The 57,671-nt window shown below is 68.3% G+C and carries 51 protein-coding genes (1 of these 51 running past the window's edge); 40 read left to right on the top strand and 11 right to left on the bottom strand.

Translation table 11 applies throughout. From position 1 onward, the window contains the following. The 7 genes from VNF71_12355 to VNF71_12325 form a co-directional block, all read left to right on the top strand. A protein-coding gene (locus tag VNF71_12355) for an arylsulfatase (GenBank protein HVA75345.1) crosses the window boundary here: on the top strand, positions 1-1,611 show its 3' portion. 660 nt of this gene lie to the left of the window's left edge; the window shows 1,611 of its 2,271 coding nt (coding positions 661-2,271); its start codon lies off the left edge, out of view; the stop codon is at positions 1,609-1,611. A gap of 318 nt (positions 1,612-1,929) precedes the next feature. Continuing rightward, positions 1,930-2,475: a hypothetical protein gene (locus VNF71_12350; GenBank protein ID HVA75344.1), complete on the top strand. Its 546-nt coding sequence runs from the start codon at positions 1,930-1,932 to the stop codon at positions 2,473-2,475. A gap of 380 nt (positions 2,476-2,855) precedes the next feature. Then, positions 2,856-4,799 (top strand): ABC transporter permease, encoded by a 1,944-nt coding sequence (locus VNF71_12345; GenBank protein HVA75343.1) that lies wholly within the window; start codon positions 2,856-2,858, stop codon positions 4,797-4,799. Further along, a complete protein-coding gene (locus VNF71_12340) occupies positions 4,786-5,511 on the top strand; it encodes an ABC transporter ATP-binding protein (GenBank protein ID HVA75342.1) in 726 nt (241 codons plus the stop codon). The genes VNF71_12345 and VNF71_12340 overlap by 14 nt, the downstream gene beginning before the upstream one ends. Continuing rightward, positions 5,508-6,338, top strand: coding sequence for an ABC transporter ATP-binding protein (locus VNF71_12335; GenBank protein HVA75341.1), 831 nt, complete (start codon positions 5,508-5,510; stop codon positions 6,336-6,338). Before VNF71_12340 ends, VNF71_12335 begins: the two co-directional genes overlap by 4 nt. A 31-nt stretch (positions 6,339-6,369) precedes the next feature. Then, positions 6,370-7,704, top strand: a complete 1,335-nt coding sequence (locus VNF71_12330) for an ABC transporter substrate-binding protein (GenBank protein ID HVA75340.1) — start codon at positions 6,370-6,372, stop codon at positions 7,702-7,704. Between the two features lie 87 nt (positions 7,705-7,791). Beyond that, positions 7,792-8,235 (top strand): nitroreductase family deazaflavin-dependent oxidoreductase, encoded by a 444-nt coding sequence (locus tag VNF71_12325; GenBank protein HVA75339.1) that lies wholly within the window; start codon positions 7,792-7,794, stop codon positions 8,233-8,235. A gap of 4 nt (positions 8,236-8,239) precedes the next feature. Here the strand turns inward: VNF71_12325 and VNF71_12320 are convergent, their stop codons facing one another. The 4 genes from VNF71_12320 to VNF71_12305 form a co-directional block, all read right to left on the bottom strand. Further along, positions 8,240-9,136, bottom strand: coding sequence for a VOC family protein (locus VNF71_12320; protein HVA75338.1), 897 nt, complete (start codon positions 9,134-9,136; stop codon positions 8,240-8,242). 108 nt (positions 9,137-9,244) lie between these two features. After that, the gene (galK, locus tag VNF71_12315; protein HVA75337.1) at positions 9,245-10,234 is read right to left on the bottom strand and encodes a galactokinase; all 990 of its coding nucleotides are present in this window, start codon (positions 10,232-10,234) and stop codon (positions 9,245-9,247) included. An 85-nt stretch (positions 10,235-10,319) separates the two neighbouring features. Beyond that, a complete protein-coding gene (locus tag VNF71_12310) occupies positions 10,320-11,408 on the bottom strand; it encodes a DUF4349 domain-containing protein (GenBank protein ID HVA75336.1) in 1,089 nt (362 codons plus the stop codon). After that, entirely contained in the window at positions 11,401-11,997 is a 597-nt protein-coding gene (locus VNF71_12305; GenBank protein HVA75335.1) for an RNA polymerase sigma factor, read from the bottom strand. Before VNF71_12305 ends, VNF71_12310 begins: the two co-directional genes overlap by 8 nt. A 55-nt stretch (positions 11,998-12,052) precedes the next feature. On the opposite strand from VNF71_12305, the gene VNF71_12300 reads away from it, so the two are divergent. The 3 genes from VNF71_12300 (at position 12,053) to VNF71_12290 (ending at position 16,344) form a co-directional block, all read left to right on the top strand. Next, a complete protein-coding gene (locus VNF71_12300; protein HVA75334.1) occupies positions 12,053-12,949 on the top strand; it encodes an alpha/beta hydrolase in 897 nt (298 codons plus the stop codon). Between the two features lie 65 nt (positions 12,950-13,014). Next, positions 13,015-15,300, top strand: coding sequence for a glycoside hydrolase family 3 C-terminal domain-containing protein (locus VNF71_12295; protein ID HVA75333.1), 2,286 nt, complete (start codon positions 13,015-13,017; stop codon positions 15,298-15,300). Positions 15,301-15,339: 39 nt separating this feature from the next. Then, a complete protein-coding gene (locus VNF71_12290) occupies positions 15,340-16,344 on the top strand; it encodes a hypothetical protein (protein ID HVA75332.1) in 1,005 nt (334 codons plus the stop codon). On the opposite strand, the gene VNF71_12285 is transcribed toward VNF71_12290, so the two are convergent. After that, a complete protein-coding gene (locus VNF71_12285; protein HVA75331.1) occupies positions 16,272-17,474 on the bottom strand; it encodes a CoA transferase in 1,203 nt (400 codons plus the stop codon). The two genes, VNF71_12290 and VNF71_12285, sit on opposite strands and share 73 nt — an antisense overlap. Positions 17,475-17,525: 51 nt before the next feature. Here VNF71_12285 and VNF71_12280 point away from each other — a divergent pair, with 51 nt between their 5' ends. Beyond that, positions 17,526-18,662 (top strand): epoxide hydrolase, encoded by a 1,137-nt coding sequence (locus tag VNF71_12280; protein HVA75330.1) that lies wholly within the window; start codon positions 17,526-17,528, stop codon positions 18,660-18,662. A 56-nt stretch (positions 18,663-18,718) separates the two neighbouring features. Here the strand turns inward: VNF71_12280 and VNF71_12275 are convergent, their stop codons facing one another. Next, positions 18,719-20,296 carry an MFS transporter gene (locus VNF71_12275; GenBank protein HVA75329.1) on the bottom strand — a complete coding sequence of 526 codons (1,578 nt, stop codon included), beginning with the start codon at positions 20,294-20,296 and terminating at the stop codon, positions 18,719-18,721. A 285-nt stretch (positions 20,297-20,581) separates the two neighbouring features. Between VNF71_12275 and VNF71_12270 the strand changes: the two genes are divergently transcribed. Both VNF71_12270 and VNF71_12265 read left to right on the top strand, forming a co-directional pair. Beyond that, positions 20,582-22,267, top strand: coding sequence for a class I adenylate-forming enzyme family protein (locus tag VNF71_12270; GenBank protein HVA75328.1), 1,686 nt, complete (start codon positions 20,582-20,584; stop codon positions 22,265-22,267). 61 nt (positions 22,268-22,328) lie between these two features. After that, entirely contained in the window at positions 22,329-23,549 is a 1,221-nt protein-coding gene (locus VNF71_12265) for a cytochrome P450 (protein HVA75327.1), read from the top strand. 12 nt (positions 23,550-23,561) lie between these two features. On the opposite strand, the gene VNF71_12260 is transcribed toward VNF71_12265, so the two are convergent. Then, the gene (locus tag VNF71_12260; GenBank protein ID HVA75326.1) at positions 23,562-24,380 is read right to left on the bottom strand and encodes a glycerophosphodiester phosphodiesterase; all 819 of its coding nucleotides are present in this window, start codon (positions 24,378-24,380) and stop codon (positions 23,562-23,564) included. A 25-nt stretch (positions 24,381-24,405) separates the two neighbouring features. Here VNF71_12260 and bluB point away from each other — a divergent pair, with 25 nt between their 5' ends. Beyond that, positions 24,406-26,220 carry a 5,6-dimethylbenzimidazole synthase gene (gene bluB, locus VNF71_12255; GenBank protein HVA75325.1) on the top strand — a complete coding sequence of 605 codons (1,815 nt, stop codon included), beginning with the start codon at positions 24,406-24,408 and terminating at the stop codon, positions 26,218-26,220. Positions 26,221-26,373: 153 nt separating this feature from the next. Here bluB and VNF71_12250 read toward each other — a convergent pair whose 3' ends face one another. Beyond that, complete coding sequence (locus VNF71_12250) at positions 26,374-27,363, bottom strand: NAD(P)H-dependent glycerol-3-phosphate dehydrogenase (GenBank protein HVA75324.1); 990 nt, start codon at positions 27,361-27,363, stop codon at positions 26,374-26,376. A gap of 102 nt (positions 27,364-27,465) precedes the next feature. On the opposite strand from VNF71_12250, the gene VNF71_12245 reads away from it, so the two are divergent. From VNF71_12245 to VNF71_12135, 23 genes are all read left to right on the top strand, one after another. Then, the gene (locus VNF71_12245) at positions 27,466-28,044 is read left to right on the top strand and encodes a sigma-70 family RNA polymerase sigma factor (GenBank protein HVA75323.1); all 579 of its coding nucleotides are present in this window, start codon (positions 27,466-27,468) and stop codon (positions 28,042-28,044) included. A gap of 57 nt (positions 28,045-28,101) precedes the next feature. After that, positions 28,102-28,386: a mycothiol system anti-sigma-R factor gene (gene rsrA / locus VNF71_12240; GenBank protein HVA75322.1), complete on the top strand. Its 285-nt coding sequence runs from the start codon at positions 28,102-28,104 to the stop codon at positions 28,384-28,386. Between the two features lie 45 nt (positions 28,387-28,431). Further along, a complete protein-coding gene (locus tag VNF71_12235; GenBank protein ID HVA75321.1) occupies positions 28,432-28,620 on the top strand; it encodes a hypothetical protein in 189 nt (62 codons plus the stop codon). A 108-nt stretch (positions 28,621-28,728) separates the two neighbouring features. Then, positions 28,729-29,814, top strand: coding sequence for a zinc-dependent metalloprotease (locus VNF71_12230; protein ID HVA75320.1), 1,086 nt, complete (start codon positions 28,729-28,731; stop codon positions 29,812-29,814). Positions 29,815-29,817: 3 nt separating this feature from the next. Beyond that, on the top strand, positions 29,818-30,735 hold the full coding sequence (gene tilS, locus VNF71_12225; protein ID HVA75319.1) for a tRNA lysidine(34) synthetase TilS: 918 nt from the start codon (positions 29,818-29,820) through the stop codon (positions 30,733-30,735). A gap of 24 nt (positions 30,736-30,759) precedes the next feature. After that, positions 30,760-31,380, top strand: coding sequence for a hypoxanthine phosphoribosyltransferase (hpt, locus tag VNF71_12220; GenBank protein ID HVA75318.1), 621 nt, complete (start codon positions 30,760-30,762; stop codon positions 31,378-31,380). A 23-nt stretch (positions 31,381-31,403) separates the two neighbouring features. Beyond that, the gene (gene ftsH / locus VNF71_12215) at positions 31,404-33,680 is read left to right on the top strand and encodes an ATP-dependent zinc metalloprotease FtsH (protein ID HVA75317.1); all 2,277 of its coding nucleotides are present in this window, start codon (positions 31,404-31,406) and stop codon (positions 33,678-33,680) included. Continuing rightward, positions 33,677-34,306 (top strand): GTP cyclohydrolase I FolE, encoded by a 630-nt coding sequence (gene folE, locus VNF71_12210; protein HVA75316.1) that lies wholly within the window; start codon positions 33,677-33,679, stop codon positions 34,304-34,306. Before ftsH ends, folE begins: the two co-directional genes overlap by 4 nt. A 40-nt stretch (positions 34,307-34,346) precedes the next feature. Then, positions 34,347-35,162: a dihydropteroate synthase gene (gene folP / locus VNF71_12205; protein ID HVA75315.1), complete on the top strand. Its 816-nt coding sequence runs from the start codon at positions 34,347-34,349 to the stop codon at positions 35,160-35,162. Next, positions 35,159-35,683, top strand: a complete 525-nt coding sequence (locus tag VNF71_12200) for a hypothetical protein (GenBank protein HVA75314.1) — start codon at positions 35,159-35,161, stop codon at positions 35,681-35,683. Before folP ends, VNF71_12200 begins: the two co-directional genes overlap by 4 nt. Positions 35,684-35,698: 15 nt before the next feature. Then, positions 35,699-36,109: a dihydroneopterin aldolase gene (gene folB / locus VNF71_12195; protein HVA75313.1), complete on the top strand. Its 411-nt coding sequence runs from the start codon at positions 35,699-35,701 to the stop codon at positions 36,107-36,109. Positions 36,110-36,164: 55 nt separating this feature from the next. After that, the gene (folK, locus tag VNF71_12190) at positions 36,165-36,743 is read left to right on the top strand and encodes a 2-amino-4-hydroxy-6-hydroxymethyldihydropteridine diphosphokinase (protein ID HVA75312.1); all 579 of its coding nucleotides are present in this window, start codon (positions 36,165-36,167) and stop codon (positions 36,741-36,743) included. A gap of 80 nt (positions 36,744-36,823) precedes the next feature. Further along, on the top strand, positions 36,824-37,699 hold the full coding sequence (gene panC, locus VNF71_12185) for a pantoate--beta-alanine ligase (GenBank protein HVA75311.1): 876 nt from the start codon (positions 36,824-36,826) through the stop codon (positions 37,697-37,699). A gap of 25 nt (positions 37,700-37,724) precedes the next feature. Then, entirely contained in the window at positions 37,725-38,117 is a 393-nt protein-coding gene (gene panD / locus VNF71_12180) for an aspartate 1-decarboxylase (protein HVA75310.1), read from the top strand. Further along, entirely contained in the window at positions 38,114-39,691 is a 1,578-nt protein-coding gene (gene nadB / locus VNF71_12175; GenBank protein HVA75309.1) for an L-aspartate oxidase, read from the top strand. Before panD ends, nadB begins: the two co-directional genes overlap by 4 nt. Beyond that, complete coding sequence (nadC, locus tag VNF71_12170; protein ID HVA75308.1) at positions 39,688-40,533, top strand: carboxylating nicotinate-nucleotide diphosphorylase; 846 nt, start codon at positions 39,688-39,690, stop codon at positions 40,531-40,533. The genes nadB and nadC overlap by 4 nt, the downstream gene beginning before the upstream one ends. 14 nt (positions 40,534-40,547) lie before the next feature. Next, the gene (locus VNF71_12165) at positions 40,548-41,339 is read left to right on the top strand and encodes a type III pantothenate kinase (GenBank protein HVA75307.1); all 792 of its coding nucleotides are present in this window, start codon (positions 40,548-40,550) and stop codon (positions 41,337-41,339) included. Then, the gene (gene lysS / locus VNF71_12160; protein ID HVA75306.1) at positions 41,336-42,745 is read left to right on the top strand and encodes a lysine--tRNA ligase; all 1,410 of its coding nucleotides are present in this window, start codon (positions 41,336-41,338) and stop codon (positions 42,743-42,745) included. Before VNF71_12165 ends, lysS begins: the two co-directional genes overlap by 4 nt. Positions 42,746-42,915: 170 nt before the next feature. Then, complete coding sequence (locus tag VNF71_12155; protein HVA75305.1) at positions 42,916-43,965, top strand: polyprenyl synthetase family protein; 1,050 nt, start codon at positions 42,916-42,918, stop codon at positions 43,963-43,965. Between the two features lie 106 nt (positions 43,966-44,071). After that, positions 44,072-46,588, top strand: coding sequence for an ATP-dependent Clp protease ATP-binding subunit (locus tag VNF71_12150; GenBank protein HVA75304.1), 2,517 nt, complete (start codon positions 44,072-44,074; stop codon positions 46,586-46,588). 59 nt (positions 46,589-46,647) lie between these two features. Further along, positions 46,648-47,472 (top strand): hypothetical protein, encoded by an 825-nt coding sequence (locus VNF71_12145; protein HVA75303.1) that lies wholly within the window; start codon positions 46,648-46,650, stop codon positions 47,470-47,472. A gap of 225 nt (positions 47,473-47,697) precedes the next feature. Beyond that, complete coding sequence (gene radA / locus VNF71_12140; GenBank protein HVA75302.1) at positions 47,698-49,092, top strand: DNA repair protein RadA; 1,395 nt, start codon at positions 47,698-47,700, stop codon at positions 49,090-49,092. 86 nt (positions 49,093-49,178) lie between these two features. After that, positions 49,179-50,150: a sigma-70 family RNA polymerase sigma factor gene (locus VNF71_12135; protein HVA75301.1), complete on the top strand. Its 972-nt coding sequence runs from the start codon at positions 49,179-49,181 to the stop codon at positions 50,148-50,150. A 238-nt stretch (positions 50,151-50,388) separates the two neighbouring features. On the opposite strand, the gene VNF71_12130 is transcribed toward VNF71_12135, so the two are convergent. Genes VNF71_12130 through VNF71_12120 form a run of 3 tightly spaced genes read right to left on the bottom strand, consistent with a single transcriptional unit; the run spans position 50,389 to position 53,322 of the window. After that, positions 50,389-51,666, bottom strand: a complete 1,278-nt coding sequence (locus VNF71_12130; protein HVA75300.1) for a cytochrome P450 — start codon at positions 51,664-51,666, stop codon at positions 50,389-50,391. Positions 51,667-51,676: 10 nt separating this feature from the next. Beyond that, positions 51,677-52,633: a hypothetical protein gene (locus VNF71_12125; GenBank protein ID HVA75299.1), complete on the bottom strand. Its 957-nt coding sequence runs from the start codon at positions 52,631-52,633 to the stop codon at positions 51,677-51,679. Then, positions 52,630-53,322: a TetR/AcrR family transcriptional regulator gene (locus VNF71_12120; GenBank protein HVA75298.1), complete on the bottom strand. Its 693-nt coding sequence runs from the start codon at positions 53,320-53,322 to the stop codon at positions 52,630-52,632. Before VNF71_12120 ends, VNF71_12125 begins: the two co-directional genes overlap by 4 nt. 102 nt (positions 53,323-53,424) lie before the next feature. Here VNF71_12120 and VNF71_12115 point away from each other — a divergent pair, with 102 nt between their 5' ends. From VNF71_12115 to VNF71_12105, 3 genes are all read left to right on the top strand, one after another. Further along, positions 53,425-54,417 carry a hypothetical protein gene (locus VNF71_12115; GenBank protein ID HVA75297.1) on the top strand — a complete coding sequence of 331 codons (993 nt, stop codon included), beginning with the start codon at positions 53,425-53,427 and terminating at the stop codon, positions 54,415-54,417. Positions 54,418-54,622: 205 nt separating this feature from the next. Next, entirely contained in the window at positions 54,623-56,146 is a 1,524-nt protein-coding gene (locus VNF71_12110) for an ABC transporter substrate-binding protein (protein HVA75296.1), read from the top strand. Next, positions 56,143-57,603 (top strand): VOC family protein, encoded by a 1,461-nt coding sequence (locus tag VNF71_12105; GenBank protein HVA75295.1) that lies wholly within the window; start codon positions 56,143-56,145, stop codon positions 57,601-57,603. The genes VNF71_12110 and VNF71_12105 overlap by 4 nt, the downstream gene beginning before the upstream one ends. The last annotated feature ends 68 nt before the right edge of the window (positions 57,604-57,671 follow it).

Here is a 57,671-nt window from a genome sequence, read left to right as displayed (position 1 = left end):
CACCAGGTCCCGCCGGAATGGAGCGACGCATACGCCGGAGCCTTCGACGCTGGGTGGGAGGCGCTGCGGGACGAGATCTTCGCCAGGCAGAAGATCTCAGGCGTCGTGCCCGACTCGACTGTCCTGACGGAACGCCCGTCCTGGATTCCTGCCTGGGGTGAGCTCACCTCTGGCGAGCGGCGCCTGTTCGCCCGCTACATGGAGGTGTTCGCAGGGTTCGTCGCCCACACCGACGCGCACCTCGGGCGTCTGTTCGATTTTCTCGATGCACGAGGCGAACTGGACAACACCCTGGTCCTCGTGCTGTCCGACAACGGCGCGAGCGCCGAGGGCAGCGCCACCGGCACTCTCAACGAGCCGGCCGCCTGGCTCGGCAACCCCGAGAGCGTGGATGAGGCGCTCACCAGGATCGACGAGATCGGCGGTCCCCGCGCGTTCAACCACTACCCTTTCGGCTGGGCGTGGGCCGGCAACACCCCTTTGCAGCTTTGGAAGCGCTACGCCTGGCTTGGCGGGGTCCGCACACCTCTGATAGCGCGTTTGCCGCGGCTTCCCGGTCGTAGCGGCCCGGAGCACGATGCGGGCTCGGTGCGCTCCCAGTTCTGTCACGCCGTCGACATCTTCCCCACGGTTCTCGACTTCATCGGGGTAGAGACGCCCGCCGAGGTGGATGGAGTGACCCAGCAGCGCGTTGATGGCGCCAGCTTGGTGGGGACCTTCGCGGATCCGGACGCTCCGGCGCCTCGCGGTACGCAGTATTTCGAGATGCACGGCTCACGTGGTCTTTACCACGAGGGTTGGAAGGTCACTACCGACTACGTATCCCCAATGTTCGGCGAACGCGAAGTCATCACCGGAAGCGATGACTTCGACTCCGATCGGTGGTTCCTCTTCAACCTCGACGCGGACTTCGCTGAAGCCATCGATCTGGCGGACCGATTTCCTGATCGGGTCGAGCAGCTCGAGCGGATTTGGTGGGAGGAGGCCGGGCGCAACCAGGTGCTGCCCCTTTTCGAAGGACCCAAATCGCTGTCGGCGCTGCATCCCGGTGAATTCCCGCAGCCTTCCGAGGCGGTATATGTGCCGGGGACCTCGCCCGTATACGAAGGCGTGATGCCGCGGTTGTTCGGCGGCTTCACAGCAGTCGCCGACATCGATTCGGAGGCCAAGCCTCCATCGGGTGTCGTGTGTGCCTTGGGCGATCTCAACGAAGGATGGGCTTTCTACCTACTCGACGGCAGGCCGTGCACATGCCTCGTGTCTATGGGCCACACCACCCGTGTTGGGTCGGAGCGGCGCGTCCCATCGGGCCAATGCCGGTTGTCCGTGGAGTTCAAGCCGGCGCCTCCCGGCCGCGACAACCTACGGATCCTTGTCGACGGCGAAACGGTCGCCGGTGCGTACCACCCGGGCGCCGCCGTATTCGCAGCGCAGGCGACGGCGGGAGGCGGCCTGCTCGTGGGTCGCGACCGAGGGCTTGCGGTGTGCGACGACTACGAGCCCCCGTTCCCGTTCGACGCGACGCTGAGGCGGCTGATCATCCGCAGCGGTGCGCCAGATGCCCGGCGCGATCCGGAAGAGACAGCGAGGGTTTCGGTAGCCTCCGATTAAGCAGGAACTGAAGCGCGTTTGGGCTCTCTCGCGCCCGGGTATCAAACATCCCAACAAAAGCTGCCTCCTGGCAGCTTGTTCGTAGGGCGGAGAGAGAGAAAGGAATCCCAGTCGTGGGCTTGATTCTGCTTGTGTTGCTTTTGGCCCTTTTGTTCTTTGGGTTGGGTTTCGCAGCCCACCTCCTATGGATAGTGGCCGTCATCTTCTTCATTGCCTGGATCGCCGGATTCGCCTTCAGGTCCGGAGAAGGCAGTCGTTGGTACCGCTGGTAACGGCGGCCCCTTCCTGACCTGACTCATAAAGGAGACACATCGCAAAATGGCCGAGCGTTACCCACCAACCGCAGTCCCCGGCGACCAATACGCCGAGGGTCAAACCGCATACCAGAGCCGATCGGTTGCCGTCGAAAGGCAGCCGTGGAGCCCCGCGCAAATCATTGCCATCATCCTCGGAATCGTCTTCGTCGTCCTGGGCGGGATCGCCCTTGCCAGAACCGGCATCAACAGCCACGTCACCTCCGAGCACGTCAGCGTCGCCGGCTCCATGCAGACGCAGCTGATGGGCTACATCGAGCTGGTCTACGGGGCACTGCTGCTCGCAGTCGGATCGATCCCTGGAGCCGGCCGGGGCGGAATGAGCTTTCTCGGCATCGTGGCCCTCGTGTTCGGCATCGTGGTCGTCGCGCAGCCTTCGACCTTCTCCCACCCGCTCGGGATAGGCAGTGGCTACGGGATCTTCCTCATCATCGTCGGAGCGATCCTGGCGATCACGTCGATGGTCGCTCCGATCTACTGGGGGTTCAGCCGCCGGTCGGGTTACAGCCGCAGATCGGGAGTTGGGACGGGTCGCCGTCAGGTCGTCTAAAGAGGTTCGCAGAATTGCTGCACCGATGGCGCGGACCGCTCTAGCAAGCCACCGTTCCTGCCTTGCACCGCACCCGGGCCCCCGGCCCGGGTGCGGTCGCGTCCGGAGTCATGTCAGGCGGTCCTCGCATTCGCCGGCAAGAGGGGTTCTTCCGTCGAGCTGACAGGAAGCGGCTTCTACTTTTCCGGTCTCGACTTCGCGCGACTTCTCGCCAGCGGCGTAGTAATTGGCCCGCAAATGAAGGGCTTTGCCTGAATTGCACCGCTCCCACTGGGCGGAACCCGACGATCATCCGCTGATGAAACCGTGTTGTAGTGTTCGCGCACCACTTTGGGGGGGTGGCCCTCTTTAGGGGGAGCCCGTTAGGAACTGGTTGAGTCATGTCGCAATTCCTGTCGTTGACCGTGGCGGGCATAGCCACGTACGGGTGCGTATACGCGATAACGGCAATGGGCCTGGTCGTGACCTACACCACGTCCGGTATCTTCAACTTCGCGCAGGGCGCCATTGGGATGATCGGCGCTTTCTTCTATTGGCAGCTCTCACAGGACTTCCATTGGCCTGCGTGGCTGTCCTTCCTCGCGATCGTGTTCGTGTTCACTCCGCTCGTCGGCGCGCTGATCGAACGGCTGGTAGTGCGCCGGTTGGAGAACGCCGCGCTGGAAGCGAAGCTGACCGTCACCATCGCGTTACTTATTCTGGGAATTGCAGTAGCGACGATCATCTGGAATCCGCAGGTGAGCCGGCGCATTCCCCAGTTCTTCAACGGGCACCAGATGAGCATCGGTGGCGTCGTGCTCACCTGGCACCAGTTGATCATCGTCGGAGCTTCTGCGCTCGCCGCGGTGGCGCTCCGCTTGTTCTTCTACCACACGAGGCCCGGGATAGCTACGAGGGCTGTCGTCGACGACCGGGAGTTGGCCTCGCTGACCGGTGCTACGCCCGCCCGGTATGCCCAGCTCGGTTGGGCGCTGGGTTGCTCACTGGCGTCAGTGGCGGGAATCCTTCTGGCTCCGCTGACGAACCTCGACATCACCACGCTGACTCTTCTCGTGATCAACGGCTACGCGGCGGCAATGTTCGGCCGTCTGAGGAGTCTCCCGCTGACCTTCGTCGGGGCCATCGTCCTCGGGCTGCTGCAGTCGTACGCGATCGGATACCTCCCTGTCGGTGACATCTGGACCTACCTCGAGCAGGTCATACCGATGCTCTTCCTGCTCGTGGTCATGCTTGCCCTGCCTCAAGGCCGCGCGAGCCTCGCCAGGCGGGTCCGGGTGCGCGCACCGAGAGTCGTCGGCCGGCGCGAGTCCTTGGTCACCGCCGCCGTGTTCCTGGTGGTGGCGGGCATCGTCTCGCGGACGCTGTCCTCAGGGAACCTCAACTACGCCAACCGAGGCGTGGCCCTTGCGATCATCATGCTGTCGATCGTGATGCTCACCGGATACGGCGGCCAGGTGTCGTTGTGCCAGTTGACATTCGCCGGCCTCGGAGCGTTCGCGATGAGCAAGGTGGGCGGTACCGGTGGCTCTCTGCTGGGAGTCCTCGCTGCGGTCGGCCTCGCTGCCGGGGCGGGAATGCTGATCGCATTGCCCGCCCTGCGCCTGCGGGGTTTGTACCTGGCACTGGCAACTCTTGCGTTCGCGTACGGGATGGACCTCGCCTTCTTCAACAACATCCGCGTGTTCGGCGTGTCGCTTTCCCTGCAGGTCGCCCGCCCGCACCTCCCGGGGATATCGCTGAGGAGCGACCGTTCGTATCTGTTGCTGCTCTCGGTCGTGTTCGCGGCGCTGGCGATCGGCGTGCTCGCCATGCGCAGGTCGCGGTTCGGCCGGCGGCTCTTAGCCGTCAACGACAGCCCCTCGGCCTGCCTAACCCTCGGCATCGACATGACTCGCACGAAGCTGGTCATCTTCACGGTGTCGTCCGCCGTGGCCGGCCTGGGCGGCGCCCTCTATGGGGGTGCCCAGGGGGCCGTCGCCCCCAACGACTTCTCCTTCATCATCAGCCTCACCCTCTTGTTGCTCGCGGTCGCGTGGGGTATCCGCACCACGGGAGGGATGCTCTTCGCCGGCGTGCTGTTCGCGCTCGGCCCGCTGCTTCAGCAGCACCTGTCGCAACCTCGGGATGTCGTCTCGCTCCTGGTGGGGCTGGCTGCCATCGGCGTGTCGCAGAACCCGGAGGGGACGTTCGGGGGGAACACTGCCTTGCAGAAATGGCGGGATCGCAGGGACCAGTCACTCGGAGGGGACGCGGTGGCAATCGACTCGGCTGCGGCGGGCGGCGCCGGGTCACCGCAGGGGAAGTTGACCCATGCTGCAGGTTGAGGAGGTGACGGTCGACTTTGGCGGCGTGCGGGCTCTTGATTCGGTCGACCTCGAGGTAACCGAAGGAGGTATCACCGGGCTGATCGGACCGAACGGAGCCGGCAAGACCACGACGTTCAACGTGGTCACCGGCCTTCAGAGACCCGACAGGGGCAAGGTCCTACTCGGCGGCCGAAACATAACTCGCGAACGACCCAGACAGCGAGCACGCCTCGGCCTGGGGCGCACCTTCCAGAGGCTGGAGCTGTTCGGCTCGCTATCCGCGCGCGACAACGTGCTCGTCGCTCTCGAAAGCCACGGGATGACAGGCCGGAAGGGCCGCCAGATAGCGGACGACCTGCTCACCCGGGTCGGCCTCTCAGCAGTGGCAGATCGACAGGCAGACGTGTTGCCGACAGGCATGGCCCGACTGGTCGAACTTGCCCGGGCCCTGGCATGCGAGCCGAAAGTACTGCTGCTCGATGAACCGTCATCGGGTCTGGACAACGCCGAAGGCGACCGTCTCGGCGACCTGCTCACGGAACTGGCGGGTCTCGGCATGGCGATTCTGCTCGTCGAGCACGACATGGATCTGGTGATGAGGATCTGCTCGAAGGTTTTCGTCCTCGACTTCGGGCGCGTGATCTCATCCGGCACGCCGGGCGAGATACGGGCGGATCCCAACGTGCAGGCGGCGTACCTGGGGACCGGGAGCGTGGGGGTGGGCCCGTGAGTGACACTCAGACCGCGACCGGTACAGGCGGGCAGGCGACGCTCGCTCCATCGCCGACGCTGGAATTGCGCGGTGTGAGCGCGGCGTACGAGAGAGTGGAGGTCCTCCACGGCGTCAGCCTCTCTGTGCCCTCCGGGAAGGTCTTCGCCCTCCTCGGCCCCAACGGCGCCGGCAAGACAACGCTGCTGCGAGTGGCCAGCGGCCGTACGAAGCCGCTCCGAGGCAGCGTGCACGTCTCGGGCCGGGAGGTGACGGGGATGAGCCCGGAACGCCTCGCGCGTAGAGGCGTGTGCAGCGTCCCCGAGGGCAGAGGCATCTTCCCGAACCTGACCGTGGCCGAGAACCTGCGGATGTGGACCTTCCGCGGCGGGCTTCGGCGTTCGGAGGTGGAGAAGGTCGCCTACGAGAGGTTCCCGAGGCTGGCGGACCGCCGGCGCCAGTTGGCGGGGACGTTGTCGGGCGGCGAGCAGCAGATGCTCGCGATGTCGAGAGCGTTGGCGACGAACCCGTCGCTCCTGCTCCTCGACGAGATCTCGATGGGTTTGGCGCCTCTGATCGTCGCCCAGTTGTACGAGCTCGTCGCCCAGACAGCGGAGGAGGGTTTCACCATCCTGCTCGTCGAGCAGTTCGCCCAGACAGCGCTCCAAGTGGCGGACAGGGCTGCAGTCATGGCCCAGGGGAGGATCGAGTTCGAGGGCTCGCCGGACGAAGTGGCCGCCGCGGTGGGCGATATCTACATGCGCACCGACAGAACCCAGCCGGATGCCCCGGACGGTGCCGGAGAAGAGCAACCCCCGGGACCCGGCGCCGCGGGCGATCCGGCATAGAGCCAGCAGCAAAACGAAAGGGAAATCACAGGTGAAACCAAAGAAGCGCTTCGGATTCCGCGCAGCCGCACTCGTGAGCGCCGCTGGGCTGGCACTCGCGGCGTGCGGCAGCTCGTCCCACTCCGGCCAGGCGGGCGGGACCTCCGCGACCGCTGCTGCCGGCGGGGGAACCGGAGCGACGATCCCGCCGCCCGCGAAGGTGACAGGAACCCTCAGCGGGCCCGGCGTCACCGCGTCGACCATCACCATCGGCCAGATCACCACCACGTCCGGACCGGTTCCAGGCTTGTTCCAAGATGCCAACGACGGGCTCGACGCCTACGTGGCCTACGTCAACGCCAACGGAGGCATCGCCGGCCGCCAATTGAAGGTGATCCACGTCGACGACGCGTTCGACTGCAACACCTACAGCCAGGCACTCCAACGACTCAGCACACAGGTGTTCGCGATGGTCGGGACCTTCACGCTCGAGGACACCTGTGGGCAGGCCGTGTTGAAGGCAAACCCGAACCTCATCGACATCGAGGGAGAGGTTCTCTACCCGGGTCTCTACGAGGGCTTCCCCAACGTGTTCAGCCCGACACCGCTGCCGCCCGGGTATGCGACGACCGGCTACAAGTGGATCAAGGACAAGTTCCCCAACGACATCACCCACACCGCAACATTGATCCCGGGCGCCGCCGAAGCCAACGGCAAGCAGGAGAACCTGACCGCCGAGTCCATCGGTTACAAGTACGTGTACTCACGGATCATCGGCCCCATCGAGACCAACTTCACCAGCGACATCCTGAAAATGAAGTCGCTCGGCGTGAAGATCGTCGATCTCGGCGTCAGCTCGGTAGGCATCGACTCCAACTTCATCCAGCAGGCCGCCCAGCAGAACTTCCACCCCGACGCCATCATCGGCGCGGCGATCTACGACTCTCACCTGCTGAAGCTTCTCGGCAACGCGAGCATCGCCAACAACGTCGTCTACGCGCCGCTCGCCTACTCGCTCTACCTAGGCCAGGATCGTGCGTCCGTGCCCGGAGTGAACACCTTCCTGACCTGGCTGGACCGTATCCATCCCGGTGAGGCGGCCAGCATCTTCACCGTTTCGGCATGGGGTTCAGGGATGTTGCTCACCGAGGCGATGTCGAAGGCCGGAGCTCAGGTGACGCAGGCGTCGACGATCCAGGCGATGAACGCCATCACCAGCTTCGACTCTGGCGGGCTGACCGCGCCGTTCAACCCCGGGCAGCGCGTCGGCGCCCACTGCATGGTCATCGCAGGTATCCAGAACGGCAAGTGGGTCCGCATCGACCCCAAGTCCGGGTTCGAGTGCAACGGCGTGTACCACAACGTTCCGCTCAGCGAGCTGAAGTAACCGCTTGTCACAAGGGGGAAAGAGGGGCGGTCGCGCGTGACCGCCCCTCTGGCGCGTTCGGCGAGGGCGCGCCGGTACGATCCCTGCATGCCCCTCCAAGGAGAGTACGAACCGAGCCCGTCGCAGTGGGTGCGCGATCAGGTGGCCGAGTACGAGGCGTCCGGCGGCCAGCGCGCGAACACGCTCCGCGATACCGGGCTGCCGGTCATCATCGTCACCACCAAGGGACGAAAGTCAGGCAAGATCCGGAAGTTCGCCCTGATGCGCGTGGAGCACGGAGGCGAATACGCGCTGGTTGCTTCGATGGGCGGCGCCCCGAAGAACCCGGTCTGGTACTACAACGTCACGTCCGATCCCACCGCCCTGATGATCCAGGATGGACCCGAGCCGTTCGACGCGGACGCGCTCGAGGTGACCGGCGACGAGAAGGCGCTCTGGTGGGAGAGGGCGGTGGCCGCGTTCCCGCCGTACGCCGAGTACCAGCAGAAGACCGACCGGACCATCCCGGTCTTTGTGGCGCGCCGGCGATGAGGTCCTAGAGCGACGGGAAGTTGACGAACTTGTGGCCCCAGAAGGCGCCTTCGGTGATCTCGTAAACCGGCTCCTCCTCGGTCACCTGGAGCCCGTCGAAGCCGAACTCCACCGCGAACCCGCCGGGGCTGATCACGTAGAACGACACCATCTTGTCGTTGGTATGCCTTCCCAGCGTCTGCATCACCGGGACGTCGAGCCGCTCGGCTCGGTCCCACGCGCGCCCCACGTCGTCGAGGGTCCCGGCCTCGACCATGAAGTGGACGAGTCTCCCAGGCCCTGCCATCGGCAGAATGCCCACCGTGTGGTGGCGCGGGTTGCAGCCGAGGAACCACAACGTCTCGAACCGAGGGCTGCCGTCGGCCGCGGGTGCGGCCGGGAGGCGAAGCGTGTTGCGCCCCCGGAACCCGAGCACCGAGGTGTAGAACTCGAAGGCGGCCGGCCCGTCGGACACGGTGATCACCACGTGCCCCATCCCCTGGTTGCCGGTCACGAACCCGCTGACCAGGGGAGTCGAGACCGCCTTGTGGCTGAGCGCCACTCCCCAGAAGAGCTCCACCGGGTTCCCGGCGGGATCGTCGAAACGCACCCCTTCCGTGATGCGCCGCTCGCGGCACTCCACGGCGTCCAGAGGCACGACCTTGGTTCCAGTCGCTTCGACTGCGGCTGCGAGACCGGCGAGCTCCTTGCCGTTCAGCACCTCGAATCCGATCGCCTCGACCCCGCTCTGGGCCGCCGGCGAGACGACCAGCCGGGGCGGGTAGTCGTCCATCCGGTAGTAAAGGGCGTCCGCGTTGTCGCCGCGCTCCTCCATGAGCCCGAGGAACTCACCGGCGAAACGGCGCCACGCCTCGATGTCCTCGCTGCCGATCCGCAGGTACCCCAGTGAACGCACTGGCATGAGACTCTTCCTCGCCCTCTCCGGTGGGTCCGGTCCCCAGAGAGTACGGTCGCTGCGCGAGCAGGCCCAACCTGCCCGTCCCGGCGAACGGGACGTCGATGTCGGGGACTAGAGGATCCGTGCCCCGTCGGACGGTTCGAGGCGCCAACCCTCCGACAGCACCCCGGGCCGTGTCAGCGCGACGACGCATCCTCCGAAACCGGCCCCCGTCAGGCGCGCCCCGTACACACCGGGCGTCGCCATCAGGCGCTCGACGATCGAATCCAGGGCCGGCGTCGAGACGTTGAAGTCGTCGCGAAGCGACCGGTGGCTCTCGTACATCAACCTTCCGGCCTCCACTAGCTTTCCGTAGCGGAACAGCTGAGCGAATTCGAGGACGCGGCTGTTCTCGGTTACCACGTGGCGCACGCGGCTGCGGAGGATCGGGTCGTTGAGCTTGGCGACGTCGACGAGGGCGGCGGACCGAAGCGGTCCTAGGTAGTACTCGGCTTGCTCACAGGCGTACCGGCGCTCCGCGTACGCAGAGCGGGCCAACTTGCGTTGCTCCCCGGACGGGATGGCCACGATCTCGCAGCCGTCGGGGAACGCGATCGGCTTCACCTCGTTGCTCGAGCAGTCGATCAGCAGGGCGTGGCCGGCCACTCCCGTCGCGGACGCGAGTTGGTCCATGACGCCGCAGGGGACGCCCGCTGAGCGCTGTTCGGCGCGCTGGCACGCGACGGCCAGGTCGGCCGGCGGCCCGGCATAACCGAGCGCCAGCGCCACCGCGACTTCCAAGGCGGCGCTCGACGCGAGCCCGACGCCGGAGGGCAGGGTAGAGCTCACCGTACCGGTCGCGCCGGTGACCGGTCGGATCTCCGCGATGACCCCCGCCACATACCGTCCCCAGCCGTCGTTGACCGATCGCGGGTCCGACAGGCGGATGGGCAGGTCTACGACGTCGGCCTCGATGGACGACTTGAGCACAACCCGGTCGCCCCCCGGGTCGACGCTGACCGTGATGCCGAGGTCGATGGCCATGGGGAGCACGTATCCGCCGGTGTAGTCGGTGTGATCGCCGATGAGGTTGACCCGCCCTGGGGCGAACGCCGATCTCATGGCGTCCGACGATACGGCAAGTGGGGTAAGCGGTGCAGTTACACCTGCGTCCGGCGCGCTGCGCAGAGGGGCCGGCGCTGTGCTCCTACACGAGACGCCGGCGCAGCGCGAGCCATCCGATCCGGGCCAAGCCGACCAAGAGACCGGCGAAGAGGAGGAACACAGCGATGCCGCCGAGCGCCCCGATGACACTCTCGACGCCATGGGCGAAGCTGTGCCGGGTGTGGTCCCACGCCTTGGATATGCCGCTCGGGGGTGGCGGTGCTGCGGCCGACTTCTTCTGTTGCTCGACTGCGTGCACCGACAGGGAGGCGTAGGTCGTCTGGTCGTCCAGCACGTTGATCTGCCCCTGTATCTGGTCGGCCTGGGTCTGTTCCGCGCTGATCTGCTGCTCGACGGCGAGAACGTCCCCGATCGTCTGGGCCTTCGTCTCGATCAGCTGCAGCTGGTTGATCGTCGACTGCAGCGCCTGCAGCCGCGCTTTGAGGTCCGCGTACTGGGAAGTCACGTCCCGGCCCGAGACCGTCACCTGGGAAGGCTTGCCCAATAACCGCACTTGCGTGACAAAAGACTCAAACGACGCCTCCGGAACCCGCAACGTGATGTCACCGCTCGAGGGTTGCCCGGCGCCGGGGACGTTCGTCGTCGACGACGCCACGTAACCACCGACACTCCCCGCGAGGAACGTCATCCGGTCGATGGCGGGCTCCACCGATGCGACCTGCAATGTCATGGATCCCGTCTTGACGACCTTGGCCTGGCTCGATGAAGGCACCAGATTCGGGGTGCTGGGCTGAGCGGCGCCGGACGGCAAAGCGGGTGACGGCAAGGCCGCCCCCGACGCCGCGCTCGATGTGCCCTGTTGGCTGTTCTGGGTCGCCGGTGACCGTTGGCCGATGCCCGCCGTGTGGGCAGCGGATCCGCTCGGGCCCGAGCCGCCGCTGTTCGAGGCCACGCCGGCAACCAAACCTACGGCCACGGTCGACGCGACCAGGACCGCCGCCGTGCGAAGCGGCCGGCGGCGCAGCCACTCCAGACACCGGCGGGACAGGTGCGGCCGGACGGGAGCCGTCGCACCTCGGGCGGCGAGCACCCGCTCGGGGCCGTCCGGGGGAACCGTGATCGCATCGGCAGCGTCGCCGAGCAGCCGCTCGAGCGTTAGGTCGTCAACCATCGGCTGCTCCTTCTGAGTCGCCGGCGCGGACGGCACCGGCACCGACCGGCTCGTACGCTGCCAGCGCCGGGTCAGAGCCCAGGATCGCCTTGGCGTCGTGCAGGCGGCTCTTGACGGTGCCCGGGCGCCGGTGGATCACCGCGGCGATCTCCCGCTCGCTCAGCTGCGCGTAGTAGCGGAGGACAACGACCACCCGCAGATGCTCCGGCAGCCTTCCCAGCGCGTCGAGCACCGCGCCGTGTACATCTGCTTGCAGGGCGGACATCTCTGGACCGGGACCGTCCTCCGCCAACAGGGCTGCCAGATCCGAGAAGCCGGTCGTGTTCTCGCGGCGCCCCCGGTCGGAGCGCAGCTTGCTCAGGCAGGAGTTCACGACCACCCGGTACAGCCAGGGGCGGACACCTTCGCCGGCCGGGATGGCGGCGCGGAACCGCCAGGCCCTCAAGAATGCGTCCTGCACGGCCTCCTCAGCGTCGGCGGGGTTGCGCAGGATCAGGAATGCGGTCCGGTACGCCGGCGCGTAGCCGTCGGCGAGCCACTGCTCGAGGCTGTCCTCGTGGCGGCCTGTAGAACCCCCCAAACCTCTCATCGACCTATACAACCCCTGGCGCCCCCAAAAGGTTCACTCAACTACCTTGCTTTGGATGACCGGCCCCGCCGCGGATGTGCCCGAATGGTTCACGTGGGCGCTGGACCAACCGGTCGAGACAGGCGAGCTACTCGTCGACGGGTGCCCGATCGCCTTCCGGCGCTGGGGTGACACCGCTCTTCCCGGGCTGCTCCTGGTCCACGGGGGCGGAGCACACAGCAGATGGTGGGACCACGTAGCTCCGTTTTTCTCCAACGAATGCTGCGTCACAGCGATCGATATGTCCGGGCACGGCGACAGCGGGCGCCGGCCGATCTACACCTTCCCCCAATGGGCGGCCGAAGTCGCCGCTCTCGCAACGTCGGCGTCACCGCAACCGCCTGTCATCCTCGCCCACAGCCTCGGCGGGTTCGTCACCTTCCACGCCGCGGCGCGCCACGGGAACGATCTCGAAGGGATCATCATCATCGACTCGCCTGTGCGCGAGCCGACGCCCGAGCAGGAGGCGAACACGAACCACCAGGCATTCGGCCCACTGCGCTTGTACCCCACCCGCGAGGATGCCCTGCTGAGGTTCCGCACCGTTCCCGACCAACCGTTTCTGCTTCCGTATGTCGTCGAGCACGTCAAGCAGCATTCGGTGCACCAGGTACCCGGCGGCTGGAGCTGGAAGTTCGACCCCACCTTCTTCAACAACCTCGGTGAGTTCGACCCGCGGGTTCTGGGCGGTGTCAACTGCCGGGTGGCGATACTGCGCGCCGAGTTCGGCCTGGTCACCCCGGACATCGGGGCCCACATGTACGAGCTGCTCGGCCGCACGGCGCCGGTCATCGAGATCCCCCTCGCCTACCACCACGTGATGCTCGACCAGCCGATCGCCCTGGTGACGGCGGTCAGGTCGTTGCTCGCCGACTGGCGGCATTCGTACGCCCTTCGCACGGCGGGTAGCTGAGAACTTACTGAACGGCGCGACCGGACAAGCCGACACGTTCTTGGCACACTTCCACGCGAAGGAGCATGGAAAACCTCAGCGGCGATCGGAACCGGCCACCGTTGTGGCGCCCGGCGCTGGCGGCCGCCGCGGCGGCGACCGCCCTCGTTGGTGGCGTCTTTGCCGCGGTCGGGCCCGCGTCGGGCGACGACGGCGGAGCCCCTCGGGCCGCGCCGGGCGCGGCCGGCGGGGCGAAGCTCTCGACGGCGTGCCCGTGGATGGATTCCTCGTTCCCGTCTGGCCAGCGGGCACAGATGCTGCTGTCGGCGATGACGCCTCTGCAGGAGGCGGAAATGCTGCACCTCTACTGGGGGGGCAGCTCGGCAAATCCCTTCGAGGGTTTGAGCCCCGCGATCCCCTCGCTTTGCATTCCGGCGATCACCGAGCAGGACGGGGCCGCCGGCGTCGGCAGTGGGTGGCGGACTGCCGCCGGCCAGTTCGTCGGGGTTACGCAGCTCCCTGCGCCCATCGCCGACGCGGCAGCGTTCGACCCCGGCCTGGCCCGCTCGTACGGGCAGGTCATCGGGGCCGAGGACGCGGCGGTCGGTGTCGACATGGCTCTCGCTCCGACCATCAACATCGAGAGGGATCCCTTGTGGGGGCGGGCGTACGAGTCGCTCGGGGAGGATCCCTACCTCACGGCGTCGCTGTCGGTGCCACTCGTCGACGGTATTCAAAGCCACCGCGTCGTCGCAGTGGTGAAGCACTACGCCGCATACAACCAGGAGACCGGGAGGGGCACCCTCCGCGACGACGTCGTCGTCGCCGACCGTGCACTCCACGAGATCTACCTTCCCGCCTGGTCCACCGTGATCCAGCATGCGCACCCGGGCGGTGTGATGTGCGCGTACGACCTCATCAACGGCGTGCCCTCCTGCCAGAGCCAGGCGCTGCTTGTCGACCAACTTCGCGGCGCCTGGGGTTTTGCCGGTTTCGTGCGCTCGGACTGCGGTTCGATCTTCGACCAGCCTGCCTCGCTCGCCGCCGGCGTATCGCAGGTCAAGTGCACGCGGCTCTACCAGCCGGCTGCGATTGCCGCGGCGGTCTCGGCCGGCACCATGCCCAAGGCCGAGCTCGACTCGCTGGTCCGACCCTTGCTCGAGGTGCTGTTCAGGTTCGACCTGATCGCTTCGCCCCATCAGCTCCAACCGAACGCGGCGGTGTCGACCGCGGCCGATCAAGCGGTGGCTCTACAGACCGCCGACGAGGGTTCGGTGTTGCTCAAGAATGCCGGCGTCCTACCGCTCGACCCCACCGCGACCGTCGCTCTCATCGGTCCCAACGGCGGCAGTCCAATGACAGCCGGGCACGGCGCCATGCACGTGCGCTCCCGGCAGGTGACCACCGCGCTGGACGCCCTCCAGGACACGATCGGGTCACGCCTGTCGTATACCGACGGCGCCAACCTGGCGGTCGCCCAACGGCTGGCCCGCACCGCCCGGGTCGCCGTCGTCGTGGTCCACGATGTCGAGTCCGAAGGCCATGACCGCACGACTCTTTCGTTGCCTGGCAACCAGGACGCGTTGGTCGCGGCCGTTGCAGCGGTCAACCCGCGCACCGTCGTGGTGATCGAGTCCGGAGCGCCGGTCTACATGCCGTGGCTGGGGTCTGTCGCTGCGGTCCTGGAGACCTGGTACCCGGGGCAGCAGGCCGGGCAGTCACTGGTGGACCTGCTCACCGGTGCCGTCGATCCGGGGGGCAAGTTGCCGGTCTCCTGGCCGGCTCCGGGCGGGCCCCGCCCCGACGCTGCCGCGGGGGAGTTCGCGTCGCTCAAAGGACCCACGTATTTCGACGACGGCATCGACGTCGGCTACCGCTGGTACGACAGCACCGGCGCTCAACCACAGTTTCCCTTCGGGTACGGACTGTCGTATACGACGTTCCGCTTTTCGAACCTCCAGGTGAAGGTGGGGAAGGGACCGGGCCTGACCGTGACCGCGCGCGTCGCCAACGTCGGTACGCGTGAGGGCAGCGACGTCGCGCAGTGCTACATCGGGCTTCCATCCTCGACCGGAGAGCCACCGCGCCAGTTGAGAGGTTTCACGAGGTTGGACCTCCTGCCCGGCAAGAGCACGCCCGTCCGGTTCGCGGTCTCCGCCGGCGACCTGGCCACCTGGAGCGGCGCGCCCGGGACCATCGGGTCCTGGTCGGTGGCGGCAGGCCGCTACGTGGTGTACGTGGGCGACGCGTCGGACCTGGCCAACTTGGCGCTGCGGTCGTCGGTGGCCGTGCCGGCCGCGCAGCTCGGTCCCGCAAGCGGTCCCGGTCCGGTGGTCGGCGCACCGACGGGCATATCTGCGACATCGTCATAGGGGCCCGCGCTCAGCTTCTGTTCACCTTGCACTGCAACAATGTCCGGCATGGACCACCGGCGCCACCCCTCCGCCCTGGAGCTAGCGGCCGGAGCTCTCCTGGCCTCCACGGTCGTGCTCCACGTCGTAGCGATGTTCCCGAATTACTTCGCCGGCGACTCCCCCCAGTCGATCGCTTCGCAGGCCGACCAGGTCGCCCTGTACGGCGTGGTGGCCGGTGTTTGGGCCCTCGCCCTCGGGTTCGGACTCTCGAGCCCCGCGCGGGTGAGGGCAGCCGCGGGCATCGCGATCGGCGCAGCCGCGGCAGAAGCCGGTTTCAGGCTCTCTGACCTCGGTGAGGTCTTCCGTTACGGCACGTCACAAGCCGGCGCCGGTATGTGGCTCATGGTTGCCGCGTGGTTCGTAGGCGCGGCCGGAGCGATCGTGGCGGCGATCGCGGTGCGCAGATCGACTCGCGCCGGACATGCACCAGCGGGCGTCCCGGCCGAGCGCCCCCCGGTGCCCAGAGCCGCTGCCGTCGTCGGCGTCGCCGTGCTCAGCCTCGCGACGGCCGGTCTGTTCCTGCCCGCGTGGGACCACTACGAAGGCGCGAGCACCGTGACGGGACGGGGATTCTCCTTCAACCTCGGCGACGCGTTCGCCCTGCCGTGGCAGGTGGTCACTGGCAACGTCCTGTCCGCTGTAGCCATAGCCTTGGTGCCCATCCTCGCGGCGCTGTGGATATGGCGCGACCGGCACCTGTCCGCAGGTGCAACCGCCGGCGTGCTCGGGATGCTCGCAGCGCAGTTCGTCGCAGCGGTCGCGCAAGTCGACCAGGCCGTCCCGCCCTCGATCGCGGGCATCAGCCCGGCACAGGCAAATCAGCTCGGCTTGACGATCGGGTTGAAGCTGACCGGGTGGTTCCTCGGCGACGTGCTCCTGGCGTTCGCGTTGTTCACTCTTACGATGGCACTCGCTACCGCGCGGCCGGTTCAGGAGAACTCGGCTGCAGCGCTTGCGAGCGCACCGGACGCGCGCAGTGCCGCGACATCCGCCTGGTCGTAGCCGATCTCGAGCAACACCTCTTCGGTGTGCTCGCCGATACGAGGCGCATGACGGCGGACGTTCTGCGGCGCGCTGGCGAAACGAACTGGCGGGGGGATGACCTTGTACCGGCCGACATGCGGATGATCGCTCTCGGGTAGCTGCTCCACGAGATCGTCCAGCGAACCGACGGCACCGGCGGGGATGTCGTGCTCCCGGAAGAAGGCGAGCCACTCGTCCGTCGTCCGCCGGGTGAGCATCTGCCCGACCTGGTCGTACAGGAACCCCGAGTTGGCGATGCGATTTCGGCCCGTCGCGTAACGCTCGTCACCCAGCATGTCGGTGCGCCCGGTCGCGGTGAAGATCGAGTCGTAGTGATCACGCGTATAGGGCAGGACCATGATCCAGCCGTCTTTGGTCGGCCACGGCTTCCGGTTGGGCGTGAGGATTCTCGGGTAGCCGGCGTGGCCGAGTGGAGGCCGTGGGATCGCGGCCGAGCCGTGCTCGACGAGCATGAATGACGTCGCCGTGTCGAACATCGGAACCTCCACGCGGTCGCCCTCGCCGGTCAGTGCACGCCGGTAGAGGGCGGCGATGACCGAGTAGGCGATAGTCAGGCCGCACACCTTGTCGGCCATGATCGTCGGAGCGACCAGCGGGATGCCGCCGACGCGCGCGGCCGCGTCGGCGATGCCGGTCTCCGCCTGGATGATGTCGTCGTAGGCGGGATCGTCCTGCCGCTCGGACCCGGTCGGGTATCCGTGTGCATGGCAGTAGACGATGTCTGGCCTCATGGAGCGCACGTCGTCGTAGGTGAGCGCCGAACGGGCGAGTGCGCCGGGCCGGAGGTTGGTGATGAAGACGTCGCACGTCGCGGCGATGTCGAGGATCACGCCGCGGCCGTCGGGGTGCTTGATGTTCACGGCGATGTTGCGCTTGTTGCGCAGGAGGTTGAGGGAGATGCCCGAGAACTGGGGTGACGGGCCCGGGCCCATCGCACGATTGGTCTCACCGCGGCCCGGCTCGACCGTGATCACGTCGGCGCCGAGATCTCCGAGCAGTTGGGTGGCGTACGGGCCCATGACGACCGAGGTCAGGTCGAGCACACGCACGCCGGCGAGTGGTCCCGTCGGCTGCTCGGCTTGATCCATCGACGGCTACGGTAGCGGCCCAACATCGGGAAAAAGACGGAGGCAGTCGCGTTGGCCGAGGACATCACGCCGTTCAAGATCTCCGTTGCACAGGATGCGTTGGACGATCTGCGCTCGAGGCTGCTCAACACCCGCTGGCCCGAGGCCGAGACCGTCGGCGACTGGTCACAGGGAGCTCCTCTCGAATACGTGCGGTCGCTCTGCGCCTACTGGTCGGACGGCTACGACTGGTCCGCCCGTGAGGCCCGGCTCAACGACTTGCCCCACTACCTCACGCGCATCGACGGGCTGGACATCCACTTCGTTCACGTCCGCTCACCACACGAGGGTGCGATACCACTGGTGCTGACTCACGGCTGGCCGGGTTCGTTTGTCGAGTTCCTGGAGGTGATCGGGCCGCTCGCCGATCCCACCGCCCACGGCGGGAACGAGTCGGACGCGTTCCACGTCGTGGTGCCTTCACTCCCGGGCTACGCCTTCTCCGGCAAGCCCGCTTCGACGGGGTGGAGTGTCAAGCGCACGGCCCGGGCGTGGGCCACGCTCATGGCGCGGCTCGGTTACGACCGCTACGGGGCGCAGGGCGGCGACTGGGGGGCGATGGTGACCACGGCTATCGGGCTTCAGGATCCCGACCATGTCGCCGGCATCCATCTGAACATGATCATCGGCTTCCCGGGCCCCGACGATGGGGAGCCGACGGAAATGGAGCAGTCGGCGCTTGCCGGTGTGCAGTCGTACATGGCGGTCGACTCCGGCTACTCCAAGCAGCAGTCGACACGGCCGCAGACTCTCGGTTACGCGCTCGTCGACTCGCCGGCCGGCCAGTGCGCGTGGATCCTCGAGAAATTCTGGTCGTGGAGCGACACCGCGGGCGATCCTGTCGGTGCCCTGGGCGCCGACAGGATCCTCGACAACGTCATGCTCTACTGGCTGCCGGCCACCGGTGCATCGTCGGCACGGATGTACTGGGAGTCCTTCAACGACCCGATCCTCGACCCCATCGCCGTCCCGATGGGCGGATCGGTCTTTCCGAAGGAGATCTTCCGCTGCTCGCGCCGTTGGGCCGCGCGCCAGTTCCAGGACATCCGGTACTGGAACGAACCGCCGCGCGGCGGCCACTTCGCGGCCTTCGAGCAGCCTGCCTTGTTCGTCGACGAGGTTCGCGCCTTCTTCCGGACTGTCCGCTAGACGCGTAAGAGGGGCGGGGCCGACAGGCCCCGCCCCTCTTACCGTTCGCTGACCCCTCAGGCCGTTGCGGTCGTTCCCAGCTTGGCGAGCTCGGCCTGGACCATCGCCTCGTGGGCTTCTTCGTCTGCTCTGGCCTGCTTCGGGCTCCATCTGCCCCGCATGAGCGGGACGGTGAGCAGGAAGAAGATCATGCAGCCGAAGCAGATCCAGAACCAGTTCTTCCACTGCGCCCCGGTGTGCGCAGCGGCGCTGGCGACCTTGGGCCCATGCGCCTGCAGGTAGGCGAGATCGGACGCCGGAGCGTTCTTCAGGGCGATCAGCTCCTGCAGGTAGTTCGGTCCCAGCAGCTGGTGCGCCTCTGCGAGTCGTGCCGGGGTCGGGTTCTGTGCGAGGCCAGCGAGCAATGACGGGGGCAGTGTCGCCGCCGGGTACTTGGTCACCAATGCCTGAACCTCGCCGCCGTACTGGACGAGCGGGGTGACGGTGTTGATGACCGACGGAAGGATCATGTACGAGACGAAGACGATCACGCGGATGGTCCAGCCCCAGATCGCCAGGCCGGTGGCGGTGAGCGCCGGGTTGCGGGCCTCGACCGTCTCGGTGAAGCTGGCCATCCACGGCACGTAGGCGATGCCGAGGGTGACCGAACTGGCCGCGAGGATGATCGCCAGCGAGTAGTAGCTCGGATGGTTTCCGATCTGCTCCAGGTAGATGACCATCATCACCGCGGCTGCTATGCCGCCGATCATCATGAACGGCTTGCGCACCCGGAAGCGGTCGGAGACGAAACCGATGGTGACGACGGCGATGGCGTTGGGGATCCAGTTCCAGTTGCCGAGGGCGTCACCGTCGTGCACGCTGAACCCGAACACGGTGGTGAACAGGATCAGCCCGAACCCGACCGCCGTGTAGTAGATCAGCAGGAAGACCGAGATGCCTAGAGCCGACACAAGGACGTCGGCCTTGAGCAGCTGGCCCCAAGGGTTGCGCAGGGAGGCTTCGATGTCGATGCCCTTGGCCTTGGCCTCTATCAGTGCTCTGTCGTGCATCGTGACCATCAACTGGTCCCTGAGACCCGGCGACAGCTCACGCAACCCGATGAGGGCGATGGCGGCGACGACCAGGCCGGCAATGCCGCAGATGTGGTACTCGTGCGTCCAGAAGGCCGGGCTCGGGTTGCCGCCGATCGTGTGGCTGGCGACCACGAACACCACGACGCTGCCGAGCACAGGGCCGCTGGTCCAGAAACCCATCGCCGAGGCTCTGCCGACCTGAGGCGAGAAGTCCCGTATGAGGGCTGGAGTGGCCACGAGGCAGATGCCTTCCACCACCGCCACGATCCATCCCTCGATGGTGAACGCCCACTTGTTGGGCGCCGCCGGGATGATGAAGGCCACGAAGACGGCGGTGATGATCAGGCCGGCCACGACCAGGTTGGTCCGGCCGAGCCGGTCGGTGAGGCCGGCGAACAGCGACCCGAACGCACCGATCAGGTTCCCCACGGCGAGTGTGTAGACGAGGAAGGTGAAGCTCATGTGGAACTTCGCCAGGAACAGCGTCGACACGGATCCGCCGACGTACAGTTCGTAGTAGAGCATGATCGTCGCGAGGACCGTGATCGCGAGGTACGTCATGCGCTGGGCGGTATCCGGATAGGAATCCAGTTGCCGTCTCCACAGCCAGGACATCCCCTGTGGCCTTGCTTCGGACGATTCCGCTGCGGTCACACTCATACGAACCCCCGTTTGATCGGTGAACCGGCGTAACGCTTACTACAGGTTATGAGCGTGATCAACGTCACGCGCGGACGCTGGCGAGAGATATGCCCGAGTCTGTCTCGAATCGCGTGAAAAGTTTTCGCCCTGCGGGGCTGGCCGGTTGGCTCAGAAGCGCCCGTCGGGGTGAGATAGACAGTTCATATGGCGCTGAGCTACGAGCAGGCCGGGGCGCAGGTGACCGCGCCCGGCCAGATCTTCGAGGTGGCCCCCTTGGCCATCGGTGGAGTGGAGTACAAGGCGTTCAAGCACGCTCCTGCCAGCCTGAGAGACGTCTTCGCCGGCGCCCGCGGCCACCGAGCCAAGACTTTCCTCGTCTACGAGGACGAGCGGTGGTCCTTCGCGGAGGTGATGCACCACGTGGACGCCCTCGGAGCGGCCCTTGTGGAGCGGTACGGGGTGCGCCCCGGGGACCGGGTGGCGATCGGCATGAGGAACTACCCCGAGTGGGTCGTCTCGTTCGCTGCGATCACCTCGGTAGGCGCGATCTCGGTCTCGCTCAACGCATGGTGGGTCGACGACGAGCTCGACTACGCGCTCTCCGATTCCGGAGCCAAGGTGCTGATCGCCGACGGCGATCGCGTAGAGCGCACAAAGGAGGCGTGCGAGCGTCTCGGTGTGAGGACCATCGGCGTCCGGTGTGAACCGGCGTCAGGGGTGGATGCTTGGGCTGATGTCGTCGATCTCGGCGCGCCGCTGCCCGATATCGCCGTCAGCGGCGATGACGACGCCACCATTCTCTACACGTCCGGCACCACCGGACGCCCCAAGGGTGCGGTGTCGACGAACCGGGCGGTTGTGCAGTCGTTGATGGGCTTCGCGTGCCGGGCGCTGGTCGAACGTGCCCGTGAGCAGTCGTCTCCCTCCGATGCCGGTTCGTCCACTGATTTTGCCGAGGCCTCGGAGCAGAGCTTCATCTTGGTCGTGCCGTTGTTCCACGTGACCGGATGCATCCCGGTCATGCTCAGCTGCTTCGCGTTCGGGATGAAGCTGGTGATGATGCACCGATGGGATCCCGAGCGCGCACTCGAGTTGATCGAGCGCGAACGGGTCACCACCTTCGTCGGGGTTCCGACCCAGAGCTGGGACCTGCTGGAGTGCCCGCGCTTCTCCGAGTTCGACACGTCCAGCCTCCGCTCGGTCGGCGGCGGGGGCGCACCGGCCCCGCCGGCGCTGGTCAAGCGCGTCGCGAGGTCTTTTTCCAAAGGCCGTCCCAACATCGGCTACGGGATGACCGAGACGAACGCGTACGGGCCGGGCAACACCGGTCGCGACTACATCGAGCACCCGACGAGCACCGGGCGGGCTACGCCCATCCTCGAAATCACGATCCACGACCCCGACGGATCCGTCCTACCGGCCGGGCGGTCAGGCGAGATCTGGTTGAAGAGTCCCACGCTCATCCGCGGGTACTGGGGCAAGCCCGAGGCGACCGCCGAAGCGTTCGTCGACGGGTGGCTGCGCACCGGCGACGTCGGCCACCTCGACGAGGACGGGTTCCTCTATATCGAGGACCGTCTCAAGGACATGATCCTCCGCGCCGGCGAGAACGTCTACAGCGCCGAGGTCGAGGCCGCCATATACGAGCACCCCGGCGTTTACGAGGCCGCGGTCTTCGGGATCCCGCACCCCCGCCTCGGTGAGGAGGTCGCAGCGGTCGTTGTGGCCAAGGAAGGTGAGGAGCTGACGGAGCAGTCGCTCAAAGACCACCTCGGCGTGCGGCTAGCGCCTTTCAAGGTGCCTACCCGGATCGCGATCGTCGACTACCAGCTGCCGCGTAACGCCGCCGGGAAGATCCTGAAAACACAGTTGCGCGACGAGCTGGCCTGACGTCCCGCAGGGTGGGCCTCAGCGTTTGACCCCCTGGTGAAGCAAGCATACGGTCGCCACCATGACGGCTTCCTTGGTCGATCTCACTGACTCGTCTGCGTACGTTTCGGGGGTTCCCTACGAGTACCTGGCGTCGTTGCGCCGGCGCGGCGTGGTGTGGCAGGACGAGGCGAATGGGCCCGGCTTCTGGGCGGTCTCCCGTTACGCCGACTGCGTCGCGGTGAACCGCGACTACGAGCGCTTCTCCTCAGCGTTGAAGGCGGTCTTCATCTGGGACCTCCCGGAGGAGGAGCTGGCCCAGCAGCAGCTCATGATGCTCAACATGGACCCGCCGCTGCACACGCGGTACCGCCGGCTCGTGAACAAGGGCTTCACCCCGCGCATGGTGTCCCAGCTCGAGCAGCGCATTCACGAGACCGCGGACGAGATCATCGACGGCGTGATCGAGTCGGGCACGGCGGACTTCGTGACCGATCTGGTCGCCGAACTCCCCCTGATCGTCATCGCCGAACTGATGGGTGTACCGCGCGAGGACCGTCACCGCGTCTTCGACTGGTCCAACCGCATGGTCGGCAGCGAGGACCCCGAATACGGCATCACCGCCGACCAGGCCTCTCAGGCAGCGATGGAGTTGTACGCCTACGCGGCCGAGCTGTTCGCCGGCAAGCGGGCCGACCCTCACGAGGACCTCATGAGCGCTCTCACGCACGTTGAGGTCGAGGGCGAGCGTCTGTCCGAACTGGAACTCGAGCTCTTCTTCTTGCTGCTCGCGGTCGCGGGCAACGAAACGACGCGAAACCTGATGGCCGGCGGCATGCAGGCCTTCTTCGACAACCCCGATCAATGGAAGCGGCTGCTGGATGATCGCCGTCTTCTCGACTCGGCCGTCGAGGAGATGCTCAGGTATGTGTCGCCCGTGATGAACTTCCGCCGGCAGGCGGTGACCGACTTCGATCTCGGCGGCCAGCAGATCAAGGCCGGTGACAAGGTGGTGTTCTTCCACGCGGCGGCCAACCGTGACGAGACGGTATTCGAGGACCCCGACCGTTTCGATATCGGGCGCGACCCCAACCCCCACATGGCGTTCGGCGGCGGCGGCCCGCACTTCTGCCTGGGGGCGAACCTCGCCCGTCTCGAGATCAAGGTCATGTTCCAGCACCTGATGGACCGCATGCCTGGCCTCGCTCCGGCCGGACCCGCGGAGCGGCTGCAGTCGAACTTCATCAACGGGATCAAGCACCTGCCGGTGTCATTTGCGCCGGGCGCGCGCGTTCGGTCCTAAAGAGGTTCAGGATCAGGCGCTCACCCAGGCGCCGCGGCGCTGCAGCACCTCTCTCAGGAGACTCGGACGGTCGGTCATGATCCCGTCGACGCCGAGGTCGAGCAGGCGGTCCATCTCGGCCTCCTCGTCGATGGTCCAGACGTGGACCTGAAGTGCCGCGGTGTGCGAGGTCGCCACGAAACGCGTGTCGACGATCGGGATCGCCCCCTGACGTGTGGGTACCTGAGCGGCGCCGAACCCCCGGAAGCCGGCCCGTAGTAAACGCGCCGGAGGGCGCGGCGGGAGGCTGGCGACCCGCAGGGCAGTGATGGCTGCCGGGCCCATCGCCGTGCAGAGCGTCGGGCCGAGGGCGCGCTTGACCGTCCCGAGCCGGCGGCCGGAGAAGGACGTGATGCAGACCCGCTCCGTGGTGTTGGTTCTCTTGACGGTCTCGACCAGGGTGTCGACCGCCGAGTCGTGCTTCGCGTCGATGTTCCATCGGGTCTCGGGCCACTCCTCGAGCAGCTCGTCGAGGCGCGGGACGCGTTGGTCGCCTTCCAGGTCGACCTTCGACAGCTCGCTCCAGGTCATGGCGCGGACATCGGCCGCCACGCCCGCGACCCGGCGCAGGTCGGGGTCGTGGATCACCGCTGCGACACCGTCGCGTGTCGCGTGCACATCGGTCTCCATGTAGCGGTATCCCAGCGAGTGGGCGTGGTGGAAGGACGCCCAGGTGTTCTCCGGGTTCTCGAGAGCTCCTCCGCGGTGCGCGAAGGCAATCGGGGCGTCGTGGTCGAGGAATGCGAAGCGCGGCACGCCCGGGTTCGTAGGAATCGCTGGGGACGGGTTCACTCGGGCGCAGCCTACGCTCGGCGTCGTGCGAGCGACCTGGCCTCGTCCTGTCCCCACGATCGGCGATCGGACGAGCGCGGCGGAGAGGGCGAGCGATCCCGCCGGCTGGGCGTTACCCGTCACCGACCGCGAGGCGCTGTCGAGGGTCGTAGGGGCGCGGCGCGACATCCGTCGTTTCCGGCCCGACTCGGTTCCTGACGAGGTGCTGACGGCACTGCTCAGAGCTGCTCACTCGGGCCCGTCCGTGGGGCACTCGCAGCCATGGCGGTTCGTGGTCGTGCGTGACGCAGGCACGCGAGCGCGGGCCGCTGTCATGGCAGACCGGGCGCGCCTGGCGCAGGCCGCACTCATGGACGCCGAGTCGGGACGGCATCTCCTGGATCTCGACCTCGAAGGCATCCGTGAGGCACCGGTGGGCGTGGTCGTCTGCTGCGATCGTCGCGCGCCCGCCGAGGGAATCCTGGGAAGGGCGACGTTCAAGGACGCCGACACGTGGTCCTGCGCCTGCGCCATCCAGAACCTCTGGCTGACGGCAAGGGTTTACGGGCTCGGTGTCGGCTGGGTCACGCTCTTCGAGCCCCTCGAGCTGCGGGAGTTGATCGGCGCCCCGGCGGGAGTCGAGACCCTCGGGTGGCTCTGCATCGGGTGGCCCGACGAGCGACCGCCGGCGCCAGGTCTGGAGCGGCGCGGCTGGTCGCAGCGGATGCCCCTGGAGTCGGTGGTGCTGAGCGAGCGCTGGCCCGCTACCTCTGGCGGCGACCCCGCTCCGGGCCCGGTGGGCGCTTCCGGATCGGGTGGGGCGGGCGCACCCGTGTCCCGCGCCGCTCGCGTCAGGCTGCCGTCACAGACCGAGTTGGTCACGGCTCGTGACACGGCCGATGCGCTGCTCGCTTCGCCCGGAGCGCTCGGTGTCCTCGATCGAGCGGTCGACAAGGTGCTCGCGCTCGGGCTCGGGGCGGGCTGCGTTGAGGAGGGGTCGCTCGTGATCGTCGCGGCCGACCACCCGGTTGCCCGGCTCGGGGTCAGCGCTTTCGGCACCGAGGTCACCCGGGAGGTAGCCGAAGCCTCGGTGGCGGGCGAGTCGGTCGGCGCCGTCGCGGCGGCCACCGCCGGCATGTCGGTCGTCGTCGTCGACGCCGGGGTAGACGGAGACCCGGTCGAGGGTGCCGTCATCTGTCGTCCCTCCGACGGGCGGGGTGACCTTGTCGCCGGCGACGCCATGTCGGTCCGGGACGTGAGAGCGCTGTTGGACGCCGGCGCCGCGCTCAGCCGCCGGCTGGCGTCAGGCCCGGGACGCGGCCGCGGCCTGGTCGCCGTCGGCGAGGTCGGGGTGGCCAACACGACTGTGGCGGCCGCCCTGGCCGCCGGGCTGCTCGGCTTGGACCCGCAGGCCGTGGTCGGGCTGGGGGCGGGCTCCGATTCAGCGATCCTGGCCAAGAAGCGGGAGGTTGTGGCGGCCGCCCTGGCGAGGGTGGCCGGAGCGGCCGCCCCACCGGCCGACCCGCACGAGTGGCTCCGGCGAGTCGGCGGCCCGGAGATCGCCTACCTGACAGGAGTCGTCGAGGGCGTCTCGGAGGCGGGCGGGGTGATCGTGCTGGACGGCCTGGCCACGTCGGTCGCAGCCCTGGTGGCGGTGCTCGCCACGCCGGCCGTGGCGTCCCACCTGGTCGCGGGCCAGCGCAGCCGGGAGGTGGCGCACGCCGCCGTGTTGGGAGCGCTCGGTCTGGAGCCGTTGCTCGACCTGCGGCTCCGGGCCGGCGAGGGCGCCGGCGCCGCGCTCGCGGCCGGCGTGCTCAAAGCCGGGCTACGGGTCAGGCTGGAGGCCGCCCGGACGACCTGAACGCCCCCGACCGGCGGCCCAACGGAACCCCCGCTGGAGTGTTCTGGGTAGCTTAAGTATCCTCTCAGCATATTTAAGCTACCCACTCGGGTCTTCGCCCCATGATTCCGGGCGCCCCGGGCCCGAGGGGCGCCCGGCCCGGAGCCGCCGGCCCTACCCCGGCTCCGACTCGTGCCCGGCCGGCCGCAAACCCCGGTACGCGTCCACCGGCCGCTGCTTGCCCAGCACGACCTGGTTGATCTCGTAGCAGATCGGGAGCTCCACCCCGTAGCGCTGCGCTAGAGCCAGCGCGGTCTGCGCGGTGTTCACCCCCTCGGCCACCATGTGCATCTCGGCGAGGATCTCGTCCAAGCCACGACCGCGCCCCAACTGCTCGCCCACCGTCCGGTTCCGCGAAAACGGGCTCATGCACGTCGCCACCAAGTCCCCCATGCCGGCGAGCCCCGCGAGGGTCTGGGGTTCTGCCCCCATCGCGACTCCCAGGCGCATCAGTTCGGCCAGACCGCGGGTCATGACGGCGGCCCGGGTGTTGTCTCCGACACCCAGTCCCTCACCGATCCCTGCCGCGATGGCGATCACGTTCTTCAGGGCGCCGCCGATCTCGGCGCCGATGACGTCGTGGTTGCGGTACACCCGGAAAAGCCGGTGACCGAGGACCGACTGCAGCGCTGCTGCCACGCCCATGTCGTCGGTGGCAACGACGCTCGCCGCAGCCTGCCCGGCCATGATCTCCCTGGCGAGGTTAGGGCCGCTCAGAGCAGCAGCGGGGTGACCCGGGAGCAGTTCGTCGATGATCTGCGTCATCCGCAACAGCGATCCGGCCTCGATCCCTTTCGTCAGGCTGACGACGGGTATCCACGGCCGCACCCACTTGCGGGCCTCTTCGAGCGCTGCGCGGAAGCCCTTCGAGGGGACGGCGACGACGAGCACGTCGCCGTGGCGTACCGCCTCCTCGAGGTCGGAGGTCGCCCGCAAGCGCCGGGCGAGGCTGGTACCGGGAAGGTAGGCGGAGTTGGTGTGGTTGTCGTTGATCTCGCCGGCGACAGAAGGGTTGCGTGCCCAAAGAAGCGTGGGGTTGAGGGCCGTGGAAAGGCTTGCGACCGTCGTCCCCCACGAGCCGGCGCCGAGCACCGTTACCTTCATGCCGCCAGAAGCTATGGGAAAAGAAGACCCGGGTCGCGACTCCTAGCTCATTTTCAGGTAACTACCAGGGGACTGTCACACCCGCCGGGTAGGGTTTCCCGCATGGCCGACCAGGCCCGCTTCAGCGATATGGCTATGGAGTACATGGGTTCTCTCTACAGCGCGGCCCTGCGCATGACGCGCAACCCCGCCGACGCGGAGGACCTGGTGCAGGAGACCTACCTGAAGGCGTACCGGGCATTCGGGTCGTTTCAGGAGGGCACTAACCTCAAGGCCTGGCTTTACCGCATCCTCACCAACACGTTCATCAACTCCTACAGGGCGCGCCGGCGCCGGCCGGAGCAGACCGAGCTCGACGACGTCGAGGACCTTTACCTGTACCGCCGGCTCGGCGGGCTGGAGGCGGTGAGCGCAGGCCGCAGCGCCGAGGAGGAGGTCCTCGAGCACTTCACCGAAGCAGACGTGAAGGAAGCAGTCGAGGCCTTACCGGAGCAGTTCCGCATGGCGGTCCTACTGGCGGACGTAGAGGGTTTTTCCTACAAGGAGATCGCCGAGATTCTCGATGTTCCCATAGGAACCGTGATGAGCCGTCTCCATCGTGGAAGAAAGGCGCTCCAGAAGACGTTGCATGACTTCGGTAGGGAACGGGGTCTGCTGGCCTCGAGCCCCCCGGCCCACTGATGAGTGGAGGCCGATGAGTGGAGACCGAAAGCCGAGACCAGGCGAGCTGAGACCAGGATGGACGAAGAGCCCAGCATCGACGAGCTGACCGGCACAGGGGACTGCAACGACGCTCTGCAGACCCTGTACCACTACCTCGACGGCGAGCTCACGCCCGAGCGGCGGACCGCGATCCAGCGCCACCTAAACCAATGCGCCCCTTGCCTTCACGCTTTCGATTTCGAGGCGGAACTGAAAGTGGTGATCGCTCGCAGCTGCAGGGACCAGGTTCCTGCAGCGTTGCGCCGGCGGGTGGCGGAAGTGATCGAGCAGGCATCCAAGTCGCGATCAGATCACGTATAGGAGGGCGAGGAATCCGGGCGAGCCGGACGTTGTTAGGGGAGAGTGATGAGCGAGCGGTCTCTTGCAGGGCACACAATGAGCGGGAGCGAGCGCCCCTCCAAGTCTTTTGGCGAGGGCCGGACCTGTCGCGAGCCCGGCTGCAACACCCGCCTCTCGGTGTACAACAACGGGAAGTTCTGCTACCTCCACGAGCCGATGAGCGTCCCCCGGACGCGTGGCCGAAAGATCGCCTGACCGGCCTGCCGGCCTGAGGCAGACACGGCCTGCCGGCCTGAGGCAGACACGGCCGCCAAAACCGGCCGGCTCCAACCGTCGCCGGGCGATCGAGGGGTACCATGCCGCATGGCCGACCTGATCTCCTGGGACACCGCAGAGCGGGTCGCCCGTAAGGTCGCGAGCCGCCAGCCGCCTCTGGCGACGTACGAGCGGCGTGCTTTGGAGGCGGACTTCGCGGAACTCACCGCGGAGGCCGAGGAGCTGGTCGCCGCCGAGACGGGGCTGCGCTCCACGGCGGGCCCGGCTCGCGCACGTGTGGTCGACCGCGGCGAGTGGGTGGCCGCGAACGTGGCGTCTTTTCAGAGATTGCTCCGGCCGGTCACCGACAAGCTCAGCGAGAGGCTCGAGCGGACCAAGTCGCGGACCCCGCTGCCGGCGAACGTGTCTCGGGTGCTCACGGGATCGGAAGTCGGCCTGGTCCTCGGGTGGATGTCCACCCGTGTCCTCGGCCAGTACGACCAGCTCCTCATCGAGGAGGAGCGCCCGGAGGAGCAGGACATCGTCTACTACGTAGGGCCGAACATCGTGTCGCTCGAGCGGCGCTACGGTTTCCCGTCCCGGGAGTTCCGGCTCTGGCTGGCCCTGCACGAGGTCACCCACCGTGCGCAGTTCACGGGGGTGCCGTGGATGCGCGGCCACTTCCTCGGCCTCGTGGAACGGACCCTCGGCGGCATCGACCCGGACCCCAAGGCGTTGCTCGAGGCGCTCAAGCGGACAGCCGCAGTGATCCGCGCCGGACGCAACCCCCTCGACGAGGGCGGCATCGTCACCCTTATCGCGTCGCCGGAGCAGTACGAGGCGATCCAGGAGATCGGCGGGCTGATGAGCCTGCTCGAGGGTCACGGGGACATCACCATGGACCGCGCCGGCGCCGACCGGATCCCCAGCGCTACACGGTTCAGCAGCGTGCTTCGACAGCGCCGACGGCAGAAGGGTGTCGCCAAGCTCCTCAGCGTCCTGATCGGTATGGACGCCAAGTTGCGCCAGTACGAGCAGGGTGAACGCTTCATCGAGGCCGTGGAGGCCGCCGGCGGCCCCGGTCTGCTCGCCCGGGTGTGGGAGGCTCCCGCCTGGCTGCCCACCTGGCCCGAGATCCGCTCGCCGCAGTCGTGGATCCATCGGGCCACCGCGGCGCCAGCCGCCGCCGGCTGACAGGTGGACCTCGCCGCGGCGCTGCTGCCGTGCTGCGACTTCCCGCCGGCGGGCACCGACGTGAATCTGGCGGTGTCGGGTGGACCGGACTCGCTGGCCCTGCTGGTGCTCGCCGCGGCCGCTGGCCTCCGCGCGACGGTCGTGCATGTAGACCACGGCATCCGGGACGGGTCGGCTGCCGAAGCGGACCTCGTGAACGATGCCGCGTCGCGCTTGGGGGCCCGCTTCGAAGCGCGCACCGTAACGGTGACGCCCGGCCCCGATCTCGAAGCTCGCGCCCGCCGGGCGCGCTATGCCGTGCTGCCCGCGGGGGTCATGACCGGCCACACCATGGACGACCAGGCGGAGACGGTTCTCATCAACCTGCTGCGAGGCGCCGGCTTGGACGGCCTCGCCGGGATGCACGGCATCGACAAGCGGGGCCCTGCCGTCCGCCCCCACCGCCCGCTCCTCCGCCTCCGCCGCGCCGAGACAGCGGCCGTCTGCGAAGCGGTCGGCCTGACCCCATTCCACGACCCGACCAACGACGACCCCTCCTTCCTCCGTAACCGCCTCCGCTCCGACGTTCTGCCTTTGCTGTGCGAGGTAGCCGGCCGGGACGTGGTGCCGATCCTCGCCCGGCAGTCACAGCTGCTCGCCGAGGAGGCGGACCTGCTCGACGAGCTCGCCGCCGGCGTGGACCCCACCGACGCCCGCTCCCTCAAGGCGGCGCGTGCCCCGCTGGCCCGGCGAGCCGTCCGCCGGTGGCTGCGCGCCGGCGAGCAAGCGGCCGACGACGAGTTGCACCCCCCCTCGGCCGCGGAGGTCGCACGCGTGCTCGCTGTCGCCGAGGGCGTCGCGCGTGCGTGCGAGCTGTCGGGCGGGCGCCGCGTGGCGCGCACCGCCGGGCGCATGCGGGTGGATTGCGGCCAGGACGGGTAGGCGGCCCGGTATGGTCAGCGGGTCATGAGCGGCACGAGCCAGTCGGGCTGCGCGAAGGGTTTCGGCGCCGACCCGGCGCTGGGCCCCGTCGTCGTGCCCGAAGCCGACCTCCAGCGGCGCATCAGCGAGCTGGGCGAGGCCATCACCACCGACTATGCCCGCCGCCCGCCGCTGCTCGTCGGCGTCCTGAAGGGAGCCTGCTTCTTCCTGTCCGACCTGGCCCGCTGCATCCATCTGCCTGTCGAACTGGATTTCATGGCGGTTTCGTCGTACGGCAGCTCCACCCACACCAGCGGCGTGGTGCGCATCGTCAAGGACCTCGACATCGACCTCACCGGCCGCCACGTCCTCATCGTGGAGGACATCGTCGATTCCGGCCTGACCCTGTCCTACATGCGGCGCAACCTGCTCGCCCGCCACCCCGCCTCGCTCGAGGTGGTGGCGTTGCTCGTGAAGTCCGGGCTTCAGTCGGTTGATCTCCACCTCGCCTACGAGGGCTTCCGTATCCCGCCGGACTTCGTGGTCGGCTACGGCCTCGACGTGGCAGAGAGGTACCGGAATCTTCCTTTTGTCGCCACCTACCTGGGTGAATCGGCGGGCGACGGCGAATCTCCCAAGGAGCGGGCCGACCGCTACCCTTATTGATCCATGACCTCGAGTAGCCGCCGATGAAGAAGCTGCTGCGCAATCCGGTCGCGTACGCCCTAGTGGCGGTGATCGTCGGATTGCTTCTGTTCAGCGTGCTTCGCTCGGGGCCGAGCCGTACCAACATCACCCTGGGCGACTACGAGCAGGACCTCGCCACCAAGGGCGCGGTCGCCACCGCGACCATCCACGACGGGTCCGACTCGGTTACCGGCAAGCTGCGCGACGGCACCGACTACGTGGTGGACTATCCCGACCGCCTGACCGAGTCGTTGACGAGCAAGATCATCGCGTCGGGTGCGACGGTCAAGGTCTCGCACACCAAGTCGAACCCGTGGGTCTCGATCCTCGAGAGCTACCTGCCGATCGTGCTCATCGTCGGGTTGTTCCTCCTGTTCGTCAACTCGATGCAGGGCGGCGGTTCGCGGGTGATGCAATTCGGCAAGTCGAGGGCGAAGACCGCTGGAAAAGACCAGCCGAAGGTGACATTCGCCGACGTCGCAGGCGCAGAGGAGGCGGTGGCTGAGCTCCAGGAGATCAAGGAGTTCCTCGAGTCACCAAGCCGATTTCAGGCCTTGGGAGCGAAGATCCCCAAGGGCGTTCTGCTTTTCGGCCCGCCTGGTACGGGCAAGACGCTCCTGGCGCGCGCCGTTGCGGGAGAGGCTGGTGTTCCGTTCTTCTCGATCTCCGGCTCGGACTTCGTCGAGATGTTCGTCGGTGTCGGTGCGAGCCGAGTGCGCGACCTGTTCGAGCAGGCGAAGACCAACGCCCCGGCGATCGTGTTCATGGACGAGATCGACGCGGTCGGCCGCCATCGCGGCGCCGGTCTCGGGGGCGGGCACGACGAGCGGGAGCAGACGCTCAACCAGCTTCTCGTGGAGATGGACGGCTTCGACGTGCGCGGCGGTGTGATCCTGATCGCCGCGACGAACCGGCCGGACATTCTGGATCCCGCGCTGTTGAGGCCCGGTCGTTTTGACCGCCAGATCGTCGTCGACCGGCCGGACCTGGCCGGCCGCCGCCAGATACTCGGGGTGCACGCGCGCGGTAAGCCGCTGGCGGGGTCCGCCGACCTCGACGTGCTGGCCAAACGAACGCCGGGGTTCACAGGCGCCGACCTGGCAAACCTGCTCAACGAAGCAGCCATCCTCGCCGCACGCCGCAACCTCCGCCAGATCGGTATGCGCGAATGCGAGGAGGCGATCGACCGTGTGCTAGCCGGGCCGGAGCGTAAGACGCTGGTGATGAGCGAGCACGACAAGCTGGTGACGGCGTACCACGAGGCCGGCCATGCGATCGTCGGGCACGTGCTCACCCACGCCGACCCGATTCACAAGGTATCGATCGTCGCGCGCAGCCGGTCCCTGGGCTTGACGTTCACGCTGCCGGAGGATCGCTACAACCATTCGCGCAGCCAGCTGCGCGACTCCATGGCGATGGCCCTGGGGGGGAGGACAGCCGAGGAGATCGTCTTCTCTGAACCCACCACCGGCGCCGAAAACGACATCGAGAAGGTCACCCGCATCGCCCGCGCCATGGTCACCGAGTACGGCATGAGCGACACTCTCGGGCCGCAGCAGCTGGGCCAGCGCGACGGGGAGGTTTTCCTCGGCCGCGAATTCGGCCACCAGCCCAACTACTCCGAAGAGGTCGCCGCCGCCATCGACCGCGAGGTGGGCGCGCTGATCGAGGAGGCGCACACACGGGCACGTGCGGTGCTGGTCCACCACAGGGATGTGCTCGACCGCATGGCGCAGGAGTTGGTCGAGAAGGAAACGCTCGACACGATGGACCTCGAGGAGATCCTCGGTCCTCTCACGCCTTGGCCCACTGATGCGGTGCCGTCGAACGGCGCCGGCAAGACGGGTGCTCGCCGCCGGCCGGACCGCGGTGACGCCGGTGGCATCGCGATACCCGTGAAGCCCGAGCCCGTGGCGGCTCCGGGTCGCCGCCGGCGGCCTCTCGCTGCCCCGGGTCGCGCGGCCCCGGTGGGTGCCGCCACGCGAACCTCCACGCCCCGCGCCGCCGCGCCGCCGACGGCACTGAAGCGGACCCCCAATGCCCAGGCCGGCGCGAAGCCCGCCGCTGTCAAGACGTCCACGAAGCGCGCGGCAGCGCCGCCGCCCACCAATCCCAAGGCAGCACCGCCGCCCACCAATCCCAAGGCCCGGGCCGCCACCACGCCGGCACCGCGGGATGCGCGCGCCACACCGGCGGCGCCGAAGCGCCGCGCTGCCCAGCAGACGATCTCGCGGACGGCACGCTCGCGCCCCGCGCCGCCCAAGCCATCCGAGCAGTGACGAGCCTCCACCCGTTCCGCAGCGAGGAAGGGCCAGGTCACGAGCGGCCGACACTGGACCTCGCGCGCATCGAACGGGCGGTGCGCGAGATCCTCATCGCCATCGGCGAGGACCCCGACCGCGACGGTCTGCTCGAAACGCCGCGCCGGGTGGCCCGGATGTACGAGGAGATCTTCTCGGGGATACGGGAGGATCCGGGGCAGCACCTGTCGGTGATGTTCGAGGCCGACCATGACGAGATGGTCATGGTCAAGGAGATCCCCGTCTACAGCGTGTGCGAGCATCACCTCGTCCCCTGGTTCGGCTTGGCGCACGTTGCCTACATCCCCAACGAGGACGGCCGAATCACCGGCCTGTCGAAGCTCGCGAGACTCGTCGACGGGTTCTCCCGCCGGCCTCAGGTTCAGGAGCGGCTGACGACCCAGGTCGCGGATTGCCTTGAAGCGGTGCTGGGCCCGCGTGGGGTGTTGGTCGTGGTCGAGGCGGAGCATCTGTGCATGTCGATGCGCGGCGTCCGCAAACCTGGTGCGACGACCGTCACCTCGGCCGTGCGAGGGCTCATGCGTGACAGCGCCGCCGCTCGCAGCGAGGCGATGGGCTTCATACACGGCTCGCGGCGCTACTGAGGCCTCCCTGCCGTCCCGAGGCGCCCTGTACTGTGACTCCGTGACCCGTGTGATGGGCGTGCTCAACGTCACCCCGGATTCATTTTCAGACGGGGGACGCTGGCTGGATCCCGAAGCGGCCGTTGCCCACGGCCGGGCCATGGCAGCCGAAGGAGCCGACATCGTCGACGTCGGCGGGGAATCCACCCGACCGGGCGCGAGGCCGGTGCCCGAGGAGGAGGAGCTCCGGCGGGTCGTGCCCGTCGTCGAAGCCCTCGCCCGAGAGAACATCGTGGTGTCCATCGACAGCCGCAAGCCCGCCGTGGCCCGCGCGGCCGTCGCCGCCGGCGCCTCGATCATCAACGACGTCTCCGCCTCCCTCTGGCCCGTCGCCGCCGAGACGGGCGCCGCGTGGGTCGCCATGCACATGCCCGCCGACCCCGAGGTGATGCAGCAGCACGCCCGGTACGTGGACGTGGTGGCCGAGGTGAAGTCCTATCTGGTCGAGCGCGCCGAGACAGCCCGCCGGGCCGGCGTCGAGAATCTCTGGATCGACCCCGGTATCGGCTTCGGGAAGACCCCGGCGCACAACCTGAGCCTGCTGCGTCACCTCGACGAGCTGGTAGACACCGGGATACCTGTGCTCGTCGGCACGAGCCGCAAGTCGTTTCTCGGTCGCCTCGCCGCCGGCGAGACGGGGGAGTCCGCCGGGCCGGAAGACCGGCTCGAAGGAACGGTCGCGACCACCACCTGGGCAGTGACCAGGGGAGCGGACGTGGTCCGCGTGCACGACGTGCGTCCGGTGAGTCAGGCAATTCACCTCGCCGAAGCGCGACCAAGACCCGAATCGGATGTAGCCGGAGTTCCGGCTCGATGAAGGGCAAGTGGGCGAAGGGCATCCAGCCGCGCTTCTTCGCGTGGATCATCAAAGGCAAGCTGGCCATCAGCGAACGTCCCGGCGGGTACGCACGCAACCACAGGAAGGTGCGCCGTCACGAGGAGATCCTCTGGCTTCGGGGTGAGGGTTTCACGCGGGTGGTCTCGCTTCTGCCTTCCCCGCACAACCTCCATGCGTACGACGAGATGGGGGTCACTTGGTCGCACGTCCCGTTCGCGCCGCACGACGACGCCAGCATCGTCCTCGCCGGGCTCTACTCGCAGATCAAGGACTGGCTCGCCGCCGGCGAGCGCGTCCTCATCCACCAAGAGGAGCTCGGGGACAGGCTCATGGGGGTCGTCGCCGGCTACCTCCGCTGGTCAGGCATGGTCCCGAGCGGGCCTCAGGCGATCGCCGTCGTCGAGAGGATCCTGGGCCGGCAGATGGGCCCAGCCGGCAGGGAGCTGGTGGCCCTCGTGCCTCAGGTGGCGGGCCACACCACCGAGGCGCTCGGGGGCTGAGACGAGGGCTGAGCTGTGGACCGCCCCGCCACCCACCGGCCCGCGACCGATCGACCCGCGACCGATCGAATAGAGCTGCGGGGCCTGCGCGCCGTAGGCACGCACGGCGTGCTGCCCGAGGAGCGCGAGCGGCCCCAGCCATTCGAGGTGGACCTCGACCTGGAGCTGGATCTCACCGCGCCGGGGCGCTCCGACGACCTCGACGACACCGCCGACTACGGAGCGGTCACCCAGGCGGTGGCCGGCGCGATAGCCGGGGAACACTCGGATCTCCTCGAGCACCTGGCTGAGCGCATCGCGGCCGCAGCTCTCGCCGCCGCTCCCCGAGCCGAAGCCGTCACCGTGACCCTCCGCAAGCTGCGCCCCCCGGTGCCGGTATCTTTGGCCACCGCCGGGGTGACCATCCGCCGAACCCGGGCCGGCTGAGCCGACCCGCCCACCGGCCCGACCCGCCCCCTTACCGGCCCACCCACCCGCACCGTTGCCCGACCCCCGACGTCCCCAGCGCCAGGCTCCCGCCCCGACCCGGCCGCGCCCCCCGGCCGGCGACGCCCCCGGGCCACCCACGGCCGAGAGCGCGATCCAGGCCCGCCGCGGGCCGAAGCCGAAGGTGCGGGCGTTCCTGGGCCTCGGGTCCAACCTCGGTGACCGGCGGGCCTTCCTGGCCGGCGCGATCGCCCGGCTGCCCGACGTGTCGGCCGTCTCGCCGGTTTACGAGACCGACCCGGTGGGCGGTCCCCCCGGACAGGGGGCCTACCTCAATTGCGTCGTCGAGCTGCTCACCGACCGCACCCCGAGGGAGCTGCTCGCCGCGGCGCAAGCCGCCGAAGCGGCCGCCAACCGCGAACGGCTCGAGAGATGGGGGCCCCGAACGCTCGACGTCGATGTTCTCCTCGTCGGCCACGAAAGCGTCAATGACCCGGACCTGGTGGTCCCGCACCCCCGCATGTGGACCCGGGGCTTCGTGCTCGTGCCCCTGGGGGACCTCGCTCCGGAGCTCGTCATCGGGCACCTGACTTCCGACCTTGCGCGGGGCATCCGGCCCGCTGGCACGATCTGAAGCACCCTCGGCTAGCATTTCCCGACACACACACGAACGGCACCCTCGTCGAGGGGCTGGAACGTCAGTGAGGGAACTCTTTGAACCTCGAGCTCGTCGAACAGGCAGCCGCGTGGCGAGGCCGGCTCGAGTCCTGCCGCGCCAAAGGGCAGCAGGTCGGGCTGGTCCCGACGATGGGTGCCCTACACGGCGGCCACATGTCGCTCATCCGAAGGGCCGCCTCGGAATGCGACGTGGTCACGCTCACCGACTACGTCAACCCGCTGCAGTTCGGAGCCGGAGAGGACCTCGCCGGCTACCCGCGCGATCTCGAGCGGGACTGCCGGCTGGCGGGCGAGGCGGGCGCCGCGATCGTCTTCGCGCCCATCCCGCAGGAGATGTGGCCGCAGCCACCGGCGACAACCGTTTCGGTTGCCGGTGAGCTCACTGACGTTCTCGAAGGTTCTTCCCGTCCGGGTCATTTCGCGGGCGTGACGACCATCGTGGCGAAGTTGTTCTCGCTGGCGGGCCCTTGCGTGGCGTACTTCGGGGAAAAGGACTACCAGCAGCTGGCCGTGGTCCGGCGCATGGTCGAGGACCTGTCGATGCCGGTCGAGATCGTCGTCTGCCCTACCGTGCGCGATACCGACGGCCTCGCGATGTCGAGCCGCAACGCATATCTCACCGCGGCAGAGCGCGAGGCGGCTCCTCATCTCTTCTACGCGTTGCTCGCCGGCAAGCGCGCGGTCGAGGACGAAGGCATCGACGAGCCTGCTCTTGTCGAGAAAGCGATGGCCGAGTCTCTCGCCGGCCAGCCCGCTTTTACCCTCGACTACGCCGCCGTTGCCGAGCCCGCCACTTTGCGGACTCCCGACAGGGTCACCAGCGAGGTCCGCCTTCTCATGGCTGCGCGTATCGGCCGAGCGCGGCTGATCGACAACATCGCCGCGACCCCACCGCCGGCCAATCCCGACTGACTACCGACACAGGAGGACGCCCCGTATGCGCCGCCGCATGCTCAAGTCCAAGATCCACCGGGCCACCGTGACCGAGGCCGATCTCAACTACATAGGGTCGATCAGCCTCGACCCGGAGCTCATGGCTGCAGCCGACATCCTCGAGCACGAGCAGGTGGCCGTCCTCGACATCGACAACGGTGCCCGCTTCGAAACCTACGCCATCACGGGACAACCGGGTCAGGTGTGCCTGAACGGTGCAGCCGCCCGGCTCGTGCACGTCGGGGACAAAGTGATCATCATCACCTACGCCGACTACGAGAGCGATGAGCTCGAGGGGCACACGCCTACAGTCGTGCACGTGGACCAGTGGAACCGCGCGATTCCCGACGAGGAGGCCGTTTCAAGCGGGGTGGCGCTTCGAAGCACCCCGTCTTGACCGCGCAGGGGGCAGAACTCGACCTCATCGTCGTCGGGAGCGGCGTCGCGGGCCTGTCGGCAGCCGTCCGGGCTGCTGCCGCCGAGCCCGGTCTCAGAGTCGGGGTGGTGTCCAAAGGTGCCCTTGCCGACTCGGCCACGCAGTGGGCCCAGGGCGGCGTCGCCGCGGTGTTGCACCACAGCGAGGCGGACGTGCGGCACCCCGACTCGCTGCACCTGCACGCTGACGACACCATGCGCGCCGGCGCCGGACTCTGCGACCGCGACGCTGTGCAGACGCTCGTATCCGAAGGCCCCGGGCGCGTTCGCGAGCTGGCCGCGCTCGGAGCCCAGTTCGACCGTGACGAGCGCGGCGTATGGAAGCTCTCCCGGGAAGGGGGCCACTCGGCGCCGCGGGTCGTACACGCCGGTGGCGCGGCGACAGGCGCCGAGGTGGAGCGCGCCCTGGTGGAAGCCGCTCGGGGTATGGCCTCGCGGGTGTGGGAGCACACGTGGGTGGAGGATCTCATCGTGGAGGGCGGTCGTTGCCGGGGGGTGACCCTCGAGGCAGGTACAGGGCTGCGCGCACCCCACACGCTCCTCGCGACCGGAGGTGCCGGTCAGCTGTTCGCTGTGACGACAAACCCGTCGCAGTCGACGGGGGACGGACTGGCGATGGCGCTTCGAGCGGGCGTAGCGGTCGCGGACGTCGAGTTCATACAGTTCCATCCGACCGCCCTCTACGGGTCTTACGAGGGTCCCCGGCCGCTCCTGAGCGAGGCTTTGCGCGGCGAGGGAGCGGTGCTGCGCGATCCCGCCGGTCGGCGCTTCGTCGACGAGATGCTGCCGCGAGACGTCGTGGCCGCGGCGGTGGCGGCGGCGATGGCGGACTCCGGTGCGGACTACGTCTGGCTCGACGTGACACCGATCGAGGGCTTCGAGTCGCGCTTCCCGACGCTCGCGGCGTCGGCGCGTGGCGCCGGTCTTGATCCCACCCGCGACTGGCTGCCCGTCGCGCCGGCGGCGCACTACATGTGCGGTGGCGTCCTGACGGACCTCGACGGAGCGACCGCCCTGCCAGGTTTGTGGGCGGCCGGCGAGGTCGCCTGCACGGGTGTGCACGGCGCCAACCGGCTGGCATCGAACTCTCTGCTGGAGGGGATGGTGTTCGGTGCCCGCGTGGTCGAAGCAGTACTGAGGGGAAAAGACGGACCCGACGCGACAGGAGCGCTGCGCGCGTTGATAGGCGGGGGTGCCGCAACCGAGGGTGTCGTTGGGGCGGAGTGGCTCGTCGACGAGACGCCCACGCCGGAGCGCATTCCCACCAACGACACCGTCAAGTCCCGTGAACGCCTCCAGCGCGCCATGAGCGCCGGTGCTGGTGTCGTGCGCGACGCCGGATCCCTCGCGGCAACCGCCGCCGAGATAGAAGCGGTCGCGACCGAGGGAGTCGGATCCGCCGACACGGCGAACCTGGTGGTAGCCGCCAGGGCGCTCGTCCGCGCGGCGATAGCGCGCCGGGAGACCAGGGGAGGGCACCGCCGGCGGGATTACCCGGAGACGTCCCCCGGCTTTTCACATAGGTTCGTGCAGTGACTCCCAACTGGTTGGACCCCCCGCTCACGGCGGTGCGAGAGGTCGTCGCACGCGCGCTGGCCGAGGATCTCGGCGTGTTCGGCGACCTGACCGCCGGGCTGGTCGACCCGGGTGCAACCGCCTCCGGGACGCTCGTCGCCCGGAGGCCCGGCGTGCTGGCCGGGACCCTTGCAGCGACAGAAGTCTTCGCCACCGTGGACCCGGCCATCGCGGTCACCTGGAGCTCCTCCGATGGCGACCTGGTGCCGATGAACCGGGTGATGGCGACGGTCAACGGCCCGTTGGCCTCCGTGTTGACGGCGGAGCGGACGGCCCTGAACCTCCTCGGTCACCTCTCCGGCGTGGCGACCATGACCCGCCGGTTCGTCGAGGCCGCCGGCCCCACGGCCCGGATACGGGACACCCGAAAGACGACACCCGGGCTGCGGGCACTCGAGAAGGCAGCCGTTCGCGCAGGAGGCGGCGTCAACCACAGGGCCTCCCTTTCCGACGGCATCCTCGTCAAGGACAACCACCTTGCAGGCCTCAGCATCGACGCGGCGGTCAAGGAGGCGCGCCGGCGCTGGCCCGGAATCCCGTGCGAGGTCGAGTGCGACGATCTCGGCCAGGTGAAAGCCGCTCTGCTCGCCGGCGCGGACGTGATCCTCGTCGACAACATGGACCCGTCCGAGGTCGCCGCCTCCGTCGCGATGGTCGGTGGCCGCACGCCGATCGAGGTGTCTGGCGGGGTCACCTTGGAGAACGTCGGGGCTTACGCCTCCGCCGGCGTCGCGATGATCGCGGTCGGTGCCATCACCCACTCCGCCCCGGTGCTCGACATCGGGCTGGACCTCGAGGCCTAGGAGACCGACAACCCGTGCTGGTCGCCATCGACGTCGGTAACACCCAGACGGTCGTCGGGCTGTTCGGTCCCGGTGACGGCCCCGCCGGCAGCGGCCCCGAGCTCGCCTACCACTGGCGGATCGCGACCGTAGCGTCGCGCACGGCGGACGAGCTGGCGATGCTGATCGATCAGCTGTTCCAGCTGCAGGGGCTCGATCCAGAGGATGTGATCACGGGTCTTGCCGTCGCGTCGGTCGTGCCCCGGCAGAGGACGGCGCTGCGGGAGATGGCCGATCGCTGGTTCAAGGTCGACACGGTGATCGTCGAGCCGGGTGTCCGTACCGGGATGCCGATCCACTACGACAACCCGAAGGAGGTCGGAGCGGACCGTATCGCCGACGCTGTCGCCGCGTACGAGCGCTACGGCGGGCCGACGATCGTCGTCGACTTCGGGACGGCGACGACGTTCGAGGTGGTGTCGGAGCGCGGCGAGTATCTCGGCGGCGTGATCCTGCCCGGCATCGAGATATCGCTGGAGGCGCTGTTCGCCCGCGCGGCGCTGCTCCCGCGCGTCGAGCTGATCGAGCCGCGCAGTGTTCTCGCGAAGAACACGGTCGAGTCGGTGCAGTCCGGGGTGATCTACGGGTTCGCCGCGCAGGTCGACGGCCTGTGCCGGCGCCTCGAGGACGAGCTCGGCCCTTGCCAGGTGGTCGCGACCGGTGGCCTCGCCGGCTTGATCGGTCCGTACTCCGCCGCCATCGAGCACCACGAGCCGTGGCTCACATTGGAGGGCCTGCGCATCATTTTCGGCCGTAACCAGAAATGAGCATCCCCTACCGCTTCGACCCGGACGCTACGGCGGCCGACCTCGCGACGTGCTACGCGGACCTGCCTGCCAGCGCGGAGACCGGTGCGATGGTGACCGTCGCCGGCCGGTTGATGCTGAGACGCGAGATGGGAAAGCTGGCGTTCGGGACCCTGCGCGATCCGACCGGGTCGATCCAGCTCTTCGCCGGCGCGAAATGGACCGCTGACTTCGAAGGGTTCGTGCACCTCTCGCTTGGTGACTGGATCGGAGCGACGGGAGAGGTCGTGAGGACCAAGACCGGCGAGCTGTCGGTGAAGGTGGCCGAGTGGACCCTGCTGGCGCAAGCGCGCCGCGGGTTCGGCGACAAGTGGCGCGGGATAACGGACGTCGACATGCGCTACAGGCAGCGCTACGCCGACCTGTGGGCCAACGAGGAGTCGCGCGCGACCCTCGCCCTGCGCAGCGAGCTCATCTCGTGGATCCGCACCTGGCTCGAGGACCGCGGCTTCCTCGAAGTCGAGACCCCCGTCTTCCATCCGATCCCCGGAGGCGCGCTAGCGAGGCCGTTCGTCACCCACCACAACGCGCTCGACCTCGACCTGTACTTGCGCGTCGCGCCGGAGCTCTACCTCAAACGGCTCGTCGTCGGAGGCTTCGAGCGGGTCTTCGAGATCGCCCGGGTGTTCCGCAACGAGGGGATCTCCCCGCGCCACAACCCCGAGTTCACAATGCTCGAGCTGTACCAGGCCTACGCGGACTACACCGACATGATGGCCCTCACCGAGAACCTCGTCGCCGGCGCCGCGCAGCACCTGCTGGGCACCACGTCCCTGACGTACGCAGGCAGGCCGCTTGACCTGGCGGTCCCCTGGAAGCGCGCCACGATGACATCGCTGATAGAAGAGCACGCCGGTGTGACGGTCGATCTCGACACCCCGATCGACGAGCTGCGCAAGGTCGCCGAGTCCGCCGGCGTCGAGCCACATCCCGGTTGGGGACCCGGCAAGCTGATCCTCGAGATCTACGAGAAGACCACCGAGCATGCCCTGTGGGGACCGGTCTTCGTCCTCGACTACCCGAAGGAGGTCTCACCTCTGTCGCGTGACCATCGCAGCCGGCCGGGCTACGTGGAGCGTTTCGAACCGATCGTCGCCGGGCGGGAGCTGGGCAACGCGTTCAGCGAGCTGGTCGACCCCGACGAGCAACGCGCCCGCTTCGAAGCGCAGGCCGCGGAGAAGGCCGCCGGCGACGAAGAGGCCATGGTCGTCGACGAGGACTACCTGCGTGCGCTCGAGTACGGCCTTCCGCCAACCGGCGGGCTGGGTATCGGGATCGACCGGCTGGCCATGTTGCTCTCGGGCGCCGAGGCCATCCGCGACGTGATCGCCTTCCCGACCATGCGCCCAGAGCAGGAGCGCGACTGACGGCCAAGGTACGGCCGGAGCGGAAGCACCGCCCTAGAGGGGTTCGCAGAATTATTGGCGCGAACCTCTTTTGAGCCCTCGGCGACCAGGGCAGCGGGCCCCGTTGCGGGTATGGACGGACAACCATGCCAGTTCGTGAAGCCCGCGGGTCTCGCCTACGCTCGCCCGGAGTGAACGTCGTGGAAGAGCTGCGTCTCCCTGGCCTCGAGGAGGCCTTGGGTCGGGTCGAGTTGGCTCTCGCCGAGGCCACCGCGGCCGAAGACCGGTTCCTTTCCGAAGTCGCCGCCCATCTCGCGTCTGCGGGTGGCAAGAGGCTCCGCCCGGCGCTTCTCATAGCCGCATCACAGGCAGCGGCCCGCGACGCAGCCGACGGTCACGTTGCCAGGCGCGGCGCCGCCGTCAGCGACGAAGCGGTCCGCGGCGGAGTCGCTGTTGAGCTCGTCCACCTCGGTTCGCTCTACCACGACGACGTGATGGACGAGGCGACCAACCGGCGTGGAGTCGCGAGCGTCAACGCGAAATGGGGCAACCTCGTCGCGATCCTCGCCGGCGATTTCCTCCTCGCGCGCGCCTCGGAGATAGCGGCCTCCCTCGGGACCGAGGTCGCCGCCCTTCTCGCCCGGACGATCAGCCGTCTCTGCGAAGGAGAGGTCGGCCAGCTTCGCTACGCCTTTGACGTCCGGCGCCCGGCCGAGGCGTACAGGTCCTCGATTGCCGGGAAGACCGCGTCGCTGATGTCCACTTCGGCCCGGATCGGAGCGCTGGTGGCAGGCGCGCCCCGCCCCTGGGTCGACGCCCTGACCTCGTATGGGGAAGCTCTCGGCATGGCATTCCAGATCTGGGACGACGTGCGCGACGTCATCTGCTCCGACGAGGCCCTCGGCAAACCGGCGGGCCATGACATGGTCGAAGGGACCTACACCCTGCCGGTCATCCTGGCGCTCGGCGTCAACGGGGCCGGCGATGACCTTCGGTCGATTCTCGGAGCGCCTCTGGACGCCCCGGCGCGTGAAAAGGCCCGTGACCTGGTGATCTCCAGCGGTGCCATCGAAGTGGCGGTCGCTGAAGCCCGCCGTTGGGCATCGAAGGCGGATGCCGCGCTGGAACCGGTTCGCGCAGCGGCGGGAGGTTCGCCGGGCGCGGCGGAGTGGCGGCTGGAGCGGCTCCGGATGCTGGGCGGGGTCGGGCACTGGCTGCTCGACCAGCTCGACCTGCCCTGAGAGCCGCTGGTGGCCAGCGAGTAGAGCAATTACCTCAAGGACGGCGCGCCGATGGGCCGAACGTTGAAGGGGGCTCCCGGGTACACTGACGGGACGGAGGACCAGCATGTTCGAACGCTTCACTGACCGAGCCCGACGGGTACTTGTACTGGCCCAGGAGGAGGCACGCCTCCTCAACCACAACTTCATCGGCACCGAGCACATCCTGCTTGGACTGATCCACGAGGGCGAGGGGGTCGCAGCCAAGGCTCTCGAGTCGCTCGGGATCAGCCTCGAGGCGGTCAGGGAGAAGGTGGAGGAGACGATAGGCCCGGCCGGGTCTTCGACCACCGGATCCCCCCCGTTCACACCGCGCGCCAAGAAGGTCCTGGAGCTGTCGTTGCGCGAGGCGCTCCAGCTCGGTCACAACTACATCGGGACCGAGCACATGCTCCTCGGCCTTGTCCGCGAGGGCGAGGGTGTCGCCGCGCAGGTTCTCGTCAGTCTCGGCGCCGACCTCTCCAGGGTGCGCCAGCAGGTCATCCAGCTGCTCTCCGGCTATCAGTCGCCGGGCGGCAAGGAAGGCGCCCCCGCCGGCGCGGGCGGACCCTCCGGGCAGGAGACCCCGAGCGGCTCGCCGGTCCTCGACCAGTTCGGCCGCAACCTCACCCAGCTCGCACGCGAGCGCAAACTCGACCCGGTCATCGGGCGCGACCGCGAGATAGAGCGGGTCATGCAGGTTCTGTCCCGCCGCACGAAGAACAATCCTGTCCTCATCGGCGAGCCCGGCGTCGGCAAGACCGCGATCGTCGAGGGGCTTTCGCAGAAGATCGTCTCGGGCGACGTTCCCGAGACCATCAAGGGCAAGCAGCTGTACACCCTCGACCTGGGTGCCCTCGTCGCAGGATCGCGCTACCGGGGCGACTTCGAAGAGCGCTTGAAGAAGGTCCTGAAGGAGATCCGGACCCGCGGGGACATCATCCTGTTCATCGACGAGCTCCACACGCTCGTCGGTGCGGGCGCGGCGGAAGGCGCCATCGATGCCGCGTCGATCCTCAAGCCGATGCTCGCCCGCGGCGAGCTTCAGACGATCGGCGCGACGACGCTCGACGAGTACCGCAAGCACCTCGAGAAGGACGCGGCCCTCGAGCGGCGCTTCCAACCCATCAAGGTCGAGGAGCCGTCGCTCAGCCACACCATCGAGATCCTCAAAGGCCTTCGAGACCGCTATGAGTCGCACCACGGCGTGACGATCACCGACCAGGCCGTCGTAGCGGCGGCAAACCTCGCGGACCGCTATATCGCCGACCGTTACCTGCCCGACAAGGCGATCGACCTCATCGACGAGGCCGGCAGCCGCCTGCGCATCCGGCGCATGGCCACGCCGGCGGACTACAAGGCGATCGAAGACGAGATCGTTAAGGTCCGCAAGGAAAAAGAGCTGGCCATCGAGAAGCAAAACTTCGATCAGGCCAAGAAATTCCGCGAGAAGGAGGAGGACCTCCTCCAGCGCAAGGTCGCCAAGGAACAGGAGTGGCGCGCCGAGGGCGTAGACCTCTTCGACGTCGTCGACGAGGAGGTCATAGCCGAGGTCCTCGCCAACTGGACCGGCATCCCTGTCTACAAGTTGACGGAGGAGGAGACCGCCAAGCTCCTGCGCATGGAGGACGAGCTGCACAAGCGGGTCATTGGCCAGCAGGACGCGATCAAGGCTGTTTCCCAGGCGATCCGCCGCACCCGTGCCGGCCTCAAGGACCCGAAGCGCCCGAGCGGCTCGTTCATCTTCCTGGGCCCGTCGGGTGTCGGAAAGACCGAGACCGCCAAAACCCTTGCGGAGTTCCTCTTCGGCGACGAGAACTCGCTCATCCAGCTCGACATGTCCGAGTACATGGAGAAGCACACCGTCTCACGGCTCGTGGGGTCGCCTCCGGGCTACGTCGGTTACGAAGAGGGCGGCCAGCTCACCGAGGCGGTGCGCCGCAAGCCGTTCTCCGTGGTGCTCTTCGACGAGATCGAGAAGGCGCATCCCGACGTCTTCAACGCCTTGTTGCAGATCCTCGAGGACGGACGGCTGACCGACTCGCAGGGCCGCACGGTGGACTTCAAGAACACCGTGATCATCATGACCTCGAACCTCGGCACCGCGGACCTGCGCAAGGCATCGGTCGGCTTCGCCAAGACCAGCGAGGCGGTGACCTACGAGAAGATGAAGGCCAAGGTCCACGATGCCTTGAAGCAGCACTTCCGGCCCGAGTTCCTCAACCGGATCGACGACGTCATCGTCTTCCACGAGCTCACCCGCGACGAGGTCACCGAGATCATCGACCTGATGATCAAGCGACTACGCGATCAGCTGGAAAGCCAGGGCCTCTCGCTCGAGCTCTCCCAGGCCGCCAAGTACTACGTCGTCGAGAAGGGCTACGACCCGACCCTCGGAGCCCGGCCACTCCGGCGAGCGCTGCAGCGACTGGTCGAGGACCCGCTGTCGGAGAAGATCCTGTGGAAGGAGTTCCGCGCCGGCGAGACGATCATCGTCGACGTCGAGCCCGACCCCGAGACAGGTGAGCACGTCCTCGTGTTCCGCTCGGTCGAGGGTCTCGAGCCGCCGCCGGTCGAGATGGCCGGCGCCGGCAGCGGGGAGTAGCGCTGCGGGGGGTTCGCCCCCCGCAGCTTCTTAACCGGCGGGGCCTTTGGCTCGTGTCGGTGGCTGTGGCGGGGGCCGTACTGCTGGCCGGGTGCCGCGTGGATACGCGGGTTTCGGTTGTCGAGAAGTCCGGTGGCGCCGGAACCGTTCGCGTGACCGTCGCGTTCGATCCGTCCGCGGTACGCGCATTCGGCGGGCAGCCGAACCTCGCCAAACAGTTGCAGTACTCAGACCTGGAGGCCGCCGGCTGGACGGTATCCGGCCCGACGACCTCCGCCGGCGGGGGTGCGTCGGTTACGGCGACGCACGGCTTCTCCGACGGCACCCAGCTGGAGCAGCTGATGTCGGCCCTCGCCGGCAGCGGCCCGGGGCCCAGGCCGTTCCGCCTGAGCGCGACAGACGGCGGCGGGTTCTGGACCCACAAGACCGTGATCCGCGGGGCCGTCGACCTGCGTTGCGGCCTGGAGTGCTTCGGCGACCCCGGCCTCCAGTCGGCGCTGGGCGGGTCGCTCGGAGTCGCCCCACAGCCGTTGGAGCAGGCCGCCGGTGAGGGCGCCGCTCAGGTGTTCACCTTCTCCCTTGCTGTGCGACTCGCCGGTCACGCCGACTCGGTCACGGGCCATCCCTCCGTGTCGCGGGACGGCACGCTGACCTGGTCGGCACCTCTTGGTCAGTCGACCGTGGTCGGCGCGCTCAGCGAGAGCGTCGACTGGGGCCACGTGATCCTCGTCGCGGTCCTCGCCACCCTCGTGCTGATCGGTGGCGGCGGTGGCCTGCTCCTGAGGCGCCGCCGGCGCCGCCGGCTGCTCCATCCCGGCGTAGGCGACGCCGAGGTGGCGCTCCCTGGCGAATCGGCCCCGGCGATCCCGGGGGAGGGGATCTGACCGGAGCCGGGTGTTCTCCCTCCGGCCGGCGTCATCACGTGGCCGTGAGTGGACAGAGAATGCCGCCTCGCCCGGTCTATCCGTGGACTCTGTTCGTTCCTGGCGCTTTTCGGAGCGTCAGGAGTGGACAGAGAATCCGCCCGCGGTGCCGCCCAGCCGCGAACCCTGTCCGCTTCGAGCTCGCGGTCCGCGGCCCGGTCACACCCCGCCCGTAAGGTCTTGCGCATGGCCCGCGCCCGGACCGTCCACCGATGCACCGAATGCGGGGCAGCGGCACCGCGCTGGTCGGGCCGGTGCGGTACCTGCGGGTCGTGGAACACCCTCGTAGAGGAGGTCGAGCGGCGCGAACCGAAGGCGGCAGCGACCCCTTCAGGCGCCACGCCCGTCCTGCTCGCCGACCTGCCCACCGACGCTGGCTCGCTCGCGTCGACGGGGGTCGAGGAGTTCGACCGTGTCCTGGGTGGCGGACTGTTCGCCGGTTCGGTGACCCTTCTCGGTGGCGAGCCGGGCATCGGCAAGTCGACCCTCCTCCTGCAAATTGCCGCCTCGATGGCGGACCGCGGGGTTCGGTGCCTCGTGGTGTCAGCCGAAGAGTCCCCGGCCCAGGTCGGCCAGCGCGCCCGGCGTCTCGGGGCTCTGAGCCCGAACCTGTGGATCGTCGGGGAGACGTCCTTGCCGGCGATCCAGGAGGCGGTGAGCGAGGTGAAGCCGGAAGTGCTCGTCGTGGACTCCATCCAGACGATCTGGGACCCCGACTTGGAGTCCGCGCCGGGGTCGGTGTCCCAGGTCCGTGACTGCGCCCACCGGCTCGCCGTGGCGGCGAAATCGGGAGGGCCTTCGGTCATCCTCGTCGGCCACGTGACCAAGGACGGGGCGCTGGCAGGCCCGCGGGTGCTGGAGCACCTCGTGGATACGGTGCTCTCGTTCGAGGGGGAACGCCACCACGCGCTTCGCATGCTGCGCGCCGTGAAGCACCGCTTCGGCGCAACCGGCGAGCTTGGGCTTTTCGAGATGACCGCCACCGGCCTCGAGGGAGTCGCGGATCCAGGGTCGCTGTTCCTCGCGGATCGCCGGCCCGGGACACCCGGCTCGGTCGTCTTTCCGGCAATGGAGGGCCATCGGCCGCTGCTGGTCGAGATTCAGGCTCTCGTCGTGAAGACCAACGCACCGAGTCCGCGCAGGTCGGCGTCCGGCTACGACGGGGGGCGTTTGGCCTTGCTGCTCGCCGTGCTCGACCGCAGAGCGGGAATCCACCTCGGAGATCACGAGGTGTACGTCTCGGCAGTCGGCGGTGTCCGTGTCGACGACCCGGGCGCGGATCTGGCCGTGTGCATGGCGCTCGCATCGGCGAAGACGTCCAGACCGGTCGATGGCGGGCTGGTCGTGTTGGGAGAGGTCGGACTCGGCGGGGAGCTGCGTCAGGTGGCACACACCCCGCGACGCCTCGCCGAAGCGGAACGCCTCGGGTTCCGTGCAGCCGTCGTGCCGTCCCGGGCGCCGCTTTCGGATGGCGGACTCCGCGGCCACCCGGTCGCGTCGCTCGCGGACGCGATCGACGGCTTTCTTGGCGCGCGACCGTCGCAACCGCCAAGCCCCCCGCTGCGCCTGGCCGGAACATGACCGATGACTTCACGGCGCGGCATCCGTCAGTGGAGGTGATGAACCAGGCCGTCCTCGACCACCTAGAGCCTGTAGCGTCGTCAAGCGTGACCTCAGGCACAGCCGTCGAGACCGAGGATCTCGAACAGTACCGGAGGCAGCTGACTGGCTACTGCTACCGGATGCTGGGCTCGGGATCCGAGGCAGAGGACGCCGTCCAGGAGACGATGCTTCGCGCATGGCGAGCGGCCGAAGAGTTTGAGGGCCGCTCGTCGGTCCGGTCGTGGTTGTACCGGATCGCGACCAACGTCTGCATCGACATGACCCGCCAGGTGCAGCGCCGCGCCCGCCCAATGGAACTGGGGCCCCCTTCTCCACCGGACGAGTCGTTGCTGGGCCCGTGGTTGCCCGAGACGACCTGGATCACCCCGATCCCCGATGCGCGCGTGGAGCCAGCCAGTTCGGACCCCGCCGACGTCGCCGTGCATCGCGAGTCGATCCGCTTGGCCTTCGTTACCGCGCTCCAGCACCTCCCCGCTCGTCAGCGCGCCGTGCTCATCCTCTGTGAGGTGTTGCGCTGGCAGGCGACGGAGGTAGCCGATCTTCTTGACACGTCCGTAGCGGCAGTGAACAGCGCCCTGCAGCGAGCGCGGGCCACTCTGGCCGAGTTGCCTCCCGATCCCGGACCGGCCCGTCTCGATCAGGCCGATTCAGAGCTGGTGCGGCGTTACGTGGACGTGTTCGAGCGCTACGACATCGAGGCACTCGTGTCCTTGCTGCACGAGGACGCGGTCATGTCGATGCCTCCGTTCGCGATGTGGATCCACGGCGCGAGGTCGATCGGACGGTTTCTCGTCGAACCGACCCCGAGCCTTTGCCGCGGGTCGAAGCTTCTACCGGTGGCCGCCAACGGTTGCATCGCGTTCGGTCAGTACAAGCCCGATCTCGCCGGCGGCCGAAGCCCGTGGGGGCTGCAGGTCCTCGAGGTATCAGGGGGGCGGATCACCGGATTCCACGCCTTCTTGGACGCCGAGCGGATCTTTCCCGCCTTCGGCCTGCCAGGGCACCTCGAGGGTTAGCCCAGCCAGATCGAGGAGCTCGCGCATCTCGGGAGCGACCTCCGACAAGCGGATCGAAGCCCCGCCCCGCCGTGCCAGCAAGGCCAGGCGCGCGACGGTGTCCACCGCCTGCATGGTGGGCCGGCCTGCACCGCCTACGTTCCAGTCGACCTCAGAGCCCTCCTCGCTCACCACTGTCACGCGGTACCAGAGGCGGCAGGATCCCATTGACTACTTGGACGGAATCGCGCCTGGTGTCTCATCGGCTGCCGAGTGGCGCGGTCGGAGTGAACTTGACAGGCAGGTGCTTGATCCCCCCGACGAGCGGGATACCCAGGGCGGCCAGGGGGACAGGCGGCCCAGCGACCTCGATGTCCGGGAGGCGGGTGAGAAGCTGGCGGAAGGCGACCGCCAACTCGCGCCTGGCGAGATGGGCGCCGAGGCAGAAGTGCGGTCCGGGTCCGCCGAAGCCGACGTGATCGTTGGGGTCGCGGAGCACGTCGAACGTCTCGGGGTCGTCGAACCTGCGCGGGTCGCGGTTCGCGGCGCCGTAGAACAGGATCATCCGATCGCCGTCGTGCAGCTGGTGCCCCGACAGCTCGAGGTCGCGCGTGACGGTGCGGCGCATGAAGGTGACCGGGGAGGCGACGCGGACGATCTCCTCGACCGCACGCGGGGTGACGCCGGGCAGGTCCGCCTGCCAGATGGCGCGCTGGTCCGGGTTCTCGGCCAGGAGGTTCATGCCGTGACTGATGCCGGTGCGGGTGGTGTCGTTGCCGGCGACGGCGAGCAGGATGAAGAAAGGAGCCAGTTCGTGGGGTGCGAGGGTGTCTTCGCCGGCGTCGTTGTGGACCAGCGCGGTCGTGAGGTCGTCGGCGGGGTTCTTGCGGCGGTGCTCGGCGAGCTCGTTCATGAGGTTGGCGAGCTCCATGCCGGCGCCGAGCAGGGCGCCCATAAGCTGCTCTGGGTTGTCGGTGCCGACCATCTCGGGGTCGCCGCCGCCGAGGATGACATTGGTGGCGCGCAGGACCGTGGAGAACTCGCTGCGGGGGATGCCCATCATGTCGCAGATGATGAGCAGCGGGAAGGGCTGGGAGAGCACCTCGACCAGGTCGGCTTCGCCCTTCTCGCAGAAGCCGTCGATGACCTCGGAGCAGATCTTCTCGACCGAGTCGAGGACGCCTTGCAGCGCTCGCGGGGTGAAGGACCTCGCGACGATGCCGCGCTGGCGGGCGTGGCGGGGGTCGTCCATGACGATGAAGGACCCGAAGAACTCCATCGCCTCGGCGGGCAGGTCGGGAATGGATGTCGAGCCGCGACCGGAGCAGAAGTCGAGCGGGCGGCGGCTGATCTCCATCACCTCCGCCATGCGGGTGACCGCGTAGAACGGCAGCTCCTCCCAGGTGAGCGGGTCGACCGTCGTCACCTCCACGAACGGTGCCTGCTCGCGGATGTCGGCGAACTGGCTCATCCGGTCGGCGAGCGGGAGCTGCCAGAAGAGGGGGTCGGCGATCACTTGTGGGTCGACGCGAGTCATGATGCCTTCTTTACTCGATCGGGACGACCGGACGGGCCCGGTCGTCGAATTGGTGCAGGTACTCGCTGATGCCGTAGCCGGTCTTGCCGCGGTACTTCCAGCGCGCCAGGCCCTCGTTGACGACCGTGCCCCCCGGACGTATACCGCGCGTGCCCGGCTCGACGCGGAGCATGTCGCCTTCGAGCTCGTGCAGGTCCCCGGTCTTGTCGACCGCAACGACGTGGCTCCTCTTGTGGGTCACGCCGTCATCCTCGAGTTCGGTCTTGACCTCCCACACCTTGATCGACCGGAGCGACCCGTCGACCCACGCCCAGCCGCGGTGCAGATCCCCGGAGTCGGTGCCAATGCGGATGCCGCCGAAATGGGTGGCGTCGTCGATGTTGACGGAGAACCACCTCCACATCCGCGGAGCACCCCAGCGCCGCGGGCCCCACGACTTGTCGCGATTCCCGCGCGTTTGGCTGCCCAGGGTGACCGGCCGGCCGTCGATGCTGATCTCGCCCGACCAGCGGCCCGCCTGCTCCAGGTGGCCCTTTCCCACCATCTTGCGGGTGTCGCCGGACGCCCCGCCGCCCGCCGTGTTCTGCCCGTCGGCACCGATGAGCGGTGTCAGGGCGTCGAAGGTGACGTCCATCCTGACAGGGCCGGCGCTGCTGTCACCGCCTGCGGTGAGATTCCAGCACTTTCCCGCCTCGATCATGCGGTAACGGACGGGGCCGACCTGCAGGTCCGAGTCGACCATGCGATCGGTCTGCACGACGTGGCGGATGTGGGCCAGTCCGCCACCGGGTGCCCAGACGGAGAGACCCACGTCGATGGTCCCCTCGTTGGGACGCACGCCGATGCGGGTGAAGAAGCCACAGTCCGAGTCCGGGTCGTAGCAGTTGAAGTAGTAGGACTCCGACCACGCCGTGTCGCCCTCGACCGGGTGGGCGAGGTCGTGCTGGGGGTCGAGGATCGGGCTCATGTTCCCTCCGGGCTCGTGGCGTTCAGCGCCCGCAGGGCGAGCCCCGTGAGCAACTTGGCGGCTTCGGCGCGCACCGCAGGTCGCGACCGGCGAACGAAGACCTGCAGGCAGTAACGGTCGATCATCGCGTTGATGGCGCGCGATGTTTCGACCGGGTCTGGACCCGGGTCGAGCAGCCCCGCAGTGGACGCGGTGACGAACGCCTCGGCGAGGAGGTGCACGAACAGGTCCGTCAGCTCGGCGCGCAGTTCCGCGAGCGCCGGCTCGACCAGGCTGACCTCCTCCCACAACCGCTGGAACTTGGCGGTGCGCGCGTACATGTCGACGTAGCGCCCGATCAGACTCTCGAGACCCTCGAGACCGACGGCCGGGTCCCAGGTCTTGATGTCGGCGAGCGCCTTCAATGCCCACTCGGCCACGATCGCCGAGATGATCTCTTCCTTGCTGCGGAAGTACTGGTAGACGGTTCCCACCGCCACGCCCGCCTGCTCGGAGATGGCGGCCATGCTGGCGCCGCTCCATCCGGTCTGGATGAACACCTCGGACGCCGCCTTCAGGATGGCAGCGCGTGTTCGCCGCCCGCGCGTCCCGAGCGGCCGCTCATCGCCGTTTTCGAAACGTGCGTCCGCTCCCAGTACGGTGGTCGCGCTCCGCTGTAGCTCCCGCGTCATCGCGTCCAACCGGCTCACGCTCGAACCATACCTGAATAGTTGTTCATGTTCTAGGCGACCGGCGACCGGCAGGGCAGGGGCTGGACGCCGTCCTGCCGGGTCGTTGTAGCTTCAGGGCCCTTGACTCGTCCGCGTCGATGGGTGCTCTTGGTGGTCGTCGTCGCGGTCATCGCGGGGACCGCTGTCGTGGCGGCGTTGCTGGCTGGCGGGTCGAGCGATGGTCGCGGCAAGAACGCCGCCGCCGTTGCGAGGTGGAACGGCGCTGCGGCCGCCGCGTTCACCCCGCTCGCCACGCGCATCTCGGTCATGGCGCAGGACCGGGATCAGTTCTCCGCCGGCGGCCTCTCCCTCTCCGCGTACCGCGTCGAGCTCACGCAGGCCAAAGCGGTGATGCAATCGTCCGCCGCCGCGGCGGGTCAGCTGCCGCCCTATCCCGGATCGCCTCTGGTGGACCCTCTCTACGCGGCGACCGCGTCGCTGTACCTCGACGCGGTCGAGTGCGAGCTTGGCGCGCTCGACGTACCAGCCGGTGACCTCCGGAACCAGGTGATGCTGATCGCGACGCGCTTGCGTGAGCTCGCGGACCGCACCTTCGACCAGGGGCGGGTGCTGACGGGGCAGGGCCTGACCCCACCGGGGGTGCCCAAGGGGAGCGACGTCGTGCTGCCCGCCGAAGTGCCCGCCTGGGTGTCCGAAGGCCTGGCTGCAGGTCCCCCGCTGGCGGCACCTCCTCCGCCCGCAGCTACTTACCCCCCTGTGCGGCAGGGGACACGCCCTACCGAAGCATCGGACCGTTGGGCGGCGGCGGTCAACGCCCTGCACGTTACGTCACCGGCCGAAGTCGCACCTCACCTGGACACCTCCTCCGCCGGTGATTTGGGAACGCTGGCGGCCGGGCTGCAGAAGGACTCCGACGTCCTGGGCTCGATGCCCGACCCGGCGGTCGAGTTCGGCCGCGAGAAATCCGTCCGCCAGCGACTCGCCATCCTGATCGAGGCTGAGGCGTGCAGGGCGGCCCAGGCAGGAGACCTGGCTGGCACCGCCGGCACGTTGAATGGCCTGATGAACATCGCCCAAGCGCTGCTGATCACCGCCGTTTCGTTGCCCCGCTGATTTCTCTTCCTGGCGAAGGCCAGAGTCCCAAGAAGCGCGCTGGTTGCGCCGGCGGTCGGTCTTTCTCCATCGAAAGCGCGGGCGAGCGGTGGCCGGCGCAGGAAAGGTGGGCGACAACGGCGAAGGTATCGAACGGCACGTTGACCTGAGTCCGCGTTCAGGTCTAGGGTCGTGTCAAAACGTCAGGTAGCTGGGGGGTCCTGAGATGGCACGAGGGTCCGAGCACGGTCGGCCCGGCCGGCTGTCGGCCGAACAAGCAAGGCGGCTCGGGCTCGCTGCCGTCTCCTCGATCCTCGTGCTCGCCCTCGTGGCGGTGTCGGTCGAGGCCGGGCAGCGGCGTTTGGAGCGCGACCGGGGTGCACGTTCGGCGTCGCATACCTTGACCGTGTCCGGCGAGGGGCAGCCGGCAATCGGATCGACGGCTACGACGGTGGCGGGCGGTGCCTCGACGACCGGAACGGCCGGGTCCGGGCAGATGCTCTCGGGGACCGGCGCTCTCTCCTCCGGCCAAGCGGCGGCGGTGTCGAGCGGGGCCGCCGGCACCCCCCACACCTACGACCCGGGCGTGACCGACACGAGCATCCTGGTCGGTGGTTCCACGTTCCTTTCGGGTCCCGCCGCGGTGTACGGCGACCAGCTTGCGACCGGCCTTCAGGCGGGACTCGATGCCATCAACGCCGAAGGCGGTGTCAACGGCCGCAAGTTCCAGCTGGTCCTCTACGACGACGGCGCCGACCCGGCGAAGCAGCTGGCCAACACCAAGCGGCTGGTCGAGGTCGACCACGTTTTCGCCCTCACCATGATCTACGCGCCCGGTCAGCTCGGTCAGTACGTGTCGTCGGTGGGGATCCCCGTGTTCACCGAGGGCCAGTTCGACGAGGAGTTCACCAACCCCTGGTGGTTCGCCACCGGCGGCCCTCAGCGTCTCGGCTCGATAGCCATAGCCGAGAAGGCGGCGCAACTCGGCGCGAAGAAGGCGGCGATCTTTTACCTGAACGCCGGCGGCGGCAACTACACCGACGCGTACGCGCAAGCGGTCAGCGCTGACTTCCAGTCGCTCGGCATATCTGTCGCGTTCACCGAGTCGGTGAACCCGACCCAGAGCGACTGCACCGACGGCATGACCAAGGCCGCCGGAGACGGGGTGGACTTCATCGACTTCGAGCTCGACGTGGGCCACACCATCCCGTGCGTGCTGTCAGCGCAGGAGGAGAACTACAAGCCGGCCAAGGGTTGGGGCGGGTACCTGATCGGTGTCCCCGCCACCCCGCAGGGCATCGGCGCCTATTCCGCGGGCATGTACGCGGTCGACGCGTTCGGCCCGGTCTATCAGGACCCGACCTACCTGAAGTACGTGCACCAGGTGAACTCCCAGGTGGAGGCGGTCTCCTCGCCGACGGCTGGGATGTACACCGCCGCCTTCTTGATGGCGTCCGGCATCCAGAAGCTCGGCAACGACATAACCCGCCAGCGCCTACGCGACGTGATCAACACGTTCACGGACTGGACGCCGCCGTTCCTCAACCCCTCCGACAGCCAGGAGCCGCGCTACACGTTCCGCCCCGGCTGCCACGTCGGTCTCGGCAGCTTCTACTACATCCAGGTCAAGCAGAACCCGAGCAACTCGGGCGACTACGAGTTCTATCCGTCCTCCCCGTACATGCCGTTCTACGTGACGCAACCGGCGTCGTCGAACCCCATGTACACCTGCCGCAAGAGTGAGCCGTGACGGCCATCCCCATCGCGTTCAGCACCTCGGGCCGCAGCCGGCGCGGGCGGGTGCAGCTCGCCGGTCTGGCGATCACCGCCCCCCGTTGGCGTGAGGCCGTCGAGAGCTGGTGCGAGGTGGTCGGCCTCGACCCGCCGGGTGTGGACGTCGGCCTCGGAGGCCTCACCCGCCGGCGCTCCATCACCGTCGAACTGGTCGATCCGGCCGACGCTCTGCCCGCAGCAGAGAGCGAAGTCCGCGCCGACGAACCGGAAGCGGCAGAGCCCGGCATCGCCTGGCTGGTAGTCACCACCGACGACCTCGACGCAGCGCTGCGTCGCGTCGAAGCAGCCGGCTCCCCGCTGATCGCACCCCCGCTCGTGGACACCCGCGGCAACCGGGTCGCAGCGGTGAAAGGCCCGCTGGGTTTCACCGTCCGCATCGTCGAGCTTCAACCCCGAGCACGCCTGTCGCTGCTGGCCGGGCAGGGACCCCGGCGCGCCGAGGCTCACCTGCGGCTCGTCGCGGGCGTCAACGCCGTCTCAGCGCTCGTCCTCACAGGGTTCCTTGCACACCTCGCGGTCTCCAGAAGCCCGCATCACCAAGTGTCCTTTGGCTTCATGATCGGCTTCTGCACTCTCCTCGCCGCGGCAGCGGCACTGGTCGGGTACCCGAACGGCCTGATGGCGGGCGAGGACGAGCACGCCCGCGGCGCCGTGCGGACCATGCGCGCGGAGGTGGCAGGCAGTGACCGTTCCGACCTCGCCGGCTCGGGCTGGGCGCACTGGCGCAAGGGTCTCGAGTCGGCGGTCGTGGCCGGTGCCGCCGCCCTCGCCGTGCTCGGGCTCAGCTCAGCCGGGCTGCTCGGCCGTCCGATCGGGTTCTCGTTGCTGTGGGGATGGGCGGCGGCGGTCGGCGGGACCGCGCTCGTCCTTGCGGGAGCTTTCGGACGCCGGCGAGCAGTGCTCCTCGCGGGGCGCCGTGCCCACGGGTTGCCCGTCATCGCCGTGGGGCCGGTGCCGCTCCTGCGGCGCGCGTGGATGATGGGAGCGCTTCCCCTCGGTATCTTCAGCGCGGCCGTCAACGTCGGTCTCGCGTGGGCCGCGTACCGCTACGGCGTGTCTACCAAGACGCTGGGTTCGGACCTGCTCGGCTCGGTCGTTATAACCGCCGGCGCCAACTACCTCTTCGGTCGCCAGTGGGGCCGCGCCGACTGGTACGCAGGCCGTGTCGTCTTCCCCGCGGGCATGCGCCTGCCTGAACGGGTCAGGCTCGCACCGCAAGGGGTCGTCTTCGCGGTGATCGGCCTGCTCGTGGTCCTGAACCTGCTGGGCCACGCTCTCTCACACCCGCCGCAGCTCGACGGTGCACTCGCCCTTCGCAGCTTCGCCGGCCTGATGGCTGGTGGCGTCGGGTTCGGTCTCGGTGCCGTCGCGGGGACGCTCAACGCGGCGGCGGACGCGAGGGAGGCGCCGTGATCTCGCGCCGTCAACTCGGAGCGGGGCTCCTCGCCGGCGGGCTTGCCCTCGGTGCGGCCTGCGGAACG

The organism is Acidimicrobiales bacterium, assembly GCA_035533095.1.
In the GTDB taxonomy this organism is placed as follows: Bacteria; Actinomycetota; Acidimicrobiia; order Acidimicrobiales; family Palsa-688; genus DATLUM01.
This window is presented reverse-complemented; position numbering and strand designations above follow the sequence as displayed.

Excerpts from the sequence above, each read along its gene's own strand:
- VNF71_12285 (HVA75331.1), bottom strand. The coding sequence starts at position 17,474 with ATGGATCAAGCCGAGCAGCCGACGGGACCACTCGCCGGCGTGCGTGTG.
- VNF71_12125 (HVA75299.1), bottom strand. The coding sequence starts at position 52,633 with ATGAGCCCGATCCTCGACCCCCAGCACGACCTCGCCCACCCGGTCGAG.
- VNF71_12290 (HVA75332.1), top strand. The coding sequence starts at position 15,340 with ATGTCCGGCATGGACCACCGGCGCCACCCCTCCGCCCTGGAGCTAGCG.
- VNF71_12110 (HVA75296.1), top strand. The coding sequence starts at position 54,623 with ATGGCACGAGGGTCCGAGCACGGTCGGCCCGGCCGGCTGTCGGCCGAA.
- panD (HVA75310.1), top strand. The coding sequence starts at position 37,725 with ATGCGCCGCCGCATGCTCAAGTCCAAGATCCACCGGGCCACCGTGACC.
- VNF71_12305 (HVA75335.1), bottom strand. The coding sequence starts at position 11,997 with ATGAGAGGTTTGGGGGGTTCTACAGGCCGCCACGAGGACAGCCTCGAG.
- VNF71_12340 (HVA75342.1), top strand. The coding sequence starts at position 4,786 with ATGCTGCAGGTTGAGGAGGTGACGGTCGACTTTGGCGGCGTGCGGGCT.
- rsrA (HVA75322.1), top strand. The coding sequence starts at position 28,102 with ATGGACGAAGAGCCCAGCATCGACGAGCTGACCGGCACAGGGGACTGC.
- VNF71_12275 (HVA75329.1), bottom strand. The coding sequence starts at position 20,296 with ATGACGTACCTCGCGATCACGGTCCTCGCGACGATCATGCTCTACTAC.
- ftsH (HVA75317.1), top strand. The coding sequence starts at position 31,404 with ATGAAGAAGCTGCTGCGCAATCCGGTCGCGTACGCCCTAGTGGCGGTG.
- VNF71_12250 (HVA75324.1), bottom strand. The coding sequence starts at position 27,363 with ATGAAGGTAACGGTGCTCGGCGCCGGCTCGTGGGGGACGACGGTCGCA.
- VNF71_12235 (HVA75321.1), top strand. The coding sequence starts at position 28,432 with ATGAGCGAGCGGTCTCTTGCAGGGCACACAATGAGCGGGAGCGAGCGC.
- VNF71_12345 (HVA75343.1), top strand. The coding sequence starts at position 2,856 with ATGTCGCAATTCCTGTCGTTGACCGTGGCGGGCATAGCCACGTACGGG.
- VNF71_12295 (HVA75333.1), top strand. The coding sequence starts at position 13,015 with ATGGAAAACCTCAGCGGCGATCGGAACCGGCCACCGTTGTGGCGCCCG.
- lysS (HVA75306.1), top strand. The coding sequence starts at position 41,336 with ATGAGCATCCCCTACCGCTTCGACCCGGACGCTACGGCGGCCGACCTC.
- VNF71_12130 (HVA75300.1), bottom strand. The coding sequence starts at position 51,666 with ATGACTCGCGTCGACCCACAAGTGATCGCCGACCCCCTCTTCTGGCAG.
- VNF71_12310 (HVA75336.1), bottom strand. The coding sequence starts at position 11,408 with ATGGTTGACGACCTAACGCTCGAGCGGCTGCTCGGCGACGCTGCCGAT.
- VNF71_12150 (HVA75304.1), top strand. The coding sequence starts at position 44,072 with ATGTTCGAACGCTTCACTGACCGAGCCCGACGGGTACTTGTACTGGCC.
- VNF71_12265 (HVA75327.1), top strand. The coding sequence starts at position 22,329 with ATGACGGCTTCCTTGGTCGATCTCACTGACTCGTCTGCGTACGTTTCG.
- VNF71_12325 (HVA75339.1), top strand. The coding sequence starts at position 7,792 with ATGCCCCTCCAAGGAGAGTACGAACCGAGCCCGTCGCAGTGGGTGCGC.
- VNF71_12270 (HVA75328.1), top strand. The coding sequence starts at position 20,582 with ATGGCGCTGAGCTACGAGCAGGCCGGGGCGCAGGTGACCGCGCCCGGC.
- radA (HVA75302.1), top strand. The coding sequence starts at position 47,698 with ATGGCCCGCGCCCGGACCGTCCACCGATGCACCGAATGCGGGGCAGCG.
- VNF71_12320 (HVA75338.1), bottom strand. The coding sequence starts at position 9,136 with ATGCCAGTGCGTTCACTGGGGTACCTGCGGATCGGCAGCGAGGACATC.
- galK (HVA75337.1), bottom strand. The coding sequence starts at position 10,234 with ATGAGATCGGCGTTCGCCCCAGGGCGGGTCAACCTCATCGGCGATCAC.
- VNF71_12230 (HVA75320.1), top strand. The coding sequence starts at position 28,729 with ATGGCCGACCTGATCTCCTGGGACACCGCAGAGCGGGTCGCCCGTAAG.
- VNF71_12200 (HVA75314.1), top strand. The coding sequence starts at position 35,159 with ATGAAGGGCAAGTGGGCGAAGGGCATCCAGCCGCGCTTCTTCGCGTGG.
- hpt (HVA75318.1), top strand. The coding sequence starts at position 30,760 with ATGAGCGGCACGAGCCAGTCGGGCTGCGCGAAGGGTTTCGGCGCCGAC.
- VNF71_12350 (HVA75344.1), top strand. The coding sequence starts at position 1,930 with ATGGCCGAGCGTTACCCACCAACCGCAGTCCCCGGCGACCAATACGCC.
- VNF71_12245 (HVA75323.1), top strand. The coding sequence starts at position 27,466 with ATGGCCGACCAGGCCCGCTTCAGCGATATGGCTATGGAGTACATGGGT.
- VNF71_12300 (HVA75334.1), top strand. The coding sequence starts at position 12,053 with ATGACCGGCCCCGCCGCGGATGTGCCCGAATGGTTCACGTGGGCGCTG.